The following is a 57671-nucleotide window of genomic DNA, read 5'->3' as shown; positions in this document are numbered from 1 at the left end:
GACCTGACGGCCACCGAAGTGAACCTGACCGACGTGGAGCTGCGCGAGCGGATGAGCGGCAACATCTGCCGTTGCGGCGCCTACGTGGGCATCCTGAACGCCATTCGGGAAGTGTACGAGCAGCAGCCTAACCCCTTGCGCGCATGAGAGGCTTTATCTACACCCGCGCCACCGACGCCGACACGGCCCTCGGGGCGGTAGCCCACAACGCGGAAGCCAAGTTCATTGGCGGCGGCACCAATCTGGTTGACTTGATGCGCGAGAACGTGGAGCGGCCCAACGAAGTGGTGGACATCAACGGCCTGCCTTTCGCTGAAATAAAGGAGCTGCCCGATGGCGGCTTACGCCTGGGGGCCCTGGCCCGCAACAGCCACACGGCCAACCACCCTCTGGTGCGCGAGCGGTACCCGGTGCTGGCGCAGGCGCTGCTGAGTGCCGCCTCGCCGCAGCTGCGCAACATGGCTACCAACGCCGGCAACCTGCTGCAACGTACCCGCTGCTACTATTTCTACGATACCACCGCGCCCTGCAACAAGCGGCAACCCGGCTCGGGCTGCGGCGCGCTTGACGGCTACAACCGCCTGCACGCCGTTTTGGGCACTAGTCCGCAGTGCATTGCCACTCATCCGTCTGATATGGCCGTGGCCCTGGCCGCCCTCGACGCAGTGGTGCAGGTGCAGGGACCCAACGGCGCACGCAGCATTCCGATGAGCGAGTTTCATCGCCTGCCCGGCGACACGCCCGAGCGCGACACCAACCTGAGCCACGAAGACCTGATTACGGCCATCGACCTGCCGGCCCTACCCTGGGTACGCAACTCGCTGTACCTCAAAGTGCGCGACCGGCCGAGCTTTGCCTTTGCGCTGGTGTCGGTGGCAGGCGCCCTGGAACTGGCCGACAGCCGCATTCAGAACGTCCGGCTGGCGCTGGGTGGGGTAGCGCACAAGCCTTGGCGGGCGCACCGGGCCGAAGAAATACTGACCGGCGCGCCGGCCACGCCCGAGCTGTTCCGGCGGGCTGCCGAAGCGGAGCTTCAGGCCGCCGTTGGCTTCGAGCACAACACCTTTAAGATCGAGTTGGCCACCCGTACGCTGGTGCGGGCCCTTACCACCCTGACCGAACGCAGCTTCGCATGACTTTCAAAACCATGAGTACCCGCGAAGTGGGCCGCTCCCTCAACCGGGTCGATGGCCCGCTGAAAGTGACCGGCCAGGCCCGCTACACCGCCGAATTTCCGGTTATCGACACCGTTCATGGCTACTTGGTGGGCAGTACCATTGCCAGGGGCCGCATCAAGCGCATCGATACCAAGGCGGCCGAGCAAGCGCCCGGCGTGCTGGCCGTACTCACCCACAAAAACGCGCCCCGGATGAAGAAAAGCAAGGCGTTCAACCCCGGCGAGCAAAGCCCGAGCGCCGCCGGCACCGAGCTGCGCATTCTCAACATCAAAGACATTCACTGGTTTGGGCAGCCGGTGGCCCTGGTGGTAGCCGAAACCCAAGATCAGGCGCAGGAAGCCGCCAACCTTATTCGGGTGGAGTATACCGATGTGAAGGCGCCGGTGCTGTCGATGGAGGAAGAGAAGCCCAATGCCAAAAAGCCTCCTGATGTGTCGGGTGAGAAGCCCAAGGAAAAGCAAGGCGACGCGGAAGCCGCCGTGGCCGCCGCCCCCTACCAGGTCGACCAGCTGTACACCACGCCGGCCATGAATGCCAACGCCATCGAGCCGCATACCACGCTGGCTTACTGGAACGACGACGAGCACCTCACCGTCTACGACTCCACGCAGTTCATCCACGGTATCAAGCGCTTGATGGCCGAGAAGTTCAGTCTGAAGCCCGACAACGTGCGGGTGTTGTCGCCGTTTGTGGGCGGGGGCTTTGGCAGCAAAGGCAATGCCTGGCCCCACGTGTGGCTGACGGCCGCCGCGGCCAAGGTGGTGGGGCGGCCCGTGAAGATCGAGCTGCCGCGCAAAGACCTGTTTTACATGGTAGGCGGCCGGTCGATGACCGAACAGCGCGTGGCCATTGGTGCCGACACCGACGGCAAGCTCACCAGCATCATCCACACCGGCTACACGGCCTGCTCCGACAGCAACATGTACCCTGAGGAGCTCACGCTGCCGGTGCGCATGCTCTATGACATGCCGGCTTTCTGGATCGAGCAGTGGTACACCGAGTTGAATATGGTGCCCAATACTTTTATGCGGGCGCCCGGCTTTTCGGTGGGCTCGTTTGCGCTGGAGTCGGCGCTGGATGAGTTGGCTTATCAGCTGCGCATGGACCCGGTGGCGCTGCGCTTTGCCAACGAGCCGGCCAAGGACCCCACCAAGCACATCACCTTCACCAACCGCAACCTGAAAGCCGCCTACGAGTTGGGCGCCGAAAAATTCGGCTGGGACCAGCGCGACCCACGGCCCGGCCGGCGCCGCGAGGGCGAGTGGCTGATTGGGCAAGGCGTGGCCACCGCTACTTACCACGTGCTCCAACGCCCCGCCAAAGCCAAAGTGCTGCTTTTCCCTGATGGCTCGGCTGTGGTGCAGTCTGGCACCCACGAAATGGGCATGGGCACGGCCACCGTGCAGGCGCAGCACGCCGCCGACCAATTGGGTTTGCGCACCGAGAAAGTCCGCTTCGAGTACGGCGACACCTTCCTACCGGAAACGCCCGTCACGGGCGGCTCTGCCACCACCATCACGGTGGCCGCAGCCGTTACGCTGGCCTGCGAAGACGTTAAAAAGCAACTGCTCAAGCTCGCGCAGAAAGACAAGAACTCTCCTTTGCGCGGGGCGGCCTACGACGAAGTAGCCGCCCGCAAAAACGGCCTGTGGCTGCTGGCCAACCCGCTGCAAGGCGAAACCTACGCCGCCATTCTGGCCCGCCACCCCGGCGTGGTAATGGAGGGCGAAGGCGACTCCAAGCCGCAGCTCAAGGAGCTCCGCAACCACAAAATCGTGTCAACAGGCTCGTACGGGGCGCAGTTCTGCGAGGTGCGTGTGCATGCCGATTCAGGCGAAGTACAGGTTACGCGTTGGGTCGGGGTGTTCGATTGCGGCACCATCCTCAATCCCAAAACCGCCCGCTCGCAGTTTTTGGGCGGCATCACCATGGGCATTGGCATGGCGCTGTGGGAGGAAACCCACTGGGACTTACACACCGGCCGCATCCCCAATGCCAGTCTGAGCGAGTACCACGTGCCCGTAGCCGCCGGCCTGCCACCCATCGAAGTACACTACCTCGACATTCCCGACCCGGCCACGCCCCTTGGCGCCCACGGCATCGGCGAAATTGGCGTGACCGGCACACCAGCCGCCATTGCCAACGCCATCTATCACGCCACCGGCAAGCGCATCCGCAGTTTACCCATCACGCCTGACAAGCTGCTGTAAATGGAATGGTCACACTGAAGCAGCGGACCTTGCTGATGGTAAATGCTTTTTACTTGCTTCATTGCCTTAGCAGTTTGTAGAGACGCGAAGTATCGCGTCTCTACATCGAACAACCCGGGCTGCCCCTATATAAACACGTTGGCACCTGTCTACACAACGTCAGCAACGCCGACACGCGAACCGAAGGTCGGCGCAGCTAAGGGCTGTGTCTCAACAACCTAGCGGCGCGCTTTCTATCCTAGTCATTTCTCTTCTATTATGCGTGTGGAAACAAGCAATTCCCATCTGGTCGGTCAGCCGCTAAACCGGGTCGATGGAGCCCTTAAAGTGACCGGCCAGGCCCGCTACACCGCCGAAATACCGGTGCCGCACGTCACCCACGGCGTGCTGGTGCGCAGCACTATTGCCCGGGGCCGTATCACGCACATCAACACGCAGGAAGTTGCGCTGTACCCCGGCGTGCTGGCCGTGCTCACCCACGAAAACGCGCCCCGGCTGAAGCAGCCCGATGAGTTCGACCCAAGCAAGCCCGAGCCTAGCGCGGCCCCCACTACGCTGGTGGCCCTTAACACCGATGAGGTGTTCTGGCACGGGCAGCCGGTGGCCATGGTAATAGCCGAAACGCTGGATCAGGCACAGGAAGCGGGGGCGCGGCTGCAAGTCAGCTACGCCCCCGGCGGACCCGCCCGTTTGTCGCTGCCAGCAGAAAAGCCCCACGCTTTCGTGCCGAAAAAGGTGATGGGTGAAAAGCCGGAAGTACGGAAAGGCGACGCCGAAGCAGCTCTGGCCGCGGCTCCTTACAAGGTGGACTGCACCTACCACACCCCGCCCTACAACCACAACCCCATTGAAGCCCACAACACGCTGGCGTATTGGGAAGGCGAGCACCTGACCGTGTACGATTCCAGCCAGTACATCACCGGCGGGCAAAAGATGCTGGCCGAAATGTTTCAACTGCCTCCCGACAACGTGCGGGTGATTTCAGTTTTTGTGGGTGGGGCCTTCGGTAGCAAGGGCCGCGCCTGGCCGCACGTGGCCCTAACGGCCATGGCGGCCAAAGTGGTGGGGCAACCAGTGAAGGTGGACTTACCGCGCAGAGACATGTTTTACATGGTCGGCGGCCGCACGCCGAGTGAGCAGCGCGTCGCCTTGGGCGCCGACGCCACCGGTAAGCTCACGGCCCTTATCCACACCGGCATCACGGCCAGCTCCACCAAAAACACTTTTCCCGAGCATTTCTCCTTTCCGGCCCGCCACCTCTACGCCTGCCCCAACCTACTGATTCAGCAGCAGCTCGTGCGCCTCGACATGGTGCCCAACACCTTCATGCGCGCCCCCGGCGACGCCCTGGGCATGAATACGCTGGAAGCCGCCATGGACGAGCTGGCCTACACCCTCGGCATGGACCCCGTGGCGCTGCGCCTGCGCAACGACACGGCCGTTGACCCCACCGAGCGAGTCCCGTTTTCTAGTCGGCATCTAAAGGAATGCTTCGAGCTAGGGGCCGAGAAGTTCAACTGGCAGCAGCGCAACCCGCAGCCCCGCTCGATGCGCGACGGCGAATGGCTGATTGGTTGGGGCACGGCCAGCGCCTACTACCCGGCCAACAAGCGCCGGTCGGAAGTTAAGATTATCCTTAGCGCCGATGGCACGGCGGTAGTGCAGTGCGGTACCCACGAAATGGGCAACGGCACCTCTACCATCATGACGCAGTATGCGGCTGAGCAGCTAGGCCTGCCCATGACGCACGTCCGCTTCGAGTACGGCGATACGCACCTGCCCAAAGCCAGCGGCAGCTATGGCTCTACCACCACCGCGACGGTGGGCGCAGCCGTGACCGAAGCGTGCGAAGCACTCAAGCGCCAAGTGCTTACTCTGGCGCAGAAAGGCAAAGGCTCCCCTCTGCGCTACGCCACTTCGGCCGAAGTTGAGGCCCGCGCGGGTGGCTTATTCCTGAAAAGCCAGCCCACTCAGGGTGAAAACTACGTTGCCCTACTAGCTCGCCACGGTCGCAGCAGCCTCGAAGCCAGTGGCCAGACACCCGCGGGCTGGTACGATAAGCTAACCCAAGCAGCCTACTCGTTTCAGTCGTTTGGGGCGCAGTTTTGTGAAGTGCGCGTGCACCAAGATACCGGTGAAGTGCAGGTTACGCGCTGGGTGGGCGTGTACGACTGTGGTCGCATCCTCAATCCCAAAACCGCCCGCTCGCAGTTTCTTGGCTCTATCACCATGGGTATCGGCATGGCCTTGTGGGAGGATACGGCCTGGGACCTACGCGACGGCCGTATTCCCAACGCTAGCCTGAGCGAATACCACGTACCCGTTGCGGCGGGTCTGCCGTCCATTGAAGCGTACGCTCTCAACATCCCCGACCCCCACACGCCTATGGGAGCCCACGGAGCCGGCGAAATAGCCATGACCGGCGCCGCCGCTGCCGTAGCCAACGCTGTGTATCATGCCACAGGCCGGCGCGTGCGCAGCTTACCCATTACCCCCGATAAGCTATTGTAAATGAAGCTGTAAAGCATTCAGACAGATAGACAAACTCTTTTGTCAGCACGAAACTGGTGTGGCTGGTGCGAAACAACTAGCTATGAGTACCCGACGAGACTTAAGCAGCTAAGTGCTACCTTGGGCTGTCGGTTTGCTGATGCAAACTAGGCAGTAAGTTAAAGATATACGGCTAGCATTATGCGCAAGTAATTTTGCATTTTTCCGGAATAGCTCGAATGGCCTCTTAGCTTGAAGGCAATCATTCAATTGGACAGAGGCAGCTTACACTACGCCTGAAGCGGCATTCAACGAAAGCAGGAGCGACCAAGCAAGGGTTAACAAGCAATAGCGCTAGTTTAGTGGCTTGTAATCTTCTTAGTTTTCTAGTTGCTATGCTCCGAGTTTCTATCCAGCGAACCGTCGGGATTGATACAGGCCTGCTCAAGTCTGATAAAAAGGCGGAGGCTTACTATGTAGTTCAAATCAAAAATAAACTGCGGGAAGTTCAGTGTCCAGTCCACGGCACGCGACCTTACATTCACTTGCTACCCGAGTTCGGGGGCTACGCCGTCAGCCTAGAGAATGAGTGCTGCCAAGCGTTCAGCGACTTGTGCCTTCAAAAATTACACTAGCCAGTCCACACTAATTTCAGAAACGAAATAGAGCCGCTACCCAACAGAGCAGCCTGTAACCGGCGACCTAAACGGCGCCGGTTACAGGCTGTCAATCTGATGATAAAGTGCTACAGTTATGTTGAATGAATGCTAGCAGGGGACGAGCTGCCATATAGTATATCCACCACCGACCTATTGCATAAATGGGCAATTACGGAACAGTAAATCTTCAACGAAGCACTACAGGCAAATTAGCACCAGGCTGGCGTATGCTACTTTAGAAGGATGTGTGAGATTAGGTAACCAGCCATAGAAGGACTATCACACCTACTTTACCACCGGGCAGTAAATCTTGTGTGCGCAACAAAACGTTCTGCTTGTTTCCCTCCCCAAGCACTGGCTGCGTGGCAAATGGCAGACAACTGTCGGGTTGTAGCATTAAACCAACGCGCATTACAACCACAGCTCACCACGCTATCATAAGACTGAGTGGCCAACCGGTACCCGCTGTGACGCAAAACATTGATGTCTAAGCGGTAACGAATGGGAAACAGAACTACGCGCCATCCTCTGTAGGTAGTCGAAGTCATAGTAAGACTACGGCACAAAGCATTAGCACGCGTGAATGGAGGAACGGGGAAAGACAGTAAATCAGAAATAAAACCTGAGCGATACATGGAAAAGCATGTAAGAGTTGGAAGCTGAGAAGTGTTGCTAAGGGCAGGCAGGCACCCTAATAGCGAGGTCGTGGAGAGACATCCTAAAGCCGTTTAAAGACCAAAGCGATGTTACTAAAGCAGAAGGGCAGAGCTGAACATTCGCAGACGATAGTGTGCCGTTCTAGTGTAGAAGCTGCCCTAATAGTACAAGAGAGCCTACGTGTAGGCAGGACACTTGGCAGTTGAAGCTAGCTGAACACACGACACACCAAGAAATGCAGAGGCCCGAAGGCTAAAAGTTGTGGGAACTTAACCGCATACGTGTCCACTCTCCTACGATGCCGTAGGGACGTACCTTAAAATCCAGCGTCCTAAAGGAGCTGACCGATGTAAACTCGGCTACATTGATTTCGTGGCATTACGCCCGTACGGCACGATTCACATTGGAGTAGATAGATTTGTTGAAACGAAGATAATGTACTTATTCTATTTTCAAATGATTTTAATTCTATTTTAACTTAAAAGAGTCATAATATGCGAGGAAGTGGCTGCATATGCTGCTTGGTATTAAAACTTTTTCATGATTATTTATAAATATTATTATTAACAATATTAACATTGGCAGGGAACTGTTGCATTGAAATTTTTATAATAACTGGCCGACAGTAGTTGACCAAAGCTTTTTTGATCTTAAAAAAATTAAATTAAGTAGGCTATATTCTCAACTCGGCTGCTATGTTCCAAGGTTATTTCTTATGATCCTTACCTTTCTATTGTCGCGTTGAGCGCATATGATCAACGAAAGGCGATAGTTTTTTACAAGCAGCCCATTTTGTAAGTATATACTGCGGGAGTGCAGGCGCATCGAGGTGCACAAAGAGACAGGTAGGTTGCCCCCGCACGGCATCGGGGTCGGAGTAATGGGCGTAGAGCACAGGGTTTTTGTAGGTGCCATTGCCCAGGTCGGGTACCCATACCTTTGACAGCGAAGCAACTTGAGCCGATACTGAGCCTGATAGCAATCCAAGCATCACTAGCAATAACAGGCCAAGCCAACGGTACTTGGGTGCTATTGCAGTGGCTAAGAGAGCAGGCAGAACTTTCATAGAGAGGGAAGCAAAAGAGATTAGCGAATGGGGCGGAAAAGAAAGAGGAGCCAGGAGGAAGTTCTAAGCCTTGTTTTTAATTCAGCGTTGAATCAGAAGATGGGATGCAGGGTGTTTTTCATATTCAATTGTAGTGCAAACAAATTGCTCTGTTGGCCCCAAAGCCACTGCCAAGGGGCACTTCACATGATTGGCCGTATCAAGTCGAAGCCAAAGAGTACGCTACGCAGGCATTTTTGCTGGAAATGAAAGCTGGAAGCCAAGCCGCGAATAACTGAACCGTCTAACTTTTAGTAGTTGCACTCTGAACCGTTAAAAAGGCAAATATGGAACACGCAGCCATTGCTCGCCAACGAATACAAAATCAACTGGTTGGGGCGGAAAAGGGCGCTGATCCGGCGGCAGTAGTGCGCTGGATGGGTGCTATGCAGGCGCAGGATTACGGGCAGGTGGTGTGGGCGGTTGGACTACGCACGCAAGTCCCGTCTCGCCTGGCGGTTGAGCAGGCGGTTGCCGATAAAACCGTCGTGCTAACTTGGCTCATGCGGGGCACCATCCACTTTGCCTCTGCCGAAGACACCATGTGGCTGGTGAAGCTTTTCGGTCCTCGGCTATTGGCTGCCGCAGGCACAAGGCGCAAGCAGCTAGAGCTGGATCAAGGAGTTATCAACCAAAGCAAAGCGCTTTTCTACGAGGCCCTGCACGGCGGCCAGCCGTTGACCCGGTCGGCGCTGATGCAGTTGCTGGAGCAAGCCGGCATCCGCACCAACGGCCAGCGCGGCTACCATTTGCTGTGGAGCCTTGCCTTGGAAGGTTTCTTGTGCTTCGGCCCGCGGCAGGCAACCGAGCAGACGTTCGTGTTGCTGGAAGAATGGGTGCCTAATGCGCGCAATTTATCCAGGGAAGAATCACTGGCCGAGCTTGCGGCCCGCTATTTTACCAGCCACGGGCCGGCCACTCTGCACGACTTTGCCGGCTGGCTGGGTCTACCCGTCGCGGAGGCCCGGCAAGGACTAGAAGCCATACATGCAAGCTTATCTGCAGAAAAAACAGCCGGCAAAACCCTGTGGATGCCCGCAACTCCCACCATTGCCTCGCCTATAGCCAGGCTTTACTTACTGCCCGGCTTCGATGAGTACTTCCTAGGATACAAGGACCGTAGTGCCGTGGTAGCCACCGAGTATTTACATAAAATCTGCCCTCGCCAAAACGGTGTGTTCAAGCCAATGGTGGTAGTTGATGGGCAAATTGCAGGCACATGGAGCCGGAAAATCAATAAGAGCTCTATTGACTTTACTGCCAACTTCTTTCTGCAAACCCAAGTCACGCAGCAAGAGGTAACTGAAGCAGCCGAACAATACTGCCACTTTTGGGGCCTACCGCTCGGCAGTGTAACCCTGCATGAGAGCCATCCAGGCTCCGCCGCTCAGAGCGGATAACAAGCAGGCTGAAGCGCAAAGCGCAGGCGTTGCGCTTCGTGCTTCAGCCACTGAAACAACCGTAAGACCATGCATGCCCTGACAAGCCTATCCTAAATGCCAGCCTTGGCGGTACTCGCGCTTCACGAATTGGTTGACTTCATCCAGATTGGTGATTTTCATCTGCTGATTATCCCACAGCAGTTCGATGCCACGACCGGGATAAATCATGCCCTTGCCCGAGGTGTTGGGGCGTTGCAGATCATAGCCCCGGATGGCCAGATTGGCCATGAGCAGCGCTTCGGTGAGCGGACCCGCCAGCTCGAAAGGCGAACTCACTTCCTTGTTGCCGTAGCCGGCCAAGCAGGCTTCCACCCATTGGCCGTAGTGGCCGTTGGCCCCCTGCGGCACGCGCGCCAACGTCTGCTTCACTTTCACTTCCTGGGTGCGCGAGGTCGGCAGCAAGCGGGGGTCGGCGGAGTAGGTACTGGCCATCATCTTGCCTTTCTTGCCCACGAAGAGGATGCCGTTGCCCCCGTCGCCGAATACTTCGTTGGGGCCTAGCTCGTCGGGACGTTCGGGCTGAATGCCACCGTCCATCCAGTGCAAGGTTACTTCGCCTTTGGTTTTGTTGGTTTTCGGGAAGGTGAGCGTGACGTGGCTGGAGGGCGGACAACTCTCGGGGAAGTAACCGCGTTTGAACTCATCGACGTACACGCTGCCCACGCTGGCTTGCACGGACTTGGCGTATTGCAGGTCCAGGACGCGGAAAGGAGCTTCGAGCAGGTGGCAACCCATGTCGCCGAGGGCGCCGGTGCCGTAGTCCCACCAACCGCGCCAGTTGAAGGGCACCAGCTTGTCGATGTACTCTTTGTAGGGCGCCGTGCCGAGCCATAGGTCCCAATCCAGCTCGGTTGGGGTGCTGGCTTTGGTGGTAGGCCAGGCAATGCCTTGGGGCCAAACGGGCCGGTCGGTCCAGCAGTATACCGTGTGCACGTCGCCGATAATCTTGGCGTCGTACCACTCTCGCAATTGCCGCACGCCGTCGTTGGAAGCGCCCTGGTTTCCCATTTGCGTCACCACCTTGTAGCGTTTGGCGGCCTCGGTCAGGGCGCGGGCTTCAAATAGGTCGTGGGTGAGAGGCTTTTGCACGTACACGTGCTTGCCGAGCTGCATGGCCGCCAGGGCCACTACGGCGTGGTTATGGTCGGGGGTCGAGACGGATACGGCGTCGATACTCTTGCCTTCCTTGTCGAGCATCTGCCGCCAGTCTTTGTAGTACTTGGCCTGTGGAAAAGCCTGCACCGATTTCGCGGCCCGGCGGTCGTCCACGTCGCAGAGGTAGCCCATCCGGGCTTTACCGGTTTTGGCGAAGGCCGCTATGTCGCTCTCACCCTTACCTCCTACCCCTACGCCGGCTACCACCAGCTGGTCGCTCGGGGCGGTGTAGCCTTTGCCCCCGAGCACGAAGCGCGGCACAATCATGAAGGTGGCCGCGGCCACGGCACTTTGCTTGATAAACTCGCGGCGGGACGGGGAATCAGGAGTCTTGCTCATAGCAGTTTAGAAAGAATGGGTAGGATGAGTGCGACGAAAAGATACGGATTTGTCCCACTTTGTCTTTGCGGCTGAAACTGCATCATCTCTCCTGCTTCCACTGAGCGTTTATTGGATACTGAATCTCATTCCAATGCCGGCGGAATCTGGGTGAAACTGTTACAACGATTGTACTCTGGTTCCCCTCGCCGCTTGAGGCGCGGCATGTCGGGACAACAGAATGCAGCTGGCCTGTAACTGCCTTATAAATTGCTACTTGTGACGCATAACACAATAGTAACTTCCCAATGAATAGCTGGATAGATTCGCGACGCTAGCTTTGGGTTAATTAGCCGCTGCCTTCGTTAGGCGCTAGCATCCTGTTTAGGGTTGGGCATTAAATGAAGCCGTTTACTTGCGTTCCGGCAAACGCCTTTCCACGTTTTTCAAGCACTTTAGAATCAATTTTTCCATGCGTACTGCTCATAAATTGTTGGTTGGATGTTGGTTGACAAGCGCTACTCTTTTTATTGACAGCGCCCAGGCGCAGCTGCCCACCAACAAACCAGCCAGCCGGGTGCTGCTGCCCAACGGCTGGTCGTTGAGCCCGGCGGGTACTTCATCCTTGCCCTTGGGCGATTTGCCGCTGAACATGCAGTTATCGGCCAACGCCAAGCTGCTGGCCGTTACCAACAACGGCCAGAGTCAGCAAACCATCCAGCTGATCGATCCGAATACCGAAAAGGTGCTCGATGAAAAGGCTATTGCCAAGTCCTGGTACGGGCTCAAGTTCAGCGCCGACGGCAAGCAGCTTTACGCCTCCGGGGGCAACGATAACGTTATTCTCGTGTACGGCACGGCAGGCAACAAGCTCGGTCAGCCCGACACGCTGCGGCTGGGTAAAGCCTGGCCCAAAGAGAAGATCAGCCCCACCGGCCTTGCGCTCGACGACAAGCAGCACCGGCTGTACGTGGTTACCAAGGAAGACAACTCGCTCTATGTAGTCGACACCCGCTCGAAAACCACAGTGAAGAAGGTGGCGCTCGGGCACGAAGCCTACGGCTGCCTACTCTCCCCCGACAAGAAGACGCTCTACGTATCCCTCTGGGGCGGCGATAAAGTGGCTGTCTACAACACCCAAACAGGACAGCTAACCGGTGAAGTTGCCACCGAAAGCCACCCCAACGAGCTGATCCAGACCCATAACGGCCGTTACTTGTTCGTGGCCAACGCCAACGACAACTCGGTTTCGCTGATCGACACCCGCGCCCGCAAGGTGCTGGAAGTGATTTCCACGGCACTGTACCCAACCAAGCTAACCGGCTCGACCACCAACGCGCTGGCACTATCGCCCGATGAGAAAACGCTGTACATCGCCAACGCCGACAACAATTGCTTGGCCGTATTCAATGTAGCTACCCCCGGAAAAAGCTCGTCCCGAGGCTTTATTCCAACGGGCTGGTACCCTACCAGCGTGAAAACGTTGGGACGCAAAATTCTGGTTGCCAACGGGAAGGGCTTTTCCTCTTTGCCGAATCCGGCGGGCCCGCAACCGGTCAAGAAAACCGATAATAGCGGTTCGCACGCGGGCGTCACCGGGCAGCAGGAGGTGCAGTACATCGGCGGCCTGTTCAAGGGTACCTTGTCGTTTATCAACCAGCCCGACGAAGCGCAGCTGAACACTTACTCCAAGCAAGTGTATGCCAACACGCCCTTCACGGGGCAAATAGAAGCCACCGGGAAACGGGAAGCCGGTAACCCAATTCCGCAGCGAACCGGGGAAAAGTCACCCATCAAGTACGTGTTCTACATCATCAAGGAAAACCGCACCTACGACCAGATTCTAGGTGATATGCTTGAAGGCAACGGCGATTCGTCGCTGTGCGTGTTCCCCGAGAAAGTGACGCCCAACCACCACGCGCTGGCCCGCGAGTTTGTGCTGCTCGACAATTTCTATGTGAATGCCGAAGTAAGCGCCGACGGCCACAACTGGAGCATGGCCGCCTACGCCACCGACTACACCGAAAAAACCTGGCCCACCAGCTACGGCAGCCGCGGCGGCACCTACGACTACGAGGGCAGCCGCAAAATAGCCTACCCCCGCGACGGCTACATCTGGGACTATTGCCAGCGGGCCGGCCTGAGCTACCGCAGCTACGGCGAGTTTGCCGACGAGGGCAAAGCCACCCTAAAGTCGCTGGAAAACCACATCTGCCCGAAGTCGCCTGGCTTCAACATGGACATCCAGGACGTGGAGCGGGTCCGGATCTGGAAGCAAGATTTCGATTCACTGCTGGCCCGCAATGCTGTTCCGCAATTCAGCACCATTCGCCTCAGCAACGACCACACCAGCGGCCAGCGCCGGGGCAAGTACACGCCCATCGCCGCCGTGGCCGATAACGACCTCGCCCTTGGCCAACTAGTAGAGCACTTGTCGAAAAGTGCCATCTGGAAGGAGTCGGCGGTGTTTGTGCTGGAAGACGATGCGCAGAACGGTCCCGACCACGTAGACGCTCACCGCTCGCCTGCCTTCATCATTAGCCCTTACACGCGCCGAGGCAGCGTCAACCACACCCTTTATTCCACCTCGGGAGTGCTGCGTACTATGGAGCTGATTCTAGGTTTGCCGCCCATGAGCCAGTATGATGCCGCGGCCCTGCCCCTCTTCGACTGCTTCGCTCCCATGCCCACCCTGACGCCTTACCAAGCCAAAGCCCCCCAGGTGGATTTAAATGCCCGCAACGTGGCCTGGAACAAAAGCGCCGAGAAGTCGGAGCACTTCAACCTAGCCAATGAGGATGCCATTCCGGACCTAGAGCTGAACGAAGTGATTTGGAAGGCCATCAAAGGCGAGAATGCCGTGGCACCAGCTCCTCGCCGGGGCGCCTTCCTGCAGCTAGAGCAAAAGCGCAAGGACGACGATGACGACGATGAATAAGCTAATTGCCGCAAGTCGTGCCAAGATCAGACCAGTTGTTCTCCGCATAAAGCATGGTATACGGCACTTGATGTACAAACTGTAACCCACACACGACCTATCAAACACACCTTACAGTAACCGTATAATCAACTTTAGCCTGCTTTTTTTACATCAGCGCTTCGGAAAGTTACCGTCGGCATTGTGGTTTTGCCGCGCAGCAAGGCTTTTAAAGAGCGATAACTGACGTAGATGAGGGTCATGTTCACCTTACTACCTGAGACCCGTCGCGTGTCGTAGTCAACCACCTGAAAGGAGTTGAAATCAAGCCAAAAGTGGTTGCAAAGGGCAGCAACAGTCAGGAAGCCAGAAATTTAGCATTGCATACCGTATAGCGGGTAGTTCTACCCTAAAATTGTACAGCCGGTGTATACGCTTTTAGTAAGTCGTTTGGCCTCCTAAAAGCGTATACACCGGCTGTACAATTTTACGAGGCCGGGTTACATGATTTAACCAAGTCAATGAGCCAACGGTCTATCGCTCTAGTGTTTCTCTTCCTACCTCTTGCGCAATGTTGAATCCCGCCGCGTTTTTCCTAAGTCAAGCAGAAGCTAGTTCTCAGGTTCACTTCATCTACAATCTGAAAGACCAGCGCGTTGAGTATGTGAATGAAGCCTATGATCGGGTACTGCACGGAAAGAAGGCGCAGGTCAACGAGGAACTACCCGCCCTGCTGGCCCACCTCCCCCCCGACGATCTGCCGTGGCTGCGTCGCTGCTGGCAACTCTGGCAACAGGGCCGGCTCTCCGATGAAGTGGAGGTGCGCCTACTTCGGCCAGGCAAACCCGATCAGTGGCTGTGCCTGATGCCTAGTTGGGAAAAAGATACTGAAGGCAATGTGCGGCTCGGGGGCACTCTGCGCGATATCACGACGGGCAAGCGCTATCAACAAACCAGCCTCAAATTCAGCAATAAGAAAAACACTGTGCTCGAGATTCTAGCGCACGACCTGGCCGGAGCATTCGTCTCGCTGCAGCAGCTGGCGGGCTACGTGCGCGAAGAAGTTAGCGCCCAAACACATCCGCAGTTAAACGAGATGCTGCACCTAATGCAAAGCACCAGTCAGCGCGGACTGCAACTTATCCGGGACTTAGTGGATCAGGAGTTTCTGGAATCAGCATCCATTCCCCTGAAGCGGGAGCGGGTAGACTTGCGCGAAAAAGTGCAGCAAAGCCTGGAGCCGCTGCAGCGACTAGCGGGCCAAGAAGCCCAGCAGCTCCGCCTGGAACTAGCCCCCGAACCAGTCTATGCCGACGTAGACACCAGCAAGCTTATGCAAGTTGTCTTGAATTTGGTAGGCAACGCCATCAAATTCACGCCTGACGAAGGCCTCATTTCAGTACGGGTGGAGTCGGTGCCCGATGGCGCACTCATCTCCGTAACCGACACCGGTATTGGTGTTCCCGCGCCGCTAATGCCGCACTTGTTCGAGCGATTCACGCAGGCGCGGCGCCCTGGCCTACGGGGTGAGCCTACTACTGGTCTCGGCTTGTCGTTGTGTAAAACCATTGTATCTCTCCACAAGGGCACGCTCACGGTAGTAAGCACGGAGGGCAAGGGGAGCACGTTTACGGTGAAATTGCCTGCTTCTACCCCACCAAGCACTTAAGGCAAGCCTTAAAGGCCAGAACGCGTGGCAGGCAACCGCTTATTTATGGTTGAGCACTCAACTAGGTTTGGCTATATTTTATAGAACAGCTTTCAATACGTGGAAACCATCCATAACCTAATGGCAAGGGATTTGCAGCGGTGAATATAGACCTCAACTATAGCCAGCGAGGCATCTCTATTTATTACTAAATATCATTCAAATACTATTTTGTTGCCTTAAAATTTAGTTTGATAAATAAGCTAAAAACTACCTTTAATAGCTACGGAGACTGTTATTAGATGTTTTATCTTTATAAAAAGCACAGAAATTCTATTGCACTCTACCGGCCGATGAACCCGTTATACTTCCAAACTCCACCGGCTATGCTTTCATCGAGCGAGAAAGAGCATTGGCTTCAGCGGCTTAGGAAAGCCGAAACCCTGGTGGGCATTGCCGACGCTGGAATACCACAAGTCAGTCTGGCAACCCTAGACTTGCTTCAGCGCTACGTGCGCGGTGAATTAACTCTGGACCAAGTTGTTCGCCTACAATCACAGCGTCTGCCTAATCACTAACGTTCGAGCAGCATACTTGTCTGACAATCATATAAGTATATAAAGCAGAAAACAGTAGCAACTATGTTTATGCGGCTAACTGGTTGCTGTTAACCCGCCTGATACCAAACCAGGCATCTTGTGCATCTTACCTGAGTTATAGTTTTTCCTTACTTCTACGACCACGGACCCAACTATACGCTTTACGCTCGGTCTGAATGGAGTAGGTCCGGGCATAGCCCTCGCTTTTATCTTCAGGCGTAACAGTTTATGGTTCGAAGAGATGAAAAGCCTCCTGATTGCGTTGGCTTACTGCTTGGCCCTCGGGGGCTGCGCTTTTTTATCCAGCTATTATTATCGGCTTAGTTTCAAGCAGCTAAAGCAAACGCTGGTTTTAATTGCTTTGCTGCCAGATGTTCTACTGCTGAATCACTTTTCCGAGCATTGAAGCCCGTGCTGGTTGACAAGTACTACAATCACAAACCGCACGTAGGCAAGCGAGTAGCTTGACCTCACCCTATCGGCACCCATGATGTGGGTCTGAGAAGCAACGCTGTTGCTTCTCAAGAAAGCAACGCTCTTTCTTGCTAGCTGAGTCAGCCTTTATGCTTACTGGCTTAGCTCAATTATATATAATTTCATATATTTAGTTAATCGTTTTGCTGCTCCGCTCTTGCAGGGTAGCGCTGGAGGCTTTAGAGCAAGCTTCGCACTTTCTATGGTATTCGCCTTTAGCCTTCGCGACAATGGCAAACGTTATGCTACCTAATCTTTGGTTGAGAATCTCTCTAGGCCACTGCTGCCCTGTTCTTTGCTTGAACCAGCAAGCAAGACCGTTCGCTTCTGTAGCTGTAAGGCAAAGTTGAAATTCAGGCTGGTGGGTACTGACCACGTCTAAGCAGGAAAAAACATCATACTCTGCAACGTCCTATGTTTCGGCAACTCTTTCGCTTCCTGGGTGAGTTGTACACGCTGATCTGGTCATTTCTGCTGACTGGTTTGTTGGGGGTGGCCTTGGTACTAGCGTGGCATCTCTACCAGGAAGAGCACTTTCAAAGCCAACTCGAAAGCCAGGGCAAACCCGTAACCGTGCAAATCAAGCAGGCTGACCGTTCCCAACGGGCGCTGTGGGATGCGTTGGGCAACGCCGTTTATGTACGCTTCACTTACCAAAATCGCACCTACGAAACCCGCTGTGTGAATGACACGGTCTGGCTGTCGGAGGGCGACCGGGTAACTTTGCTGTATCATCCGCAGTCAAATCGGTTTGGGCAACTGCAACAAGGGCCTCTTACCAGCAATAACCGGGTGGCTTCCCGCTTGCTTCGCTGGACTGTGGTGGCCAGTTTCACTCGGGAAACCAAGGCCCTTGGGCTCGTGCTGTTGCTTGCTATGGCTTTGTTTTTTATTGGGGCCAATATCCTGGTGCGCCTTACGGGCCTGCAATTCATTCACTCTATTGCCCGAAGTTTGTTTGTAGTTGGGCTCGGCGCATGCGCCCTGTTTTTCACTTACGACGCTTTCAAGTACTATCAATATATCGACCAACTAAAGCGTGAAGGCGTGAAAATGGAAGTGACGGTGGTGGACACGGACTGGCATGCATACGGTCGTAGTCGGCAACATCGTAGCTATCGTAACTGGGGCCTGCGCACCTACGAGGCCACCTTCGTATTCAATAAGCAGCAGCGGGCTATTGCCATCGACGAAGACGACTACAACAGAATCAAGGCTGGCGCCGCTCGCCTTGATGTGCTCTACAATGCTGCCCTGAATGATTTCATTGCGGTTACTTATTCCGCGTCTTTGTCTCAGGTGATCACGCCACTTTTCTTTTGGCTTCTGTTGGTATTATTTGCTCGGCCCGCTCTACCACGACCAGCCATGCCTCAATTGAACAGGTAGGTGCTACAATACTTGACATCAAGTATTCAAGCGGTAACAAAGCAGCAGGCAAGATTACGCTTGCCTTAGGAGCAGCCTCCTGCCCTACCCTGCCTTATAACTGGCCTTCATTGCTTCGGTAGCTGCCGATCTCCTACCTTGCGGCTCTTGTTTTTGCTGCCTGTGTTTGCTCCGTTGCCGTCGTTGTTGTCTTGGTTTGCCGTGCTGTTGGTGTTGGGCGCGGGCATGGTCTTCAGTGTCCGGACCGGAAAACTGACTGTGCCGGGTGCTGCCACGGGTGGAGTATTAGGCGTTCTGCTTTTTTTAGGGGCTGGCTTTACTGGCCTGGCGCTGCTGGGCGTATTTTTTCTACTCGGTTCGGCTGCCTCGGCCTGGAAACGTGCCGACAAACAACGGTTAGGATTAGCTGAGGCCAACCAAGGGCGCCGCACGGCCTATCAGGCGTTAGCTAATGCGGGCGTGGCCAGCACCGCTGGTTTATTGAGTTGGCTGCTGCCGGCACACGCTCCGTTTTTTCAGCTTATGGTAGCCGGCAGCCTGGCCGCCGCCACCGCCGATACGCTTTCCTCGGAGTTAGGCAATGTGTATGGCCGCCGCTACTATCATGTTCTTACGTTCCGGCCCGATGTACGGGGCCGAGACGGCGTAATCAGTGTGGAGGGCACTGCGCTTGGCCTGGTTGGCAGCACCTTGATTGCCAGCGTTTACTGCCTGGGGCTCGGCTGGTACCAGGGTTTTGGGTGGGTCGTACTGGCAGGCGCCGTTGGCAATCTGGCGGATTCCGTACTAGGCGCAACGCTGGAGCGGAAAGGAGTGCTCTCCAACAATGCCGTCAATACCCTCAACACGCTTGTGGGCGCTGGTACAGCCGCCCTCTGCTATGTGTTATGGCAACGGCCGTAAAGCTTGTTCTACAATCAGCAAGCACACTGGAATCTCCGTCCGGCAGTTCGCATTGGTAGCTAGTACGTTGATGCTAGCCACGCTATTACGCTTGATATTTTCGTTGCCAGAAGCGGTACCAGTTTTTGTTGGTTGGGTAGTGGCGCGTAGGCGTTAGGTTGTTTACCAGCACAGCTATCAGCAACAAAATCAGTACGCCTGATAGCACGGGCACCAGCACATACCAATAGCCGAGCGCCTTCAGTTGTGCGGAGCCAATAACGGCAATGAGCGCGGTGGCCCCACCGGGCGGGTGCAACGTTTTGGTGATTTGCATCCCAACGATGGACAACGACACAGCTAATGCCCCCGCCAACCACTGCTCTCCTGGTATCAAGCGGTAGAGCGTCACGCCAATGATAGCGCTAAACACATGCCCCCCCAGCAGATTGCGCGGCTGCGCCAACGGGCTATTGATGACCCCGTAAATCAGCACTGACGAAGCGCCAAAGGAGCCAATGAGCAAAGGCACATCGGAAGCCGGGAGCAGGTAACGGTTCAATAAACCGATTATACTTATTCCCATGAAAGCACCCAGAAACGTCCAGAAGTGTTCTTTGTAATCGAATAAGGTTTCCTGGTAAACAATTACTTTAATGCGGCGGGCGTGCCTACGTAGTCTGGTTCGCATGTTTTGAAAGTCGCTTAAAGCATCCTGTAAGCGCGTAAGGAATGTTTAAATTGTAGAACGGCTGCCTAGGCTTGCTGAGAACCACTTACTTCAAACAGGTAGCTCAACGATGCGAGACAGCACTTCCTCTCGTCCGCGGGTTCTTAGGTTTAACCTGCACCACGCATGAGTATTTTGTGCGAGATTACGCTTGAACTTCGGGAAGAGTTGAATTCCGTTTTCTATTGGTGAAGCCCTTATGAGGTCCGGGACTTGTGCAAACTTATTTCGCCTCTACTAAGCAGCAAAAGGTATTGTGCTTGTTCGCAGCGAAAAATAGTTTTCAAAAGTGAACCCAGAAAGCTTACGCGGAGTAGTATAAAGTATTAAAGGAAGAAAATTAGAATTAACCAAGAAAATGTTGCAGTGGAGGCGTTGGAGTGTTGGTTTTCAAGACAAGTGTATTGCTGGACTCCTTGGCTTCGTAGCATCTACTTCTGTTAGATTATTTGTGCATCGTGCTTATGAATTCATTTTCCTCATTGATTCCCTTTGATGATGCCCTTCGCTTGGAAGCGTTACATCAATATCAACATTTGAGTACTCTCGGCGAGGAATTCTTTGATGATTTAGTATGCCTGACAGCCAAACTGTTTGGGGCTCCAATTGCCTTGGTATCCTTCGTGGAAAAAGACACCGTGCTGTTTGCTGGCAATGTGGGCTTACCCGGTGCTAAGCGCGTTGCCCGACACGAAAGCTTATGTTCGGTGGCTATTTTGCACGAAGAAACCACTGTTTTTGAAAGTCTCGCCGACGACCCGTGCGTACTGGTTGATCCAGGAGTAGGCCAGTCTCTCAACCTACAATTCTACGCCGGACACCCTTTACGTACTGCCGAAGGCCACGCCATTGGTAGTTTGTGCGTAATAGACCGCCGAGCCCGAGCCTTCTCGGCGTCGGAAACAAAATTGCTGACTTCGTTGGCGAAGGTAGTAATGCACTTGTTGGAGTTGCGCGCACGCATGGCACATGCCGCTGAGGCAGCACAAACCTTGTGGGAGGAAATTTACAGCCGCATTATCCCACCACTTGCTCGGCTGCAAACGCTAGCCGAGCTCAGTGGCCGACATGAAATTCCTGATACAACAGTGGTACGCTTCTACCACAAGGCCGTCCGGGAAGAAACAACGCTGATTGCTCGTATTCTCAACGAAGAAGTTCTGGCATCTCAGTCCCGGCTACGCTAATCGGGCTCGGGCTTATCAGCAGTTGTGGCATCAGGTTAAGGCGAGGAATGTAGGTGATATACATTCTCATCTACACTTAATATCTGGTAGTCTGGCGCCACTACAACCCCAAGCCCGGTAGTACAGGCTGCAACAACAGATTCTCAGGATCTAGTCTTCTCCAGCTGGCGCCTATCAAACTCGGCTGCCCACCATTCATTTAGTATTGATTGGTTGAAGCCATGCGCGCCGCTGCTAGCAACAACCCCACAGCAGCGGTTTCTCTATCTGGACCTAGTTGGAAGCTCAGCCTTTCATCCTTCGATGCGGGCGCCGATGCAGAAGTTCGTACTGCCATCCAATCAGCAAGGATAGATGCGTTTTATGAAAGCATTCGCGCCGGCAAGCTGATTTGCCGATACACCACTTCGCCCGGCCTCTACTACGCTGCAGGTAGTAGAGGCCGGGCGAGACTACAAATATGACCAGTTAAAGCAGCTATTAGCTGTAAGTAGCTCAGGCAGAAAAATTTCTTATCATCCAGCCTATTTATAAATTCAACCTCGCTTCTTGTACCCCTTGATTTTTCCTTGATTGAGCACTTCTTGCAACACCTTGGGTGGCAACGGCGTGTTGGCCCCCTCGAATTGATCGAGATAATAGTTGAGTGCCTCGTCGGTTAAGTCTTTGATTTTGACCCGATCATAAAATTGAGCCTGCTTGATGCGCAGATAGGTCTCGAATTTTATTTGCGAGTTGAATGGTACCTGCTCCGGCACCGACGACGGAACGGAATTGCTTGCTACCGGAGTTGCCGCTGGCTCCTTCCCTACCCTACCCGAGACTTGCTGCGGGCGGACGGGTGGAGTGCTTTCTTCAGCCACTACCGAGCGGGCCGGCGGCGTATCGCGGAGGGCCTCGGTAACGGGTACCGGAGGCGGCGTGCCAGCCGGATTCTCCGACAGGGTGGGCCGGGGTTTATCTTTGTAGCGGTCCAGCGCAGGCCGCGACGGGATTTTGGCGGAGTTACTTGGCATGGAGGTGTTGTAAGATTTCGTCGGTTAAAGCTTCGTAGTCTTCGGCACCCGTGGAATCCGGCGCGTAGTCGAAAAGGCCGGTGCCCGCCATTTGAGCGTTGGGAATAGCGGTGCTTTGGCGGATAGTAGTTTCAAAGACCGGTACCTCTTTACCATAATGGTCTTTGATCAAATCAACCACATCATGACGGAGGCGGGCCCGGTAAGCCGGGGAATACTTGGTGAAAAAGATACCGCCTATCTGCAGAGTTGGATTGATGCGCCGCCGCAAACGGGTGCACGTATTGATCAGGTTAGTCAAGCCCTCGAACCCATAGAACTCCGGATCGACAGGGATATAAAGCAGATTAGTAGCTGCCAACGCAATCCAAGTTAAGGTTCCGATACTGCCTTTAGTATCAATTAAGCAGTAGTCGTACTCCGGAGCTATCATTTCCAGGATGTCGGCCAAGCGAGTGGAATGCTCGGCATCCCAACCTGGAAGCTGCGCCTCATTGGCTTCCATTTCTGCACTAGCCGGCAGCAGATCTACATTCTCACCCACTGGCCTAACCACCGCGTGTACGTCATCGAGAGTGAACTCGCCTTTGCGCATAAGGAGCATGCCAACGTGTTCTGGTATGTCGGCCCCCTCGAACGAGATAGTAAGACTACGCTGCGGATCACAATCACAGAACAGCACCCGATAGCCGCGGCGGGCCAGCGCTAGGCCAACGTTGAGAGCAGAGGTAGTTTTCCCTACCCCTCCCTTATTATTTGAAAAGCAGAGAGTTTGCATAAATCAGTAAACAATGATGTGCAAACGCAAGTAAAGAATATTTACACACAAACGTTAAAACGATCGAGCATATTTATATACCTACGTTGATACGTAAATACGTTTTTACGTACATACTAATAGTCCTCTAACTGTATCTTCTTTCAACCTGAGCTAATCGTAGCATATTGGATAAAAGACTAAATCGAACTCGTTTTGCTATTTACATATATTCAATGCAACACAGTATTACGCACTTAGACAAGTTTACGTAGTTGCATATAAGTGTAAGAGCATAATAACGTAATTACGTATATATGTACTTATGTTTATACGTTATTATGTATTTACGTATAAACGTTAGAAAGAATAAAGAGCACAAACTTATGCGTTTACATATAAATGTATGTACGTTAGTATATACTAACGTTTATACGTATAAACGTTCGTGTTTTCAATTAAAGGTGTGAAGCCTGAAGGATTCCGATAGGGCATCGATTTCAAGCTGCTGCTTCCAACGAAATTGCTTGCGAGAAGCCATCAATGCCTGATCCAAGACGGTGAGAATACGCTTTTAGATTCAAGCTGCCTGCGTAGCGCTTCTGACAGCTTGAAAAGGCAACACTCTAAAGACTCTTAATCAGCCATTCCACTCCGTTGGCATCTTGCTCCTGGCGAAATCCCTGAGACAAGTAGACCAGAGTTAAATTCTCCTGAAACGTGGCCCCTTTGGCCATTTTTTGCTGGGCCATTAGCTCATAGGCTTCCCGAGCCTCGTCCAACCGATAACGAATAAGTTGTGGGGCAGCACTTTCGCTTGAACCGCCTGAACAGGGGCGAGGAGTGCGCTTTTGGCGCTGCAAGGCCTTACGATACTCATCGGCCAGATGGCCCTTGGTAAGGGCTGTAAACACAGCCCCGGCCAGGTTCTTGATTTTGCCCGCGCTGCTCTTGCTGCGTTGCTGCTGCACCACGTACTGCACGTAGCCAGGCTCCATCTCCCCGCGGTCGATAAGGTCGCCAATAGCCGCTATACTACTGGCCGATACTCCCACTTCAAGCAGGACTTTCTGCCACTCGGCGGTAGCAGGTAGGGAAGGTAAAAGAACTTCGCTGGTGACCGGCGTGAAATGAAATCGGATTTCTTCCACGGTGTTGCTCTTCCCACGAATCAACTCGTACTGGAAGGCCAGGTTGGTCTGGGAGAGTTCCTGCTGAGCCCGGTCTAATACCCGCAGCTTGAAAAGCGGAAATTGCTTGTACTGGCCTTCCAAGTCCAAGACTCGCTTCAGTTCCTCTACGCGGATGGTGCGCGTACCGAAGCTGCCGTATTGCTTTAAGAGCCAATAAATACGGTAGGAGTGGGCGCTTTTGAGCTTCAGCAACTGCATAAGCTGGGCCTGCGTGAAGTTGCCATCGTTGAGCTGCAATAAGTGCTCACGAACTCGGTCGTTGAACCGAACCACTAGGGCCCGCTCTTCGCTGCTGTAGTCGGCGTAAGCCATCAAGGGCGTGTTCGAGAAACTCGGGGCTTCCTCGGTCGCTTGGCCGGCACGTTTGGTTTTCTTCTTGCTCGGTCGCTCGACGTACAACACCCGCGAAGCGAGCAAGGCACACATGTCTTTTAACTGCTGATAGTCGTTACTGCTCGGCCGCCGTCCCGACAGCGCCACTACTTCCGTTACGGGAATTCGCAATTCGTGAAACTCAGTATCCTCCCGATTGATGCGTGCAAGCATTGCCATAAATAGCCGCATCTCCAGCGTTGTCAGTGCAAAACGCGCATTAACCAAATCATTACGCTGCACCACCAGCTTGCTGGTGGGCTCTGGCTTATCGCTAACGAAAAGTTCTCCTTGCATAACGAGTAGGAGGGAAGGGTGGAGAGTAGTACGGCAATAGTATTATAAAAAATAATCCGCTGATAGCTATTCGTGCTTTTGGTAATAGGGCATAGCAGATTACAGCGCCTGTTCAGTTGAAAGTATTCGTGCTTTTGGTAATAGCTATTCGTGCTTTTAGTAATAGGCCTTGAAAGCAATACATTGCGGCTTCTGAAGGATATTCTCACTTATACATCTGTATTACAGACACTTGCATACTTTCTCAATACCTTCTGATTTAGGTGAAAGGTGTAGCTGAGGAATGGTGCTTCAAGATAAAATGGCAAGATGAATTTTCTTTCAAGCATTTATCAAACGAACCCGATAGTTCCAACAGAGGATAGGGCTATTTTACTTGATAAAAGATTGCTGTTTCGTGCTTTTTGTAATGAATAAACAAGCCTTTTTTATTTCGTAAGCCACTAATAATCAGCATACAAATGCTCTACTATTATTGTAAAGCTTCCTGTTCCCGGCTCTTGCTATTACAAAAAGCACGAATTCATTTGGATGACCTTCGCTTATCAGGCCCTATTACAAAAAGCACGAACATTATGAAAGCGTTATTTAAGGGTGCAGCCTAGCAGCAAGCAAACGTTCGTGCTTTTTGTAATAGGACCTGACGTGTTGTTAATCTAGAAATGAATGCTCCACAAAGCGTAAGGCGAGTAATATACTTCTATCTCTTTAACATTTAATCCATTGTCTTTGTGGGCTTTATGAGATTTATTCAGCAGCGCAGTGGTTCCTGAGTGCTTGGATACATTGCTTACAAAAGCCTCTATCTATTACAAAAACCACGAGGCCAATACACACAACTTGACATTCAAACCCTAAGAGGGCGCTAAAGCCTGCTTACTAGCTCAGATCAAGCCTTGCTGCGTGGTTTCTGTAATAGATGGCCCTTCAAGCACAAGGCTGGAGCTACACCAAAGCTAGGATGTCGTGGATTTGGTAATAGGAATCAGCTTTTGAAGTGTATGTGGGAAACCCGATGAATCATGCGCAGTACCTCATTCGCTTTTAAAGCTTGAAAGGCTAGGAATAGGTGGTCGAATGCCTCGCTGTAATATGGCATCTATTACAAAAACCACGACGGCGCGCCGGGCCGCCCTTGCCCTTACCCGCTACTTGGCTTCGTCTTGGTGGTATTTCCTTCTTTTCAAAAACCCTTTCTTCAAAAGAAACGACCTGTTTAAACTAGTTGTTTCCTTTATTAATAACCTTTATAAGGTTTACGGGTGCTGTAACTCCTTGTATCATAGAGAGTTGAGAGGCCCATCTATTACAAAACCCACGAGCATCTATTACAAAAACCACGCAGCCCTATTACCAGAAGCACGAATCTGCTATTACAGAAACCACGACGAATTAAGACCCATCTATTACAGAAACCACGTTGCCCTATTACCAGAAGCACGAACACCTATTACAAAAGCACGAAAGCCCTTAATTGTGTGGATAATTATTACAAGGCAGTTGGCTTGTAATAGTTGCTGGTTGTAACCAACTTACTGCCAGTAGCCATCAGGTATACTACGCATGCAAACAAACTTGTTCGATCCTACGCCGCCGCCCGAACCACCCGTCAGCAAGATTGTGGTTCAGCACAACGCGCTGGTTAACGCCCGATTCGACCTTTCTACGGTTGAAATGCGCTTATTCATGGCGATGCTCTCACGCATTGGTCGGGACGACAGCGAGTTTCGGGAGATGCGTATTCCTTTGACGGAGGTGGTGGCCTTGTCGGGACGGCGGCCGAGTAGCAAGGATTACCAGCAGGTGGCGGGGATGTGCAATCAGTTAGTTAGCAGGATTCTGCACATCGAGCGGCCTAATCCGGTGCGGCGAGCCACCCGTCGAAATTCCGACCCTGACTTCGATAAAATTCCGCTTATGGCTTACGCCAAGTACCGCGGAGAGGAGGGAGCCCTGCACGTACGCTTCAATGACGAAGTGATGCCCTATCTGTTGCAGCTGCAGCGCAACTTCACGAAGGCGCAGGTGGTGCAACTGCTCAAGCTCAAGAGTCCCCATTCGTATCGGATTTACTGGCTGCTTAAGGAATACAGCGCTTTTGGCACGCGCACGGTTGCCGTCGAACAACTGAAAGCACTGTTGAACTTGGAAGGGCAGTACAAGCAGTTTCCTTTGTTTCGCTTGCGGGTGTTGGACCGAGCGCAATTCGAGTTAGCTAAAACCGATCTGCCCTTCGAGTATGACTTAATCCGGGAAGGAAAAGGTGTTTCGGAAATCAAGTTTCGGTTCACCTCGTTGGCCGCCGGAGAAGGCGAGACTTTGTTGGCTGCTAGTAGTGCTTGGGAAGACGCGCTATTGCAAGTTGGAGTGGCAACAGCCAGCATTGCGGCGGTAGGCGAACTAATTGAGCGAGGCGAAGTAGAGCCCGGCTACGTGCAATTTGTGGTGCAGCAGCAACGGGAGCGGCAGCGTGACGGCAAAGTCAAGAGCTTGGCCGGTTCAATTGTTGCCGCTATCACCAAACAGCATTTAAGCGCCGAATACAAAGAGGCGCAACGGCGTGCTAGCGCCCCAGCCAAGAAACAAGCTCCCACCCTCCAAGAATCAACGGAAGTTCGCTATCGGCTCGATGAGTTGCCTGCCATTTACCAAACCATGGTGCGTAAAAACCTGACGAAGGTTCCCAGCTTCGAAGAGCACTTTCAAACTGTTTATCTCGACCAGGGTTTTGCGGTGGAAATAGACACCCAGGGAACAAAGTGGGTGGTGAAAAAAGGGTAAGACAAGACACGTTCCTCGTCAGGTGTTGATGGGTTTGTTTTCGTTACCGCGTGAGGTAAGAAGCCGCTTACGCAGGTAAAAGTCAGGGGCGGGTTTTAAGCGTGTCTTGCTTATCAACAGCATTGATCACCTGCCGAGCCGTGAAATCTTTGGTGACATTTATGTAACCGGGTGGGGTAATAGAGCGTCCACCGCTGGTGACGAAGGTTGGCTTAAGGCGTAGCGTTAAGTGCAGGGCTTCCTGACTGCCGTTGGACAAGCCCATAACAAAGTTGGACAAGCTCTCGCCCGATTGGTTTGCCAATGCATCTCGCAGGTTGCTTTCCAGCGTAACCGGAGCCAAGGCCACGCCACCGTTGGGGCCAACTTCAATGCGCTGGGTGGTCCGCCCCGTGGCTATCTGCTTGCCATCAATTAGGGCAATATAGTCTAGGCCATTGAGGGCGGCCATTTCGTCGTTGGGGTTGCGGATTTCCAGGTTTACAAGCATGCGCAGCGGCACATTGCCGGCTGCGTAGGCCGCCGCCAGACGAGCTTGATCTAGCGTGCTTAAGTCACTAATTTTGCGGATCCGAAGCACGTTGATGCCCGCCACAGTGGCCTGTTCTATGGAAGCGAGACGAATATCAGCGTCCTTGAAGGCTTTGGCCTGTTGCGCCTGTTCGCTGATACCGCAAGAGCCCAACCCTAACAGGAATACCAAGCCCATGATGAACAACGACAAATAGTACTGCGGAGAGGAGGGAAGACGCGGCATAGGAAGAGGCTTGGGAGGGTGAAGTGAGGTGGTCGGGTAAAAGTGGACAGAATAGGGTCTTATCTTTCGAACGTCATGAAAGACAGCCCTCAACCTATTAAACGCCGGCGTTATGACGCCGCCTTTCGGGCCGAGGCCTTGCGGCTAGCCGGTGAAAGCCGCTCGACCCAAGCTGCCGCCCGGGCGTTGAACATTAATGTCAAGCTACTCTACAAGTGGCAAAAAGAGGCGCTTACCCCCGTAGCGGCCGCCCGTGGAGCGGAGTTGGACCCGGCAACAGCGGCTGAATTGCGCCAGTTGCGGGCCACCAATCGGCGGCAAGCGCAGGAACTGGAGATTTTAAAAAAAGCCATTGCCAGTTGCCTGCTGTAAGCGCAGGCTCTCCGTGACCGACAACCAATGAGCCGTTATCGCTTTATCGAAGCGCAGCGGAGTCAGTATCCTGTGCGCTTGCTTTGCCAGGTGGTGGCGGTGCCAGCCAGCGGTTATTATGCGTGGCAACAAACTCAAGAGCAAGCTGGTAGCGAGAAGGCGCCTGCTTGGGAAGAGGCGCTGGTCAAGGTCTTCGGCCGGCATAAGCGCCGCTACGGCACGCGCCGGCTGCAGGTCGCTTTGCGCCGCAAGGGCTACCACGTCGGGCGCCAGCGCCTGCGCGCGGCCATGCGTCGCCGAGGTCTGCACGCGCTGCAACCCAAGGCCTTTACCCCGCGCACCACCGACTCGACCCACGGACGGCGCTGCGCGCCCAACCGGCTGCTCCACCAGCCCAAGCCGACGCAGGCCAATCAGGTCTGGGTCAGCGATATTACGTATCTGCCGTTGGCCAACGGCGGCTGGGCCTATCTGTGCGCTTTTCAGGACGTGGCCAGCAAGCAGGTGCTGGGCTGGCAAGTGGGCGCTGCGATGCCCGAGGAACTGATTACCACGGCTTTGCAGCGCGCTTTTTGGGCGCAACCGCCTACTCCAGGCCTGCTCGTGCACTCCGACCGCGGTGGGCAGTATTGCGGCAACGCTTACCGGCAACTGCTACGCGACCACCAGGCCGTGCGCTCACAGAGCCGCCGCGGCGACTGCTATGATAATGCGCAGGCCGAAAGCCTATGGTCCCGCCTCAAAACCGAAGTGCTCGAAGTCCGCGAGCGGCCCGTTTTTGCCGACCTAGCCGACGCTCAACGCAGCGTCGCCGACTATTTTGATTACTATAATTACGAGCGCCTGCACTCCAGTATTGGTTACCAGACGCCGTATCACACTCATCAACAGCTTCTTCCACTTAGTACCCTAAACTGTCCAGCGTAATCAGACCACCTCAAAGTGGGTAGGATTTCTATGCCTACTCACCCGCCCGGAAATAGTTGTGCCACCTCTTTTCAAAGGCCTTGCTGTGCGCAGGCGAGCAGACTGGCCCTCGATACGCGAATTGTACCCACGCCTACTGCTTCAACTTCTGAGCGGGCACCTCAAGCCGGTGAACGTGAATACCACCAAAGTAAGCTTCGTCGGTGGTGAGTTCGAACAGCGTGGGGCCAGATTGTAGCAGGCAGCTGTAGCCGGTGTTGTTGGCGTAACCAGTAGGAGCGGCATTTAGGGCCGTAAACTCGGGCTGGTCGCGGCTGGGGCGTCCGTACTGCCCTAGGTACTTGCCGTCCTGCCGATACAGCCAATGTTGGTTGGAGAAAAAGCCGTTCTGGCCGTCGTAGCTACACACCACGTATTTTCCCACGGCGTGTACCGCTACCCCGGCGTGCCCACCGAAATCAGACCCCGAACCTTCCGCCGGATAGAATCCCGTTACCATTTGTTGGCTGTTGGTCATCAGCTTGTTGGGCAAGGCCAGCCAAGCCCACCGGGTTTGCCCGGGCTTGATGCCGCCCAATTGGAAAGCGCCCACTTTCATTTGGGGAGCTCGAAAGCTGATCCAGGTGCCATCAGCCGTTACCGGGCACTCATCCTGCTGGTTCCAGCCGCCGTAGCTAAGCGGTTTGTTGTTTTGCTTGGCTTGCTGCGCTATGAAATCCACTTTTTTCTGTACTGGCCCAAACACAGGGTTGTTGCGGCGGTCAAAGCCTGCAAAGGGCTGAAAGTAGCCACATTGCCGCTTGTTGCCAGCGCCGTCGTCGGTAATTTCCCACCAACGGATGCCTTCGGGATACAAGATCTTATTGCGACCGGTATTCGGGCCGTAATCGATGTGGATGCCGGTGCGCCGCGCCACGCCAGCAGGGGGGAGTTCCACAATTTCGGTTTGCCAGCCCTGTTTGTTGAAATCCGAGTCGTGGCACTGGGCAAAGGTGCGCTTCACGCCCTTGCTGGTATAGGTTACCACGTGCAGGAACGGGCTGAGCGTGCGGCTAAGCTGCGCGGTCCAGTTCTTTTTTAGGATCCAGGTGGGGTGAGCTAGCTGAGTTTGGTCGCCTCCCCGGATGGGGCGCGTCCAGTCCACTTCCAGCTCCATGTAGTCGGAGTGCACGCGTTTGATGTTGTTGGGGTCGACGGCGATTTTGTAGTGGCAGGGCAGCCAGCCGAACTGCCCCAGATACTTCCAGGTCGGGCTGAAGTGCATGACGCGGTAGTTGCCGGCATCAAGCAGCCAGATTGAACCGTCGGGAGCAACATCGAGGGAGCCGAGGGGCTTATCATAATCGCTGCCGCCTGGATTCTGGGTTCCTAGACTTTCACGGTTCACAAATAAAAAGCTCGACAGCGTAACATCAGGGCTTAGCTTGTTGCCGCCAGGTGTTTTCGGGAACACGCCCACAGGTTGGCCATTGGCTTGGAATTCTTTCACCTGCTGATGATTGCCCCCGTCTTGCACCAATAGTGTACCATTGGGCCGCATGGCGAGAGCTACTGGTTCTTGCAAGCCGGTGATAGTAGTTTGTAGTTCGAAGGCCGGAGTAGCGCGGGTACTGCGGTTAACGTAGCGCCTTACGGTACGCTCAGTTATCACCCAAAAGTCGCCGGACGGGGAGAAAACGCACTTTTCCGGCGCGGGCAGGCGCAGGGTCGAGAGCAGGGCACCACTGGTTTTGTGGTAGAACTGAACCGTGCTTTGGTTTTTGCGGCATACCGCCAGCAGGCTATTTCCTCGTTCTACGCGCATGCCGCTGATGTGCTGAGCACTCACAACGGCAGGGTCCCAGCCCCCAATTTTCTGCGTTAGGCTAATGGCCCCATCGTAGCCGGCGTCATTGTCGTGGGCCTTGTCGCCGGCAAAATTGGCTCGTACTCCTCGTGGGAAAGGCTGCAATTCCCGGTCTGAGCAGCGGCGGGCCACCACGTACACCGAGTTGTTCTTGTCCCAGCCGTTGTTGTTGCTGGCGATGTAGTACAGGGTACCATCGGTGTCGACATGGTCGACTACGGATAGCATGTTATTGGCCAGCGCCACCCGCGCGTTCCGGGTTTGATCGGTGAAAGTGCACACGTTTTCAGCTGTTTCGCCATAACCCACGCCCACAATGCCGCCCGCCGGGCCATACGCCACAGATCGAACAAACGAGAGACCCCGCCACGGGTTCACCGAGAAATTGTCGCTGGTAGTCCCAATGACGCCCGCCCATTGGTAGGGGCCCGGCGGGGGCGCGGGTGGACCCGAGAGCACAGCCGGTTGGTCAGGTTGGAAGCTCTTGGCCAGCAGGGCCTCTAGCTTCGAGCAAGCGCTTGTTGAAAGCAGGAGTTGGAAAAGCAAAAACAGCAGCTCCAACTGGATGGCAATTCTCCACCACGAGGAGGCGGTTTGTAAACGCTGCACGTAGGAAGGTAGAATAGGAGTGGGTTGCACAAGTGAAGAGCGTAGGGCAGGAGATGGAGTTTGATGATTGACAAGCAAGGCAAATTTAACTAAACGGATGCCCGCCGCTGGTGCAGGAAAACCGGCATCTGATAAGGTAAATAGCCTCACTGTTATTTCTTTAAAGCGGGCGGTGTTTATTGAATAAATTAGGTAGAACTAAGCTCTAGCTGCTGCTGGCAGATGCTTGCTCGCCCCAATGGGCCTATTTTACCAGCAACTAGTAAGTGCTTGCACAGTGGCTGCGCGACTCTTCGGCGCAAGTGTGGACCTATCTGCCGCTGGCCAGGCAAGATAAAAAGTTGCAAACTCTGCTGGCCGGCGTCATTCACCGCCAAACCAGCTGCGTATTGCTCGATCCCTACGCCAACGCTTTCTACGCCGACGCCAGTAAAGTCAGCGAGTGGAAAGACGACAGCACCGACATGAAGCCCGGCGTGCACGAGCGCAAGTGGGAAGTGGACTCACTCTGCTACTGCTTGTGCCTGGCCCACGGCTACTGGCAAACCACCGATGACCTAACGCCCTTCGATGCTGAGTGGCAACAGGCGGCCTGCCTCATGGTGGCCACCTTCAAAGAGTAGCGGCGCAAAACCGGCCGCGGCCCGTACCACTTCGGGCGCCGCACCGAGTGGCAAAGCGACACTCTGGCCGGCGGCTACGGCAACCCCGTCCGACCGGTGGCCTGATCTGCTCGATGTTCCGGCCCTCCGACGATGCCACGGTTTACGCCTACTTTACCCCGAGCAACCTATTTGCCGTAGCCAGCGCCGGTTAACCGCACTCTGGACAGCACTCAAGCTCGACGCCGCTTTTGCCACCGAATGCACCGCCCTGGCGCAGGAAGTAGAAGCCGCCATTCGTCAGTACGCCCAAACCGAGCACCTCACCCACGGCCGCCTCTACGCCTACGAAGTAGGCGGCTATGGCAATCAGCTGTTCATGGACGATGCCAACGTGCCTAGCTTGTTGTCCCTGCCTTACCTAGGCGCCGTGCCGGTGCAAGACCCGGTGTACCAGGCTCCCGCCACTTCGCCCTGAGTGCCGACAACCCCTGGTTTTGCCAAGGAAAAGCCGCCAACGGTATCGGAGGGCCGCACACCGGGGCTGGCACTATCTGGCCCATGGGTATTATTCTGCGGGCCCTTACCAGTACCGATGCCGCCGAAATTCAGCAGTGCCTCACGTGGCTGCGTACCACCCATGCTGGCACCGGTTTCATGCACGAAAGCTTCGACCAGGACGACCCAGCTAAGTTCTCGGGCAAGTGGTTTGCCTGGGCTAATACGCTGTTTGAGGAGTTGATTCTGAAAATCCACAACGAGCCCTCTCAGTTGCTAGTCGGCTAGTTGACTACCTTCCAAAATCTGTTGTCCAAGAGCTAATATTGTGGAGTTAACATGCTGGTTCCCTCTGGTCTAGCATGCCAACAGCGCGTTGGTTGGCTGCGAGACACTCGATTCTTGGTGGGGATAAGGATAGCGGTTGGACTCAACCCTTAAAAACGAATCGGACTCAGGGTCATACCCGGCGGGCCAATGCTCGTGTGGCAAATCACTCCACGACTCATGAGGATAGGGCGGAATAGGATCAGTAGGAATAAAATAAGCGGTTAAGCTTAACAGTAAGCTTTTAAAGAACTGCATAGGTGAGAAGTTGAGAGAGGCAGAAATTTATATAGCATAAAATTAATGAATAACTGTGTATAATACAGGTATCAAGTAATATTTATTAATTTTATTTCAACACAATACTTCTAGGCCAGATCCACATTGCTACTTTTTAGCTGCATAGTGCTGATGTAAATACCATAATCATGAAATCAGGTTAGAGCTACACCAAAAACCGCCTGCGCTAATGCAACAAGAGCCTCGTCGTACGACGAGGCTCTTGTTGCATTAGCGCAGGCGGTAAGTCAGTTAAAGTAGCTACTAAAGAGCCGCCTCGTTGATGCTCATAAAGGTGATGCCGCTTTTCTTCAGGGCTTTGCCGGACCGGAAAGTCACAGTTTTCTCTTTGCCCGGAATCAGGTCGAAGTAGTTATCCGAGAAGATGATGGCATCGTCACCGGCCGACACGCGCAGATTTTTGGCCAGTTGAGTGCTCTTGAGTTTGAGCACGTACTGGTCTTTCTCCTTGGTGAGCGTGTAGTTGATGGCAGCCTTGTTAAGCTTCAGGTTCTTGGGCAACTCGAAGTACAGGCAGTTTTGCGCCACTTCCTGGTTTTGACCAAGTAGGGTTACGTCCAGCATAACGCTGTTGCGGTCGGCGCCTTTCAGCAAATCTTTCACGGCTACCCGGTGCACGTTGGTGCTGGTGTTGGCTGGCACGTTCACGCTTACTTTGCTTTCGTTGAGCACCTTGCCGCTGAAGTCCAGCAACCGGATTTGCAGTTGGGCATCCATGGGTTTTAGCTGGTCGGATACCACAAACACCTGCACGGAATCATTGGTGACAATCGGGGAAACCAGCATGGCCTCGAAAGCGCGCTTCGACTCGTACTGCTGCGCTTTCCAGTAGCCGTTGTAGTCCATGCTCGACCACGAGGCCGCAGGCCAGCAGTCGTCGATTTGCCAGTACAATGAGCCCATGCAATAGGGCCTGGCCCGGCGGTGCGCCTCGATAGCGAGCTTGATGGCTTCGGCCTGAAGCACCTGGCCGGTGTACAGGAAATTAGGGAAGGCCTTCGGGACCTTGTACCAAGCCTCCATGTACTGCAGAATAGCGCCGTTGCCCACGTAGGAGCGCTGGTGCGACTTCATAATCTCGGAGTTGATGTCGTAGTCCTGCGGCGTGGCAAAACCCTTGATGGTTTGCATATCGGGGAACGACTGGAAGCCGTACTCGCTCATGAACGGCCCGATGTTCTTCAGGTAGAGTTCGATAGGCTTCTTGCCACCCCATACTTCCCAGTAGTGCACGTCGCCGGAGGTGCGGATGTCGCGGTTGGTGTGCGACCAGTTAGTGGGCTGCGGCGAGGTTGACCAGTAGAACTTCTCGTCGTCGTAGCCTTTTACCACGGCCGGCAGGATGCTGTGAAACACCTCCTTGTAGGTGTTGACGATGGTCATAGAGTCTTGCCGGTTGCGGAAGGCGTTCTTGGCCGTACCCCAATAGTTGGAGCCCATGTAGGCCGCTATTTCGTTGTTGCCGCACCACATGGCAATGGCCGGGTGGTTGCGCAGGCGCTTCACGTTTTCTACGGCTTCCTCGTAGATGTTCTGCTTGTGGTTTTCCAGTGGGGGAACCATGGCGCAGGCAAACATGAAGTCTTGCCAGATCATGATGCCTTTCTCGTCGCAGAGGTCGTAGAACAGGTCGTTTTCGTAGATGCCGCCGCCCCACACCCGCAGCATGTTCATGTTGCTGGTGACGGCCGTGTTGATGACGTGCTCGTAGCGGGCCTTGTTGACGCGGGGCAGGAAGTTGTCCTGCGGAATGTAGTTGGCGCCTTTCATGAACATCTTCACGCCGTTCACCAGAAAGTAGAACGAGTTGGCTTTCGGGCCCGTCTCCTGCACCACTTCCACCGTCCGCATACCGCGGCGAACCTGCTTGTCAGTCAGCGTTTTCGAGCCGTCTTTCAGTACTGCCCGGAACGTGTAAAGCTTTTGGGCGCCATAGCCGTTGGGCCACCACAGCTCGGGGTTGGGCAGCACGAAGCTGCATACCAAGTGGTTCACGCCTTTGTCGAGGAACACCGGCTTCGAATAAACCGGCGTGCTGGAACCGTCCACGGTTACTTCCAGCTGCTTGGAACCGGCCGTCAGGCTTTCCACTTCCAATTGGGCTTCCAGGTCGGCCTGCTCGGGGGTGAGTTTTCTTTGCTTGATGAACAGGTCCTGAATGTGTGCTCCGGTCATGGGCACTAGGTACACGGGGCGCCAGATGCCGGAAGTAACCAGGCGCGGGCCCCAGTCCCAGCCGTAGTGGTAGCCGGCCTTGCGGGTGAACACGCTCACTTTGTTTTCGCCGGGCCCGGCCTGGTCGTTGTCACTGGCGGGCACCTGGAATGGTAGGCTCTTGAACAGCTCTTCGCCCTTCACCATGGGCGCGTGGAAGTACACCCGCAAGGCGTTGTTGCCGGCTTTAAGCTGCGGCTTCACGTCCTTTTTCCACTGCCGAAACATGTTGTCGGCCACCAGCACCTTCACGTCGTTCACGTACACGTCGGCGTAGGTGTCGAGGCCTTCGAAAACCAGGTATAGCTTGTCGTTTTTGAGTTGGTTGGCATCAACGGCAAACGTGGTTCTGTATTCCCAATCGGTTTTGCCGATCCACTGCTGCTCTTTCTCGTTGACGCGGTAGAAGGGGTCTTGGATCTGCTTGGTGGCCAACAGGTCAGTGTGTACGGTGCCGGGCACGGTGGCCGCGCCCCATTTGCTGTCACCGGCCTTGTGGAATTCCCACTTACCGGGTAGTTGAATGGGCTGTTCGGCCATGGCGTTGGAGTAAAACAGCAGGCAGAGCAGCACCCACAAGTAGTTCTTTTTCAATGAATGCATCGGCATTTTGGGGCAAGTAGTTCGGGGGGATGAGAAAATGGGAGTGAGGTAGGTTATTTGGAAAAATGTTCTATCGAAACCGGTTTATCATGCCGAGCGAAGCACCGCTAACGCTTCGGCCTCACGTTTGAAAATCAGCTTAGCAGGGTAGGTGCGCTTAGCATGAAACCTTATTCAATAGGTTTTCAGGGAAGAAAAAAGTTTAGAATTTGACGGTGGTTGCCTGGCCGGCGTACACCACCGTCTTATCGGGTTTGCCGGCGGCCGCTACGTCCGACCCGTTGCCGGGCTTCACCAGCACCACGTTGAACGTGCGGCTGGCTTGCATGCCCGCAAACTTGCCGTTTCGGTCGGTGATGGTGAACTGCCGCAGCTTGTCGTTCCAGCGGAATTTAAAGGTGGAGAAGCTGCCTTTCTCGTAATTATAATTATCGTTTTCATCTTCGTAGAACGTGAATTCGCCATCAGCACCGGGGTAGATGCGCAGCTCCAGGGGCGCGGTAGTGGGCTGCGTGGCGTACTCCACGTTGGGGCCCATCGGGATGATAGCGCCTGCCCGCACGTACAGCGGCATGATGTCGATGGGCGCGGCGGCATCAATGGTTTGGCCGCCGTTCAGGGTTTCGCCAGTCCAGAAGTCATACCACTTGGTGTTGGCCGGCAAATACACCTTGCGGGTACTGACCTTGGCCGCCGCCTTCGAGCCCGTGTACAGTTGCTGCGTCACGGGGTTCACCAGAAATGCCGAGCCGAACATGTACTGGTCGGGGATGCTGTACACCTTGGGGTCTTTGCGGAAGTCGAAAGCCAGGGCCCGCATGAAGGTGTAGTTTTCGCGGGTCACGCGGCCGGCCAACGAGTAGATGTAGGGCAGCAAACGGTAGCGCAGCTGGTCGTATTTCAGCAGAATGGCTTTGGTGGGCGCGTCCCAATTGTCGGAAAACAAGGCCCGCTCGCCTTTGCCGTGAATGCGGAATATCGGGCTGAACGTGCCGAACTGAAACCAGCGCGTAAACAGCTCCCGGGCCTGCGGGTCTTTCCAGTTCGGAATACCCTCCGGCGCGGTGTTGGACTTGTAGCCCCCAATATCCGAGGTCCAGTACGGAATGCCCGACACGCAGGCGTTGAGGCCCTGCGGCACCTGGTTGCGCAACGATTGGAACGTACTCGTAATGTCCGACGACCACAGCGTGGTGGCGTTGCGCTGCTGGCCAGCGAAGGCCTGCCGCACCAGGAAATACGGGCGCTTGTCGCCCATATCGGCGCGCCAGCCTTTGTAGAGGCCCTTGGTGTGCTCGAGCGAGTAGCTGTTGAAATAGTCGATGCCTTTGCCGGTAGCAAACACCGCCTTGCGCCGCTCGTCGAGCAAGGCACCGTTGTCGGGCTCACACTGGTCCACCCACCAGGCGTCCCAGTTGCCTTTCTTCACCAGGCTGTCGCGGGCTTGCTGCCAGTACATGTCGCGGGCCTTGGGGCTGTGGGCGTCGTAGTACGTGTCGAAGGTTTTGGTAACGAAGTTGTCCCAGGTGATGCTGGTTAGGTTGCCGGCTTTCTGCATGGCCTCGAAGTTGGTGGTGTTCTTGCCGAACACCGGCCAGATCGAAATCATGGCGTGCAGGTTGGCCTGGTGCAGCTCCTCCACCATGGCCTTGGGGTTGGGGTAGCGCGTGGGGTTCATGATGTGCGAGCCAATGGGCAGCGGCTCCCAGTAAAACCAGTCCTGCACAATCACGTCCACCGGAATGTGGTTTCGGCGGTACCCATCCTTCACCGCCAGCACCTCCGCCTGCGTTTTGTACCGGTCCTGCGACTGAAACAGCCCAAACGCCCATTTCGGGTACATCGGGGCCTTGCCCGTGGCCGTCCGGTACAGGTCAATAATCCGGTCGAATTCGGGACCGTAGAAAAAGTAGTAATCCACCAGCTGCCCGCTCTCCGACACGTACTTAAACTCGGTTTTGTTGGCCTCGGACCCGTAAAAGTTGGACGCCGAGTAGTTGTCCCAGAGCAGGCCATACCCCTTGGTCGACAACAGCACCGGAATAGCCCCGGTCAGGTACTTGATGAGCATGTCCTGGTTGCGGCCCTTGTAGTTGATCGACAACGAATCTTCGGGGTGACAGCCTAGCCCAAACAAGCCCTCATCGGCGGGCGACTTGAACTGCGTTTCGCACTTGTAGGTCTGAATGCCCGCAATGGTGGCTGCTTTCATCTTCTTGTTGCTCGCTGCCTCCGCCGTAATAACGGTGCCGTTGAGGTTGGTGTACGTGAGGGCATTGGTGGCTTTATCAACCAGCACCTTCAGCTTGGCGGTGGTGATGGTGATGCGCCCGTTCTTGTCCTCCACCTTGAACGATGTCTTCTCGGTCCAGGGGTTGTTGACTACCAGGGAGGTTTTCTGTGGGAATGCGGCCAACACCGTGTATTGCACCTGCACCACGTCGGATTTGCACAGGCGCACGCTCATCAGCCCCTTGTCGAGCTTAAACGTGACCTTATCACCACTTTGGCTGTAGGAAACCACGGCAGCCTGACTTATGCGGGCGCCAGGCAAGCACAGGGCAATAAAAACCAGCCATCTGATAACACCCGAGCTAGGAGGTAGAAGTTTCGTAGGCATTTCAAGGGTGGGATTTGGTAGGAAGAGCGAGTAAGCTGCCGGGCGTGGCCGAACATAAAGCGAAAGACAAGTTTAAATCAAGCTCCAGCGTTTATATAAAGCTCGTGGCCGCTTTAGACAGCCTATGTGTTTCTAAGTGAGCTAGGTTGGAATGCTGGCCCGACTGCGCTGAAAGCGAACCGTATGCGAAGAGGCGCTCCATCCGGCATGAACTGAAATAGCAGTAAAGTATAAGACTCGCTAAATCGTTTTAGCGGATGCTGTGGCAATCTAAATAATTCTTGCGTAAATGCTGTTGAATATAACTTCAACCACATGAGCCAGACCAGCGAATAGTGGTTGGAAGCAGGCTGTCTGCTCGGGAATACGAAGCCCTGACAAACCCCTAGTGCTAAGCGCTACCAGTGCTCCCGAATGAAGTTTCGGTGGTAGCCGAACTGGTCTACCCAGTGGGGTTGGGCATAGAAATTTGTCCATACCAGCGTGGAGCAGTCTGCTGTGAGCGGCAGGTCCTGCGCATTTCGGTAAAGAAAGCCTCGCGCGGCATCCCACACCACGTAAGCGAAGTAAGAAATGCTGCTGCTGCCCCGCTGAAATACTTGCACGATGTCGGCCTCGTACAATTCCTGGCCTTGCTGATCGAACACGCCGCTGGCTAGCATCAGCCGGTACTTGCGCTTGGCGCGGTAGTCTTTCAAGTCCTGAGTTGTCACCTGATAGGGCTGTCCTTCATATTCGATGGTGTCGCCCACGGTCAGGTTGTAGCACATACACCCTCTGGTGTGGGGCGCGGTCCAGTGGCGAAATCGAAGGCTGGTTTTCATAGGCAAGCGAAGATTGGGCCGCCCAAGTTACAAGAAGATGTTGCACGATGAACGTCTTCCTCTGCGTTTGCCTCGTTCCCTTCTTTTGCCTGATGCGCAACAAGGACAGAGAGAACCAATTCCTGATTGCTAAGGCCAGAATTCAAGGTCGATGCCGCGGCTTTGCTATGTCGTGCACCAGGTGGGGGGAGCGACAAACGTGCCATCCATGTTTCCCGTTCAACCGGCTTGCACCCGGTCAACTCCGGTTCTGCTGATATGTTGCGGCTAGCTGCACGACCTGCGCAATACGGGCGCCTAATGCGGCCTGATCCTCACCGTCGATGAACAGCTTAGAGCCCATGCCCACCACGCTTACGCCAGCCTCAAACCAAGCACGCAAGCTTTCCTCGGTGGGTTCTACTCCTCCCGTCACCATAACCTTAACGTTGGGCATTGGGGCCAGCACGGCCCGCACGTAATCAGGCCCTACAATGCTGCCAGGGAATATCTTGACCAGTGCCGCCCCCAACCGCGTGGCGTGAAAAATTTCGTTGGGAGTAAGGGCGCTCGGAATCCAGGGCACGTCGTGGTGGCGGCAAACGGCGGCCACGTCGGCGGTGGTAATGGGTTGCACTATAAAGTCGGCTCCCGCTTCCAGGAAGACTTCTGCTTCCTTGGCGTTGTAGATAGTGCCGCTCCCAAGCAACAGATCAGGGTAGCGGGCACTTACGTATTCACGCAACTTCGTGAACACCGCAAAAGCATTGGTACCGCGGTTGGCAAACTCAAAGACCCGAATACCCGCCTGATAGCAAGTATCAACGATTTGCTGCGCGTAGGCGGCATCGTCGTGGTGGAAAACGGGTACCACCTGCTGGCGTAAAATGGCTTGAATAACGAGGCTGGAAGGGGAACGCTCGGACATAGAGACGGTGTATTGCAGAAAAGGAAAAGGACGTGCCCGCAGGGAGTAGGAAGCTTTACGGTCAACGCAGACTTTAAAGTAGCGTTTTCTTAACTTCTAAAGTTTCCTGTACTCTCCCGGCGACACGTCCTTTCACTTCTAGCCGCTAGCGCTCTGATGGACTGCAGCACGCCTTTAGTCTTACGCGGATACTCCTTATCTGTGGCGCACAAAACGAAGACTTACGCTAAGTGAAATCTTTCACGCAGGGATTCGCAGTGTCATTCAAGGAACCACTGCGAATCCCTGCGTGAAAGCAGCTCTGACGGCCAGAGCATACGTCTTAACTCAGCAGTTGAAAAGCGTTACTCTTTTTCGAGAGGATATCGAGGAAGGTGGTGATTTCCGCTCACACGGCCTTATTGCCGCAGATAGGGCCGCAGTAATTCATACGCCTGATTGGCCCGCGCTTGGTCGCCAATTTGCTGCGCCACCAGGTAGATTTGCTGGGCAGTGGCGAGGTGCTGACTTAGTTCGCGTTCGAAGATGTTATTGGGAAGCGAACTGTAGTAGATGATGCTGCGCCGGCTTCGGTCGAGCAGCAGATCCATCAGGCGGTTGGCCCGGCTTCGTTCCCCGCCTGCCACCAAGGCCGGCACCAGTTGAGGGGTGTAATAGTCGTACGGAATAGCCTGGTCGGGCATCACGGCCAAGCACTTATCGGCAAGGTTCTTGGCGGCGGTGGTGTCGCCGGTGGCGAGGTAGGCGTTGGCCAGGCGGGCGAACTTGTCGCGGTAGTTGGCCGGGAACATCAAGCTGTTCTCGTCGTGGAAAACCCTAGGGTCGTTTAAGCTGCGGTACGCGAATTGCTGCATCAGCCGGCGGTAGAGCAGGTCTTTCTCCACGTATCCCGCTTCCCCACGCGGGTCATACGCCGGATCCTTTAGCGGCAGAACGCGCCAGGCTAAGCCTTCCAGCTGAAAATAAGGTTCCAGGCCCAGGTGGTCTTCCTGCCGCGCAACGCTGGTGGCAAAGTACACGGGCCGTTTCCACTGATTGGTAGCCAGAACATCGAGCACGAACAGGCTGCGCTTCTCCATAGCACCCTTGCCCAGGTTGAACTCCATGCGGGATACGAGTTGGTGTTGGCGGTCGGCCGGAATGATTCCGAGTCGTTTGACGGCCGCCGTATCAACGGGCAAGTAGAATTTAGGGGAAGGAAACGAAAGCAGCGTGGGGCCCCCGTCGCCGTAGCTGACCTTGAGCAAGTCGCTGTTTTCACCTACCAACTGCATGAAGTCCTTTAAGTTGACCGCACGTACGTTGGGGTTTTCGGTGTAGGGCAGATAGTCGTTGGTGCCCTGCGCGTACCGGTCGGTCGGCAGCGAGATAGGCAGCGGCTGCGACTTATAGGCGCGGTTTCGCATCTGCTCCACGTACCAGTCGGTGTTCAGGTAGCTAAGCACGGCCACCCGCACGTCGGTGCGTATGCCTTCCACTTCCTGCGCGTACCAGAGCGGAAAGGTATCGTTGTCGCCGTTGGTGAACAGGATGGCGTTGGGCGCGCAGGAGTTCAGCAGGTTTTTGGCGGAATCGACCGAGCTAAACCGGTTGGACCGGTTGTGGTCGTCCCAGCCCTGCGCCAGCATAATGCCCGGTACCACCAAGCCCAGCAGCAGCGCCCCAGTGGCCCGAACGGCATCAGCCTTTATCACTCGCTGCAACCCCTCGGCCAGCGCCAATACCCCCAAGCCTATCCAGATGGCGAAGGCGTAGGTGGCGCCGGTGAAGGTGTAGTCCCGCTCCCGCGGCTCGACGGGCGGCTGGTTGAGGTACACGATAATGGCCAGACCCGTGAACAGAAACAGCAAACCCACCACCAGCGCGTTCTTTGAGTCGCGGCGCACCTGATACACCAAACCCAGCAAGCCTAGCAGCAGGGGCAGGGCCAGAAAGTTATTGTGGGCTTTGCTGGTAGTCACCCGGTCGGGCAGGTTTTCCTGGCTGGTAGTGGGCCAGAGCACGCCCGCGTGCTGCACGTCGCTTTCGCGGCCTACGTAGTTCCACAAGAAGTAGCGCCAGAACATGTGGCCCATCTGGTAGCGGAACAGAAAACTCAGATTCTGGCCCATCGTGGGCTTCACGCCTTCCTGAATGTCCACCCATTGCTGGTACGAGGCGGTGCGCTGCGCCACGGTGCTGCTGCCATCAGCGTAGATGCGGGGCAGCAGCATCTTGTCTTCGTCGCGGTACACCAGCTCCTGCCGCTGCTCGGCCACCACGTACTTATCGGTGCCGCGCACGTAGCGGGGGCCGACATCTTGCTGGGCAATAGGCTGCGCAAAAACGTGCGGACCGTATAGCAAGGGCCGGGAGCCGTACTGCTCGCGCTTGAGGTAGCTCACAAAATTGAGCACGTCGCGGGGCGCGTTCTGGTTGATGGTGGGCAGATACGAGCTGCGAATCGGTACAATGAGGTAAGACGAGTAGCCAATGAGGATGAACACCAAACACAGCATAGCCGTGTTCAAGAGCCGCGAACCGCGCCGGTACGACTGTCGAAATCCCAGATACACCAAGCCCAGTCCGAGCAGCACAAAAGCAATCAGCCCCGAGTTGAACGGCAAGCCCAAGGAATTGACCACGAACACCTCGAAGCCACTAGCCAGCGTCGGCAGCCCCGGAATGATACCCACCAGCACCACGCCCACCAACAGGCTGCTAACAAGCAAAGTCAGCACGCTGCCCCGCCACGTAGGCACCGCCTGGCGACGATGGTAGTAGAGCAGGCCCAGCGCCGGAATTGCCACCAAGTTGAGCAGGTGCACCCCAATGCTCAAACCAATAACATAGGCAATCAGTACCAGCCACTTGTCGCTGTCGGGCTCGTGGGCCCGGTTGCTCCACTTCAGCATCAGCCACACCACCGTGGCCGTGCACAAAGCCGACATGGCGTACACCTCGGCTTCTTCGGCATTAAACCAGAACGAATCGGAGAAGGCGAAAGCCAGCGCCCCTACCACGCCCGCCCCCAGAATATGCAGCGCCTGCCCGCGGGTAGGAGCGGGCCGAGCGTGCTCGGGATGGCTGGCACCAGCCAGCACCAGCTTGCTCGCCAGCAGCGTAATGCTCCAAAACAGAAACAAGACCGCAAACGCGCTACTCAAGGCCGAGAGCGTATTCACCAGCACAGCTACTTTGCTGGTATCGCCGAACGAGAGCAGCGACAACACCCGGCCGAGCAGCAGGAAGGTGGGGGCGCCGGGCGGATGCGGTACGAGCAGCTTATAGGCACAAGCAATGAACTCGCCGCAGTCCCAGAACGAGGCGGTGGGCTCTAGCGTGAGTAGGTACACCACGGCCGCCACCGCAAACACCACCCAGCCCACCAGATTATTCCAACGTGAATACAAACGCATACCAAACAGCAGAAAACCACGCCAAGCATGGGCAGCCGGATTGAGGCTGCGTTGGCAAAGGACCGCCAGCGGGATGTAAACGACTGTTATTTTGTGTTAATGATTGTTAATGGCTTGATCGGGTAGCAGTAGCCCCTTACTTTCGATTCCTGCCCATCCGCTGCCCCCTCGTTTATGAAAAGCCGCCTGCGTATTATCTTCTGGCTGATGAGCTTGTGCATGCTCGGCATCAACGGGTTTCAGGCCTACTGGCTTTACACCACCTATCAGCTAACCGCCACGCAGTTTACCCGCACGGCGCACGAGGCGCTGCTGGCCGTAGCCCAGCAGCAGCAGCTGGCCGAAGTCCGGGCCCTGCTTCAACCCACCGGGCCCGGCCAAACTTACGGTCAGGTGGCCCTGCCCATACAGCGCCTCGATGCGGTGGGCCGCACGCAACTGCGGCAGCTGCTGCGGGTGGGCAGCCGGTACCCCGCCAACAGCTTCGCTGCCCGCCGCCAGGAAGACAGTGTGGCCCAGGCGTTTTGGCAGTTTTTACTGCGCAACGCCGGCAGCTCGCCTACTCTCAACCTGACGCGCCTGGCTACCGCCTACCAGGCCGAGCTGCGGCAGCGCGGCGCCGAGGCCGCTTTTCTGTTCGATACCGTGGCCACCGTGGCCGACCAGCGCTTGCATCCCGGGCCGCTGCCGTCGGGCTACGCTGTGCAAACGCCGCCGGTGGCACTGCCAGCGCTGCCCGGCGTTGCTGTTCGGGCCAGTTTCCAGCCGCCCTGGCCCTACGCGCTGCGCCGCATGGGGGGCCTGCTAGCCGGTTCGCTTGGCTTGCTTGGCATCACTACGGCCTGCTTTGTACTGATGCTGTCCACGATTCTGCGGCAGAAAAAGCTCTCTGAAATTCGGGAAGACTTCATCAACAACATGACCCACGAGCTGAAGACTCCCCTGGCCACGGTATCGGCCGCGGTGGAGGCTCTGCAGCACTTCGGGGCTTTGCAGAATCCACAGAAAACCCAGACCTACCTTGCTATTTCCCAGCAGGAGTTGCAGCGGCTCTCGGGCCTGGTCGACCACGTGCTGCACATGGCCGTGGCCGAACGCCAGCCATTGCGCCTAGAGCCCGAAACGGTGCAGCCCGCCGAGCTGGTCGCCGAGCTGGTGGAGCAGCACCAGCTCACCAGCCCGAAAGCCGTGCAATTCGCCCTCGACATAGACCCCACGGCCATCCGCTGCGACCGGCTGCACTTGCGCAATGTCATCAGCAATCTGATCGACAACGCCATCAAGTATTCCCGCGACCAGGTAACCATCACGATTCAGGCACAGCCGGAAAACGTGGGCTGGCGCCTCACCGTGGCCGACAACGGCATTGGCATCCCGGCAAACTATCAGCCGGCGGTTTTCGACCGTTTCTTCCGGGTGCCGACCGGCAATTTGCACCCGATTAAAGGCTTTGGGTTGGGCCTCTACTACGTGCGGCAGGTGATAGAGCGGCACGGCGGCCGGTTGCAGCTGCAAAGCGAGTTGGGCCAGGGCAGCGCGTTTTCCTTTTGGCTGCCCGCGCTTTAAAGGCTCTGAAGATGGCAACGATTCTGCTGGTAGAAGACGAGGCCGCCCTGGCCCTTATCATCAAAGACAGCCTGGAAATGCGCGGGTTCACGGTGCAGCACGCAACCGATGGCGAGCAAGGCCTGCACCTGTTCCGCCAGCAAACCCCCGATATTGTGGTGGCCGACATCATGCTGCCGCGGCTCGATGGCTTTGCGCTAGGCAAGCAGATGCGGCAAGAAAACGCCACCGTCCCGCTGATCTTCCTGACCGCTCTTTCCCAACCCACCGACGTCGTGCGCGGGTTCGAGCTCGGCGGCAACGACTACCTCAAGAAGCCGTTCAGCATGGACGAGCTAATTGTGCGCATCCAGGCCCAGCTCAACCGCGCTGCGCCTGCTGCGGCCAGCACCGCCACCGAGCCAGTGAAAATCGGCCACTACGTTTTCGCCTATACCCAGCAGCGGCTGCGGCTGGCGGACACCGAAATCGAGCTAACCAACCGCGAAGCTGAATTACTTAAGCGCCTCTACGACCACCGCAACCAGGTACTGGAACGCTCCACCGTCCTGCTCGATTTGTGGGGCCAGGACCATTTCTTCAACGGCCGTAGTCTCGATGTCTTTGTCACCCGCCTGCGTCGTTATTTGCGCGCCGATCCGCAGGTGCAAATTCTGAACGTTCGGGGAATAGGATACAAGCTGATTTTCTAGTAACAACTAAGCGCCCGATCGAACTAGCAAAAACCAGTGGCGTCGTGTCGGCCGCGCCTTCAGAACAAGTTTCGTTCAATCAACATGTACGGCCGACCTGGTTTTAGTTTCGTGCGTGAAACGGTGGCAAGTGCCACACCTGCGGTTGCTACACCGCCAGTTCGAGCCGCTTGCAACGAGTAATGCCTTTGTCCGCTGGTGGTTAAATCACCAACTGCCGATCGTTAATGCCTGGCTGGCGCCCTTGGTTCGTCTGGGGCAAGAGATGCTGACGCGCACGACGCTCGATGGCCGGCAGCTCTGGGTGGTGCCACCCGCCTTGCCGGCCTCGTGCACAACAGACGACCAGACTTGTACGCGCCCCGAAGGCCGGCATCTGCTCGACCTGCCGATTGGCGTGATAGACTACGGCGGGGCCGGACCTGCCTTTGCGGTGGAGGCCCTGTATCGTTTGCGGCACGAACATGATTCCCCCGCCGAGCTGGTCGTTATGCGCAATCCGGTAACGCCTCCTGATCCAGCCCAGTGGGCTGCACTGCGGCAGCTTGTTCAGCGGCTGCGTTTAGAGAATAGGGTACACCTGCGCCCCTTGAGCACTACAACTGAGTTTCAGTCTTTCTACAACGTTGTGGACGCGTTGCTACTCCCAGACGCGCAGCACGCGCGGTACTTGGCCGTGCTCAGTGCCATGTCATCCGGCTGCCCGCTGGTTTGCGCGCATACTCCTGATGCAGCCGAACTGCTTTGCCACGGCCGGACGGCCCTTCTTTTCCCCGTCCATGATCTAGCAACTTGCGCCCAGCAGTTGTTTGTTTCGCTCTCGTCGCCGGCCCAGGCCGACTTACTAGCGGCGCGCGCCGTCGCCTTCGCCCGGTTTCACTACGACCCAGTTCAGCAAAGTCAGCACCTGGAAACCATTCTCGATTACGTTTGCCTGCCTGAGGAGTGTTGAAGCAGCTCAGGAACCGAATTTCCCACTAAGGAGGAGCATGTAAAGCGCAGCCGCAAGGTAAGGGGCTTCAAAGATCAGCGATTGACTGGTCCCGCAGCAATAACACTCGGTGCGGTGGACTTCGTTGCGAGGGGAGCCCCGGCTAGTATTTCGGGGTTGGCGTTGGCGGCGTACTTCTCGAAGTTGGCCACAAACTTAGTAGCCAGGCCCTGCGCCGCTTGGTCGTAAGCCACAGGGTTGGTCCAGGTACGGCGCGGGTCCAGAATTTGGGCAGGCACGCCGGGCACCGTTTCGGGCACTGCTACCCCAAAAACCGGGTGCAGCAGGAAACGTACGGCATCAAGTTGGCCCGTGAGGGCAGCCGTAATCATGGCGCGGGTGTAACCGAGCTTCATGCGGGTGCCGGTACCGTAGCCGCCGCCGGTCCAGCCGGTGTTTATCAGCCATACCTGCACGTCGTGCTCTTCCATTTTCTGGCCGAGCATTTCGGCGTAGCGGGTAGGGTGCAGCGGCAGAAACACCTGCCCAAAGCATGCCGAAAACGTAGTTTGCGGCTCGGTAATACCCATTTCGGTGCCCGCCACTTTGGCCGTGTAGCCCGACAGGAAGTGATACATGGCGTGGCTCTTATCGAGCCGGCTGATGGGAGGCAGCACCCCAAAGGCATCGGCCGTCAGGAAGAAGATGTTCTTGGGCACCCCCGCCACCGACGGCTCCAGCGCATTCGGAATAAAGTGCAGCGGATACGCCGTGCGCGTATTTTCGGTTACCGACGTGTTAGCATAATCCACGCTGCGGGTATTGGGTTGGAAGCGCGTATTCTCAACAATGGCCCCAAACCGGATAGCGTTCCAGATTTCCGGCTCCTTCTCGGCGCTTAAATCAATCACCTTGGCATAGCAGCCACCCTCGAAGTTGAAGATGCCGCCCTGGCCCGGCAGCCAGCCGTGCTCGTCGTCGCCGACCAAGGCCCGGTGTGGGTCTGTGGACAGGGTGGTTTTGCCGGTGCCCGAGAGCCCGAAAAACACGGCCGCGTCGCCGGCCTCGCCCACATTGGCAGAGCAGTGCATGGGCAGCGTGTTTTGCTCGTGGGGCAGTAAGTAGTTGAGTACGCCGAAAATGCCTTTCTTCATCTCGCCAGCATAGGCCGTACCGCCAATGAGCAGCACTTTTTCGGTGAAGTTCAGGACCGCGAAATTCTTCTGGCGGGTACCATCCACCGCCGGATCGGCCTCGAAACCAGGCGCGCAAATAATGCTGAAATCGGCGGTCCAGCTGGTATCGGCGCCAGCTTCGGGGCGGAGAAACAAGTTGTAGCAGAATAGGTTGTGCCAGGCCATCTCGTTTACGACGCGTAGCTTGAGCTGCGAGGCCGGATGAGCCCCGGCGTAGCCTTCCCGCACGTAAATCTCCTTGCCCTCGAGGTAAGCTACCATCTTCTCCTGAAGGCGGTTGAACTTCGCGGCATCAAAGGGAATATTGATGTCGCCCCACCACACGCTGTCGATTGTGCCCGCATCCTGCACGATAAACCGATCTTTGGGCGAGCGGCCGGTGAAGGTACCCGTATCGGCCATCAAGGCGCCGGTGTCGGTGAGGGCGCCTTCGCCTCGGCACAAGGCGTGCTCTACCAGGGCCGCGGGCGGCAGATTCAGGTGCAATTGCTTTACTTGCGCGAAGCCGAGCGGGGCAAGGCGGGTCTGGAAATCGGCGGTGGCGTTCATCAGGTATGTGGTTAGTAGTGAGACTGTTGATAGCCGGCCTTACACCCGCTCGATAATGACGGCGTAGCCCTGCCCCACGCCGATGCACATGGTCACGAGGGCGTAGCGCTTCTGCTGTTTGTGCAGCTCCAAGGCGGCGGTGTTTAGAATGCGGGCGCCGCTCATGCCAAGCGGGTGCCCGAGGGCAATGGCGCCGCCGTTGGGGTTGATGCGCGGGTCGTCGCCTTCCAGCCCGAGCCCCCGGACACAGGCCAGCGTTTGGGCCGCAAAAGCCTCGTTGAACTCGATAAGGTCGATTTGGTCGAGTTTCAGGCCGGCTTTTTTCAAGGCCAACTGACTGGCCGGCACCGGCCCGATACCCATGATGCGCGGTTCTACGCCCGCCACACCCATGGCCACGAACCGGGCGCGGGGCGTGAGGCTGTGTTGCTTGAGGCCTTCTTCGGAAGCCAGCAACAAGGCTGCCGCGCCGTCGTTGAGGCCCGAAGAATTGCCCGCCGTTACGGTGCCGGTTTTACGGAAAGCAGGCCGTAGCTTGGTCAAGCCTTCCAGGGTGGTGTTGGACTTGATGAACTCGTCTTGAGCGAACAGCAACGGCTCGCCTTTGCGCTGCGGAATAGGTACGGGCACAATTTCCTCGGCAAAGCGGCCCGAGTCGCGGGCCCGGCCGGCGCGCTGGTGCGAGTCGTAAGCAAACTGGTCCTGGTCTTCGCGGCTGATGTGGTCGCGCTCGGCCAGGTTTTCGGCGGTTTCGCCCATGGCGTCGGTGCCGTATAGTTCTTCCATCCGCGGGTTCACGAAGCGCCAGCCGAAGCTGGAATCCTGCATCTGCGAGTCGCGGCCGAAGGCGGTGCTGGCTTTGGAAATCACCAGGGGGCCACGGGTCATGTTTTCCACGCCCCCGGCCACAAACAAGTCGCCGTCGCCGCACTGAATGGCGCGGGCCGCGGCCATACTCGCCGATAGGCCCGAGGCGCAGAGGCGGTTCACGGTTTCGCCGGGCACGGTGGCGGGCAAGCCGGCCAGTAGCAGCGCCATGCGGGCCACGTTGCGGTTGTCTTCGCCGGCTTGGTTGGCGCAGCCGAGCAGCACGTCGGCAATGCCGGCCGGGTCGGTGGTGGGGTTACGGCGCAATAGCTCCTGAATAACCAGCGCCGCCATATCATCGGGGCGCACGGTTGCCAGGGTGCCACCAAAGTTGCCAATCGGGGTGCGGATACCGTCAACGATAAATGCGTCTTTCATTCTTCAGTTATTCAGAATAAACTAAGTGGTGAAATGGGGCACCCCGCCCCCCAAGGATTCTGCGCATTAAGCAGTGGAGGGCGGGGTGGGGGTTCACGGGAGAGGTATTATCAACTAACAGGACGTGTGTGAACTTTTCAATCACTCAAGCCTGTGGTTGATTCTCGGCCGGCTTGCCGCTGCTCTTAAGCTTCTTCATAAACTCGCTAAAGGCCGGCCGCATTTCTGCAAACAGCTCATGCTCGCGGTTCTTAAGCATCACTTCGCCGAACAGCTTCAGCCCAATGGCAAACTCGGCGGCCTGGCCTGGTTCGGCAAACAAGTTGCGCGCCTGTATCCGCTCGACTATCTGAAAAATGTCGTCGTGGTTATCGAATTCCAGCTCCAGCGGTGGGTGCGTGGGTTGGTCGGGGGCAGCAGGGGCCACGTGTTCGAGGCGCAGGCGGTAGTGGTGGGCGCGTTTAGGCATGAGGTGGTTAGTGAGGGATGATTATTGTTAGCTGATTGTTGATTGTTGCTTAGCAAGGCAAAAAAAGAGGTAACGCGAAGTTGTACTTCGCGAAGCGTTGAACGACTTGGTTGCGTGATCTAGGCAGATGTCAGCACGCGCCTCGCGAAGTACAACTTCGCGTTACCTCTTTGCTTTCCTGCTGTGCCGTACAGCATCGGCAACTGGCTTGGAAAGGCATCGCAGAAATAGTAAAAGCTGCTTTCTAAACCCGAAAGAGATGTAACGCCGCGTAACAGCAAGCATCGAGCATTAATAATCAACCGAAACAGATTCCCGCAGCTTTTCCTTGAATTGGGCGCTGGTTTTCGCTCGCACTTCTTCTAAGGTGGCGCCGGGCATCACTTCTATGAGCGTCAGCTGACCAGCTTCAAAGTTGAACACAGCTAGGTCGGTAATCACTAGGTCCACCACGCCGTGCGCAGTGAGCGGCAGAGTGCAAGCCGGGACGATTTTCGAGCTGCCGTCGGGGTTGGTGTGGGTGAGGGTGATGATGAGCTTTTTGGCGCCGGAGGCCAGATCCATGGCGCCGCCCACGCCGAGCAACGGCTTGCCGGGCACCGCCCAATTGGCGAGGTTGGCCGCTTCATCCACTTCCAAACCGCCCATGATGGCCGCATCTACGTGCCGCCCCCGTATCATCCCAAACGAGTCGGCGCTGTCGAAGTAGCTGCTGCCGGGCAGGGCCGTAACCGGAATTTTGCCGGCATTGACGGGGTAATGCAGCGCCCCGCCGCCATCGGCCGGGGCCGGACCCACGCCCAACATGCCGTTTTCGGTGTGCAGAATGATGCCGTGCTCGGGCGTAATCAAATCGGCTACCAGCGTGGGAATACCGATGCCGAGGTTTACAACGTCGCCGGGGTTTAGCTCGGCTAGGGCGCGGCGGGCCATGTTCATGCGCGGCTCGTCTACGCGCTTGGCAGCGCCAACGGAGGCCGAAGTACCCAAATCGTTTTCCGTAAGGTGGGCCAATACCAGGTAATCCACAAAGCAGCCGGGGGTGTGAATGAAGTTAGGATCAAGCTCGCCCACTGGCACTATTTCCTCTACCTCGGCCACCACCACGTCGGCGGCCGTCGCCATGGCCCGGTTGAAGTTTTGCTCGGTGAGGCGGTAGGTAAGATTGCCAGCAGTATCGGCTTTCCAAGCCCGGATAAAGGCCACATTACCCCGAATGCCTTTCACAAACACCTGCTCTACGCCATCGAGCACCTTGGTTTCCTGCCCTTCGGCAATGAGCGTACCCGCCGCCGTGGGCGTGTAGAACCCGCCAATACCTGCGCCCCCGGCCCGAATGGCTTCGGCCAACGAGCCCTGCGGCAACAACTGGTATTCCACCGCCCCGGATTGCGCGGCCTTCACCGCATCGGGGTTGCTGGTGAAAAACGAGCCCACCATCTTCCGGATCTGCCCGTTGCGCAGCAGCCGCCCACCGCCAATGCCCGGCTCCCCCACATTGTTGCCAATGAAGGTCAGGTTGCGGGTGCCGGTTTCGGCTAGTGCGTGCATCAGGTGCACCGGGTTGCCGGTCATGCCAAAACCGCCCTGCAAGAGCGTATCGCCATCTTTAACCAGAGCGGCGGCTTCGGCAAGGGTGAGTTGAGGTACTGTTTTCATGGGGTGGGATTATATTTTTTTGATGGAGAACGGTCATGTTGAGCTTGTCGAAGCATCTCTCCCGCTTCGTTGCCATGCTGTTGATTACTACTGCGGTAGAGATGCTTCGACTGCGCCTCCGGCTGCGCTCAGCATGACGGGCCTCAACATGACAGGCCGAGATTTTCGCTGATGGTTGCTGCCACGCCTTCGCTGGCTCGTTGGGACGCAATGCCCACGTAATTCTCGGCTACCACGCGGGAGGCAGCTTCGCAGGTCGTCAGTAAGTCAAACCGCGACTGTTGCAGGTGCTGGTCGAAGGCGGGCTTGCCGGGGAGTTGGTGCAGCATCTCGGTCATGTAGTTCGAGAATTCCTGTACTCGCCACACCCGCCGCAGGCAGGCGGCAGAGTAGTTGTGTAGCAGGGTACTGTCGGCGTCCTGGTAGTAGGCCCGTAGCGCGTCGAATAGGGTTTTGGTGTCGGCGGCCGCCATGTTTAGACCTTTGCCGCCAGTGGGCGGCACGATGTGGGCGGCGTCGCCGGCCAGGAACAGGCGCTGGTACTGCATGGGCTCGGTCACGAAACTGCGCATGGGCGTGATGGTCTTCTCCAGAATGGGGCCCTCCTGCAAGGTCCAGTTGGCGGTGCCGAGGCGCAGGTGCAGTTCCTCCCAAATGCGGGCGTCGGGCCAGTCCTCCACCGTGTCGGCGGGGTCGCATTGCACGTAGAGGCGGCTGATTTCGCTGGAGCGCATGCTGTGCAAGGCAAAGCCGCGCTCGTGAAAAGCGTAAATCAGCTCGTCGGTGCTTGGTGCTACTCGCGCCAGAATGCCGAGCCAGCAGTAAGGATAGATCTTGTCGTAAGTCTTGAAAAAGCCTGCCGGCGCGGCCTGCCGCGAGATGCCGTGAAACCCATCGCAGCCCGCCACGAAGTCGCACTGCAATGCGTGGGTTTCGCCTTCGTGGGAGTAGTGGATAGTGGGCGAATCCGTTTCCAAGCCTTCAATGCCAGTGGCATCGGCTTCAAAGAAAATGGTGCCGCCGGTTTCTAGGCGCCGCGTAATTAAATCTTTGATGACTTCGGGCTGCGCGTAGATGGTGACGTGGGAGCCACTAGTTAGCTCGGAGAGGGCCACACGGTGGCGCCGGCCGTTGTAGCTGAGCAGCACGCCGTCGTGCACTAGCCCGAGGCGGTCGAGGCGGGCGGCGGCCCCGGCTTCGCGCAGCAAGTCCACGGTGTTTTGTTCGAGCAGGCCCGCGCGCTGCCGGGTTTCCACCCGCTCGCGCGAGCGGTTTTCCAGCACCACCGACGTAATGCCTTGCTGATGCAACAGCTGCGATAACAGCAGCCCGGCCGGACCAGCTCCGATGATACCAACCTGCGTACGCCGGGGGCGCGAATCGTGCGTTTCCATAGGCTTGAAGTGAGGGGTGGGAATAGTAGTGTGTAGTGTAGAAGGTCCGGTTGAGATGGTTCTCTGAACGTACCCTGTGGGCTTCGTAGGACCACCAGTTGGGGAGCGGGCTGCTGTAACTCAAGCTCCAGCTTACCAGGTGGTTGCTCGACATGAGCCGCGCCGTAACAACGGTTATCGTGTAGCCACTCACTAGCCGAAAGCGTAGTTGTACTTATCTATTTGAAATCGATGTTCAACTCTGTAAATACTCGCTCGGCGGCGTGGTAGGCGCTGTTGGCGGCCGGCAGCCCGCAGTAGATGCCGGATTGCAAAAGCACTTCCTTGATTTCGGCCACGGTCACGCCGTTGTTAAGGGCGGCTTTCACATGCATCCGAAACTCGTCTTCCCGATTCAAGGCAATCAGCATAGCCAACGTAATCAAGCTCCGTTCCCGGCGCGCTAGATCAGGCCGGGTCCACACCTCACCCCACGCGTAGCGGGTGATAAACTCCTGGAAGTCACTATTGAATTCGTTGATGTTGTCGGTGGCTTTATCCACGTGCGCATCGCCGAGCACCTGGCGCCGCACCGTCATACCCGCTTCATAGGTTTCTTCGGAAGTCATGGGGGTGGTTGGTGGTTGGTTGGTGATTGCTGAATTGTTGGTTGCTGAATTGTTGAATTGTTGATTGTTAGCTGTTGATTGATAGGTCGTTAATGATTATTCTATTCTTTAACAATCAGCAATCAGCAATTCAACAATCACCAATCACCCAAGAAAGAACCGCAGCAGCGCCCCGGTGAAGGAGGCGGCGGCTTCTACGTTGGAGAGGTGGGCGGCCGGGAGGGGCAGCATATGAGCGTGCGGAATGTGCTTTTCCAGGTATTCGCCGTCGCCGACGGTGGTTACGGTGTCGGCGGTGCCGGTTAGCACGTAGCTCGGCACCGAAATGCGGCGGATATCCTGCCAGAAGTCGGCGTCGCGGACGGCGGCGCAGCAAGCGGTGTAGCCCGCCGGGGGCGTGGCCCGGAATACGTCCAGAATGTTTTGCACCGTCTCGGGCTGCGTTTGCTGGAACTTCGGCGTAAACCAGCGGCCGGCCGTGGCTTCTGCCAGCTTGCTCAAGCCTTCCGCTGCCACTTGCGCAATGCGGGCGTTCCACATGTCGGCCGTACCGATTTTGGCGGCCGTGTTGCTAAGAACCAGCTTGTGCAGGCGCTCGGGGGCATGAATGCCGAGCCACTGCCCAGTCAGGCCACCCAACGAAATACCGCAGAAGTGCACCTGCTTGAGCTCCAGCGCATCAAGCAGCGCCAGCACGTCGTGGCCGAGCTGCTCGATGGTGTAGGGACCCGCGGGTACGGCGCTCTGGCCGTGGCCGCGGGTGTCGTAGCGCAGCACCCGGAAGTGCTCGGCCAGGGCCGGTGCCTGCGCGTTCCAGAGGGTGTGGTCGGTGCCCAAAGAGTTGGACAACACCACAACGGGGGCGTCGGCGGGGCCGGTTAAGGTGTAAAACAAATTGCCCGACGGGCGTTCCAGCAGAGACATAGGCGCGGGTCAGGTGGTGGGAACGGGAGCGTGAAAGCGGGCTAGCACCTCATCGGTGAAGTGCTGGCTAAGGCCGGTGGCCCGGCGCGGGTCGAACAGTTCGCGCAGGCTTTCGTCGCTTAAAAACCGACTGGCTTCGGGGTGCTGGTGCAGTAAGTCGCGCAGGGGCATCCGGTCGTGAAGGGCTTGCTGGCAGGCTTGCTCGACTAGCTGCTGCGCTTCCGCTTTGCCGAGGTGTGGGGTAAGGGCGGCGGTTACATCCTCGGCGTAAATCAGGCCTTGCGTTAAATCCAGGTTGCGCCGCATGCGGGCGGTGTCCACTTCCAGGGTGCTCAGTAAGTCGTGGGCGTGGGCCAGGGCGGCGGCCGTCAGGCGCAGCAGCTCCGGCAGCACCTCCCACTCGGCGTGCCAGGCCCCGGCGGCGCGCTCGTGCTCGTGCTGGCTCAGCCCCGAGAGCAGCGTAGAAACCAGTCCTGGCGTGCGCCCGGCAACAGCCACCAGAAACGTAGCCGACACCGGGTTGCGCTTGTGCGGCATGGCCGACGAGCCCCCTTTGCCGGCCGCCGCACCCTCGGCCACTTCGCCTACTTCGGTTTGCATCAGCGAAATCAGGTCGTGCCCTAGCTTGCCCAACGAGCCACTCAGGATACCTAGCGCCGCTGCCACATCCACCAGTCGGTCGCGCTGACTGTGCCAGGGCAGCACCGGGGCGGCCAGTTGCAGCGCCGCGGCCAGTTGCCGGGCCACGGCCGGACCTTGCGCGCCGAGCGTGGCCAACGTGCCCACTGCCCCCCCGAATTGCAGCGCCAGTGCCTCGCGCTGCACTTGCAGCAGGCGTTGCTCGGCGCGTAGCAACGTATCGAGCCAGGCGGCCACTTTGTAGCCGAAGGTGATGGGCCGGGCCTGTTGCAGCAGAGTTCGGCCTATCATGACGGTGTCGCGGTGCTTGGCCGTTAGCTCTGCCAATGTGTTCTGCAAGTCAAGCAGCTGGTTGTTGATGAAAGACAGGGCCGCTTGTAGCTGCAGCATCAGCGTCGTATCCAGCACATCCTGGCTGGTAGCGCCTAAGTGCACGTATTTGGCGGCTTCAGCGTCTTGCTGATTTACGCGCCGGGTCAGGGCTTTCACCAGCGGAATAGCGGGGTTGCCGGCCAGCAGTGTCTGTTGGGCCAGTTCTTCTAGGTTCCAATTCAGCTCCGAGCAAACGGCAGCAATAACCGTTGCCGCCGCAACTGGAATGATGCCTAACCCGGCCTGCGTTTTCGCCAGGGTGCTCTCGAACGTGAGCATACCCCGCACCTGCGCGTCGGCGCTGAACAGCTCGTCGATTTGCGGGTGGGTGAAAATCAGGTGAGAAAGGCCGGACATCTGATAAAGTGGTAAAACTTGGTAAGTGCTTGCTTAGGGGTGGCTGAACTCAGTTCATAGTTGAAAAAACACGGTTTCCTCTTCGCCTTGTAGTTGAATATCAAAGTGGTAGCAGGGCCGGTTGAAGCCAGTAGCGGCGTGTGCCAATAGGGTTTGGCGGCGCTCAGCGGGTACGGCGTTCAGCAGTTCGTCTTGGACGTTGGCAGCCGCTTCGTCCGAGAAATAGAGGCGCGTGTGCAATGCATGCAAGGAGCCGCGCATGAACAGCACCACGTTGATATGTGGCGCCTGTCCGGCGGCTATGGCCCCGGGCTTGATGGTTTCAAACTCGAACTTAGCGCCCGGCTGCGTCCCCGTGCCCACCCGACCGAAGCCGGTAAACTCGGTGCCATCATCATCTTGCAAACTAATGGGCGCCGTGCGGTAGCGGCCCTGCGCATCGGCCTGCCACAGCTCCACCACGGCATCGGGCACGGGTGCGCCTTGCCCGTCGAGCACCCGGCCCGTAATCAGGATGTGCTGGCCAGGGGTAGCCGGCCCGAGCAGCGCGTGCCCCATTATGCTATCATAGGGGTAGCCGTACTGGCGGGCCGTCAGGCTGTAGGCGAAAAATGGCCCGACGGTTTGCGAAGGAGTCTGGCGGAGGCGCTGCATCGGGTTGATTGGTGATTGTTGGGAGTATTTGATAGTGAGTAGTGAAACCGTCATGCTCATCTGGCGTCCGCGCAGGCGCAGCATCTCGCTAGTGTGGTAAACCCTTTACCGGTGTAACGAGTCGAGCGAGATGCTTCGACTACGGCTGCGCCTGCG

41 protein-coding genes (1 of these 41 running past the window's edge) are annotated in these 57671 nt (G+C 56.4%); 20 read left to right on the top strand and 21 right to left on the bottom strand.

Features of this window, described 5'->3' with window-relative positions; all coding sequences use genetic code 11:
* From VF639_RS12175 to VF639_RS12155, 5 genes are all read left to right on the top strand, one after another.
* Nucleotides 1–147: the end of a 2Fe-2S iron-sulfur cluster-binding protein gene (locus VF639_RS12175; RefSeq protein ID WP_331146178.1), read on the top strand. Its footprint begins 465 nt before the window's first position; only the last 147 of its 612 coding nucleotides appear in the window; its start codon lies beyond the left edge, outside the window; the stop codon is at nucleotides 145–147.
* Nucleotides 144–1136 carry an FAD binding domain-containing protein gene (locus VF639_RS12170; RefSeq protein ID WP_331146177.1) on the top strand — a complete coding sequence of 331 codons (993 nt, stop codon included), beginning with the start codon at nucleotides 144–146 and terminating at the stop codon, nucleotides 1134–1136. The genes VF639_RS12175 and VF639_RS12170 overlap by 4 nt, the downstream gene beginning before the upstream one ends.
* Nucleotides 1133–3388, top strand: a complete 2256-nt coding sequence (locus VF639_RS12165; RefSeq protein WP_331146176.1) for a xanthine dehydrogenase family protein molybdopterin-binding subunit — start codon at nucleotides 1133–1135, stop codon at nucleotides 3386–3388. The genes VF639_RS12170 and VF639_RS12165 overlap by 4 nt, the downstream gene beginning before the upstream one ends.
* A 258-nt stretch (nucleotides 3389–3646) precedes the next feature.
* The gene (locus tag VF639_RS12160; RefSeq protein ID WP_331146175.1) at nucleotides 3647–5899 is read left to right on the top strand and encodes a xanthine dehydrogenase family protein molybdopterin-binding subunit; all 2253 of its coding nucleotides are present in this window, start codon (nucleotides 3647–3649) and stop codon (nucleotides 5897–5899) included.
* 2687 nt (nucleotides 5900–8586) lie between these two features.
* On the top strand, nucleotides 8587–9699 hold the full coding sequence (locus VF639_RS12155) for a winged helix DNA-binding domain-containing protein (protein ID WP_331146174.1): 1113 nt from the start codon (nucleotides 8587–8589) through the stop codon (nucleotides 9697–9699).
* 87 nt (nucleotides 9700–9786) lie between these two features.
* On the opposite strand, the gene VF639_RS12150 is transcribed toward VF639_RS12155, so the two are convergent.
* Nucleotides 9787–11235 (bottom strand): Gfo/Idh/MocA family protein, encoded by a 1449-nt coding sequence (locus tag VF639_RS12150; protein ID WP_331146173.1) that lies wholly within the window; start codon nucleotides 11233–11235, stop codon nucleotides 9787–9789.
* A gap of 451 nt (nucleotides 11236–11686) precedes the next feature.
* Here VF639_RS12150 and VF639_RS12145 point away from each other — a divergent pair, with 451 nt between their 5' ends.
* From VF639_RS12145 to VF639_RS12130, 4 genes are all read left to right on the top strand, one after another.
* Nucleotides 11687–14152, top strand: a complete 2466-nt coding sequence (locus VF639_RS12145) for a bifunctional YncE family protein/alkaline phosphatase family protein (protein WP_414654713.1) — start codon at nucleotides 11687–11689, stop codon at nucleotides 14150–14152.
* A gap of 550 nt (nucleotides 14153–14702) precedes the next feature.
* Nucleotides 14703–15800 carry a PAS domain-containing sensor histidine kinase gene (locus VF639_RS12140; RefSeq protein ID WP_331146171.1) on the top strand — a complete coding sequence of 366 codons (1098 nt, stop codon included), beginning with the start codon at nucleotides 14703–14705 and terminating at the stop codon, nucleotides 15798–15800.
* Nucleotides 15801–17266: 1466 nt separating this feature from the next.
* The gene (locus tag VF639_RS12135; protein WP_331146170.1) at nucleotides 17267–18241 is read left to right on the top strand and encodes a hypothetical protein; all 975 of its coding nucleotides are present in this window, start codon (nucleotides 17267–17269) and stop codon (nucleotides 18239–18241) included.
* Nucleotides 18242–18403: 162 nt separating this feature from the next.
* Nucleotides 18404–19144, top strand: coding sequence for a DUF92 domain-containing protein (locus tag VF639_RS12130; protein WP_331146169.1), 741 nt, complete (start codon nucleotides 18404–18406; stop codon nucleotides 19142–19144).
* Nucleotides 19145–19229: 85 nt separating this feature from the next.
* On the opposite strand, the gene VF639_RS12125 is transcribed toward VF639_RS12130, so the two are convergent.
* On the bottom strand, nucleotides 19230–19814 hold the full coding sequence (locus tag VF639_RS12125; protein WP_331146168.1) for an HPP family protein: 585 nt from the start codon (nucleotides 19812–19814) through the stop codon (nucleotides 19230–19232).
* Between the two features lie 503 nt (nucleotides 19815–20317).
* Here VF639_RS12125 and VF639_RS12120 point away from each other — a divergent pair.
* Nucleotides 20318–21040: a GAF domain-containing protein gene (locus tag VF639_RS12120; RefSeq protein ID WP_331146167.1), complete on the top strand. Its 723-nt coding sequence runs from the start codon at nucleotides 20318–20320 to the stop codon at nucleotides 21038–21040.
* Nucleotides 21041–21576: 536 nt separating this feature from the next.
* Here the strand turns inward: VF639_RS12120 and VF639_RS12115 are convergent.
* The 3 genes from VF639_RS12115 to VF639_RS12105 all read right to left on the bottom strand — a co-directional run bounded on the left by VF639_RS12115 (nucleotide 21577) and on the right by VF639_RS12105 (nucleotide 24675).
* Nucleotides 21577–22056 carry a hypothetical protein gene (locus VF639_RS12115; RefSeq protein ID WP_331146166.1) on the bottom strand — a complete coding sequence of 160 codons (480 nt, stop codon included), beginning with the start codon at nucleotides 22054–22056 and terminating at the stop codon, nucleotides 21577–21579.
* Nucleotides 22046–22834, bottom strand: a complete 789-nt coding sequence (locus tag VF639_RS12110) for a ParA family protein (RefSeq protein WP_331146165.1) — start codon at nucleotides 22832–22834, stop codon at nucleotides 22046–22048. Before VF639_RS12110 ends, VF639_RS12115 begins: the two co-directional genes overlap by 11 nt.
* A gap of 605 nt (nucleotides 22835–23439) precedes the next feature.
* Nucleotides 23440–24675: a replication initiation protein gene (locus VF639_RS12105; RefSeq protein ID WP_331146164.1), complete on the bottom strand. Its 1236-nt coding sequence runs from the start codon at nucleotides 24673–24675 to the stop codon at nucleotides 23440–23442.
* 1563 nt (nucleotides 24676–26238) lie between these two features.
* Between VF639_RS12105 and VF639_RS12100 the strand changes: the two genes are divergently transcribed.
* Nucleotides 26239–27456 (top strand): replication initiation protein, encoded by a 1218-nt coding sequence (locus VF639_RS12100; protein WP_331146163.1) that lies wholly within the window; start codon nucleotides 26239–26241, stop codon nucleotides 27454–27456.
* Between the two features lie 82 nt (nucleotides 27457–27538).
* On the opposite strand, the gene VF639_RS12095 is transcribed toward VF639_RS12100, so the two are convergent.
* A complete protein-coding gene (locus VF639_RS12095) occupies nucleotides 27539–28213 on the bottom strand; it encodes an LEA/WHy family protein (protein WP_331146162.1) in 675 nt (224 codons plus the stop codon).
* 75 nt (nucleotides 28214–28288) lie between these two features.
* On the opposite strand from VF639_RS12095, the gene VF639_RS12090 reads away from it, so the two are divergent.
* Together VF639_RS12090 and VF639_RS12085 are read left to right on the top strand one after the other, a co-directional pair.
* Nucleotides 28289–28585 (top strand): transposase, encoded by a 297-nt coding sequence (locus VF639_RS12090; RefSeq protein WP_331146161.1) that lies wholly within the window; start codon nucleotides 28289–28291, stop codon nucleotides 28583–28585.
* A 27-nt stretch (nucleotides 28586–28612) separates the two neighbouring features.
* The gene (locus VF639_RS12085) at nucleotides 28613–29512 is read left to right on the top strand and encodes an IS3 family transposase (protein ID WP_331146160.1); all 900 of its coding nucleotides are present in this window, start codon (nucleotides 28613–28615) and stop codon (nucleotides 29510–29512) included.
* 133 nt (nucleotides 29513–29645) lie between these two features.
* On the opposite strand, the gene VF639_RS12080 is transcribed toward VF639_RS12085, so the two are convergent.
* The gene (locus VF639_RS12080; protein ID WP_331146159.1) at nucleotides 29646–31997 is read right to left on the bottom strand and encodes an NHL repeat-containing protein; all 2352 of its coding nucleotides are present in this window, start codon (nucleotides 31995–31997) and stop codon (nucleotides 29646–29648) included.
* 236 nt (nucleotides 31998–32233) lie between these two features.
* Between VF639_RS12080 and VF639_RS12075 the strand changes: the two genes are divergently transcribed.
* From VF639_RS12075 to VF639_RS12060, 4 genes are all read left to right on the top strand, one after another.
* Entirely contained in the window at nucleotides 32234–32590 is a 357-nt protein-coding gene (locus VF639_RS12075) for a glycoside hydrolase family 125 protein (RefSeq protein ID WP_331146158.1), read from the top strand.
* Between the two features lie 113 nt (nucleotides 32591–32703).
* Nucleotides 32704–32784, top strand: a complete 81-nt coding sequence (locus VF639_RS12070) for a glycoside hydrolase family 125 protein (RefSeq protein ID WP_331146199.1) — start codon at nucleotides 32704–32706, stop codon at nucleotides 32782–32784.
* Nucleotides 32760–33047 carry a glycoside hydrolase family 125 protein gene (locus VF639_RS12065; protein ID WP_331146198.1) on the top strand — a complete coding sequence of 96 codons (288 nt, stop codon included), beginning with the start codon at nucleotides 32760–32762 and terminating at the stop codon, nucleotides 33045–33047. Before VF639_RS12070 ends, VF639_RS12065 begins: the two co-directional genes overlap by 25 nt.
* Entirely contained in the window at nucleotides 33044–33355 is a 312-nt protein-coding gene (locus tag VF639_RS12060) for a glycoside hydrolase family 125 protein (RefSeq protein WP_331146197.1), read from the top strand. Before VF639_RS12065 ends, VF639_RS12060 begins: the two co-directional genes overlap by 4 nt.
* 582 nt (nucleotides 33356–33937) lie before the next feature.
* Here VF639_RS12060 and VF639_RS12055 read toward each other — a convergent pair.
* The 5 genes from VF639_RS12055 to VF639_RS12035 form a co-directional block, all read right to left on the bottom strand.
* Nucleotides 33938–36511, bottom strand: a complete 2574-nt coding sequence (locus tag VF639_RS12055; RefSeq protein WP_331146157.1) for a beta-mannosidase — start codon at nucleotides 36509–36511, stop codon at nucleotides 33938–33940.
* Nucleotides 36512–36713: 202 nt separating this feature from the next.
* Nucleotides 36714–39131 carry a glycoside hydrolase family 31 protein gene (locus tag VF639_RS12050; protein WP_331146156.1) on the bottom strand — a complete coding sequence of 806 codons (2418 nt, stop codon included), beginning with the start codon at nucleotides 39129–39131 and terminating at the stop codon, nucleotides 36714–36716.
* 398 nt (nucleotides 39132–39529) lie between these two features.
* On the bottom strand, nucleotides 39530–39955 hold the full coding sequence (locus VF639_RS12045) for a YopX family protein (protein ID WP_331146155.1): 426 nt from the start codon (nucleotides 39953–39955) through the stop codon (nucleotides 39530–39532).
* A 238-nt stretch (nucleotides 39956–40193) separates the two neighbouring features.
* Nucleotides 40194–40862: a beta/alpha barrel domain-containing protein gene (locus VF639_RS12040; protein WP_331146154.1), complete on the bottom strand. Its 669-nt coding sequence runs from the start codon at nucleotides 40860–40862 to the stop codon at nucleotides 40194–40196.
* A gap of 398 nt (nucleotides 40863–41260) precedes the next feature.
* On the bottom strand, nucleotides 41261–44260 hold the full coding sequence (locus VF639_RS12035) for a glycosyltransferase family 117 protein (protein ID WP_331146153.1): 3000 nt from the start codon (nucleotides 44258–44260) through the stop codon (nucleotides 41261–41263).
* A 174-nt stretch (nucleotides 44261–44434) separates the two neighbouring features.
* Here VF639_RS12035 and VF639_RS12030 point away from each other — a divergent pair, with 174 nt between their 5' ends.
* The 3 genes from VF639_RS12030 to VF639_RS12020 all read left to right on the top strand — a co-directional run bounded on the left by VF639_RS12030 (nucleotide 44435) and on the right by VF639_RS12020 (nucleotide 47470).
* The gene (locus VF639_RS12030; protein ID WP_331146152.1) at nucleotides 44435–45826 is read left to right on the top strand and encodes a sensor histidine kinase; all 1392 of its coding nucleotides are present in this window, start codon (nucleotides 44435–44437) and stop codon (nucleotides 45824–45826) included.
* An 11-nt stretch (nucleotides 45827–45837) separates the two neighbouring features.
* A complete protein-coding gene (locus VF639_RS12025; protein WP_331146151.1) occupies nucleotides 45838–46518 on the top strand; it encodes a response regulator transcription factor in 681 nt (226 codons plus the stop codon).
* 115 nt (nucleotides 46519–46633) lie between these two features.
* Nucleotides 46634–47470 carry a glycosyltransferase gene (locus VF639_RS12020; protein ID WP_331146150.1) on the top strand — a complete coding sequence of 279 codons (837 nt, stop codon included), beginning with the start codon at nucleotides 46634–46636 and terminating at the stop codon, nucleotides 47468–47470.
* A gap of 74 nt (nucleotides 47471–47544) precedes the next feature.
* Here VF639_RS12020 and pckA read toward each other — a convergent pair whose 3' ends face one another.
* From pckA to pcaG, 9 genes are all read right to left on the bottom strand, one after another.
* Nucleotides 47545–49194, bottom strand: a complete 1650-nt coding sequence (gene pckA, locus VF639_RS12015; RefSeq protein ID WP_331146149.1) for a phosphoenolpyruvate carboxykinase (ATP) — start codon at nucleotides 49192–49194, stop codon at nucleotides 47545–47547.
* Between the two features lie 39 nt (nucleotides 49195–49233).
* The gene (gene pcaF / locus VF639_RS12010; RefSeq protein ID WP_331146148.1) at nucleotides 49234–50439 is read right to left on the bottom strand and encodes a 3-oxoadipyl-CoA thiolase; all 1206 of its coding nucleotides are present in this window, start codon (nucleotides 50437–50439) and stop codon (nucleotides 49234–49236) included.
* 145 nt (nucleotides 50440–50584) lie between these two features.
* A complete protein-coding gene (locus tag VF639_RS12005; protein ID WP_331146147.1) occupies nucleotides 50585–50908 on the bottom strand; it encodes a DUF3861 domain-containing protein in 324 nt (107 codons plus the stop codon).
* 291 nt (nucleotides 50909–51199) lie between these two features.
* The gene (locus tag VF639_RS12000) at nucleotides 51200–52567 is read right to left on the bottom strand and encodes a 3-oxoacid CoA-transferase (RefSeq protein ID WP_331146146.1); all 1368 of its coding nucleotides are present in this window, start codon (nucleotides 52565–52567) and stop codon (nucleotides 51200–51202) included.
* A 143-nt stretch (nucleotides 52568–52710) separates the two neighbouring features.
* Nucleotides 52711–53961 carry a 4-hydroxybenzoate 3-monooxygenase gene (locus tag VF639_RS11995; protein ID WP_331146145.1) on the bottom strand — a complete coding sequence of 417 codons (1251 nt, stop codon included), beginning with the start codon at nucleotides 53959–53961 and terminating at the stop codon, nucleotides 52711–52713.
* 218 nt (nucleotides 53962–54179) lie between these two features.
* Nucleotides 54180–54569 (bottom strand): 4-carboxymuconolactone decarboxylase, encoded by a 390-nt coding sequence (pcaC, locus tag VF639_RS11990; RefSeq protein ID WP_331146144.1) that lies wholly within the window; start codon nucleotides 54567–54569, stop codon nucleotides 54180–54182.
* A gap of 144 nt (nucleotides 54570–54713) precedes the next feature.
* The gene (gene pcaD, locus VF639_RS11985) at nucleotides 54714–55493 is read right to left on the bottom strand and encodes a 3-oxoadipate enol-lactonase (RefSeq protein WP_331146143.1); all 780 of its coding nucleotides are present in this window, start codon (nucleotides 55491–55493) and stop codon (nucleotides 54714–54716) included.
* A gap of 9 nt (nucleotides 55494–55502) precedes the next feature.
* Nucleotides 55503–56861: a 3-carboxy-cis,cis-muconate cycloisomerase gene (pcaB, locus tag VF639_RS11980; protein WP_331146142.1), complete on the bottom strand. Its 1359-nt coding sequence runs from the start codon at nucleotides 56859–56861 to the stop codon at nucleotides 55503–55505.
* Nucleotides 56862–56915: 54 nt separating this feature from the next.
* Complete coding sequence (gene pcaG / locus VF639_RS11975; RefSeq protein ID WP_331146141.1) at nucleotides 56916–57599, bottom strand: protocatechuate 3,4-dioxygenase subunit alpha; 684 nt, start codon at nucleotides 57597–57599, stop codon at nucleotides 56916–56918.
* Between the last annotated feature and the right edge of the window lie 72 nt (nucleotides 57600–57671).

It is taken from the genome of Hymenobacter sp. (assembly GCF_036387835.1).
GTDB lineage: Bacteria > Bacteroidota > Bacteroidia > Cytophagales > Hymenobacteraceae > Hymenobacter.
Note: the sequence above shows the minus strand (reverse complement) of the source record. Positions and strands in the feature narration are given on the sequence as shown.

Coding starts and splice junctions, on each gene's coding strand:
- VF639_RS12125 (WP_331146168.1), bottom strand. CDS start 19,814: ATGCGAACCAGACTACGTAGGCACGCCCGCCGCATTAAAGTAATTGTT.
- VF639_RS12085 (WP_331146160.1), top strand. CDS start 28,613: ATGAGCCGTTATCGCTTTATCGAAGCGCAGCGGAGTCAGTATCCTGTG.
- pcaD (WP_331146143.1), bottom strand. CDS start 55,493: ATGTCTCTGCTGGAACGCCCGTCGGGCAATTTGTTTTACACCTTAACC.
- VF639_RS12155 (WP_331146174.1), top strand. CDS start 8,587: ATGGAACACGCAGCCATTGCTCGCCAACGAATACAAAATCAACTGGTT.
- VF639_RS11995 (WP_331146145.1), bottom strand. CDS start 53,961: ATGGAAACGCACGATTCGCGCCCCCGGCGTACGCAGGTTGGTATCATC.
- pcaC (WP_331146144.1), bottom strand. CDS start 54,569: ATGACTTCCGAAGAAACCTATGAAGCGGGTATGACGGTGCGGCGCCAG.
- pcaB (WP_331146142.1), bottom strand. CDS start 56,861: ATGTCCGGCCTTTCTCACCTGATTTTCACCCACCCGCAAATCGACGAG.
- VF639_RS12000 (WP_331146146.1), bottom strand. CDS start 52,567: ATGAAAACAGTACCTCAACTCACCCTTGCCGAAGCCGCCGCTCTGGTT.
- VF639_RS12105 (WP_331146164.1), bottom strand. CDS start 24,675: ATGCAAGGAGAACTTTTCGTTAGCGATAAGCCAGAGCCCACCAGCAAG.
- VF639_RS12110 (WP_331146165.1), bottom strand. CDS start 22,834: ATGCAAACTCTCTGCTTTTCAAATAATAAGGGAGGGGTAGGGAAAACT.
- pcaG (WP_331146141.1), bottom strand. CDS start 57,599: ATGCTGCGCCTGCGCGGACGCCAGATGAGCATGACGGTTTCACTACTC.
- VF639_RS12095 (WP_331146162.1), bottom strand. CDS start 28,213: ATGCCGCGTCTTCCCTCCTCTCCGCAGTACTATTTGTCGTTGTTCATC.
- VF639_RS12135 (WP_331146170.1), top strand. CDS start 17,267: ATGTTTCGGCAACTCTTTCGCTTCCTGGGTGAGTTGTACACGCTGATC.
- pcaF (WP_331146148.1), bottom strand. CDS start 50,439: ATGAAAGACGCATTTATCGTTGACGGTATCCGCACCCCGATTGGCAAC.
- VF639_RS12035 (WP_331146153.1), bottom strand. CDS start 44,260: ATGCGTTTGTATTCACGTTGGAATAATCTGGTGGGCTGGGTGGTGTTT.
- VF639_RS12170 (WP_331146177.1), top strand. CDS start 144: ATGAGAGGCTTTATCTACACCCGCGCCACCGACGCCGACACGGCCCTC.
- VF639_RS12040 (WP_331146154.1), bottom strand. CDS start 40,862: ATGTCCGAGCGTTCCCCTTCCAGCCTCGTTATTCAAGCCATTTTACGC.
- VF639_RS12140 (WP_331146171.1), top strand. CDS start 14,703: ATGTTGAATCCCGCCGCGTTTTTCCTAAGTCAAGCAGAAGCTAGTTCT.
- VF639_RS12070 (WP_331146199.1), top strand. CDS start 32,704: ATGTTCCGGCCCTCCGACGATGCCACGGTTTACGCCTACTTTACCCCG.
- VF639_RS12145 (WP_414654713.1), top strand. CDS start 11,687: ATGCGTACTGCTCATAAATTGTTGGTTGGATGTTGGTTGACAAGCGCT.
- pckA (WP_331146149.1), bottom strand. CDS start 49,194: ATGAACGCCACCGCCGATTTCCAGACCCGCCTTGCCCCGCTCGGCTTC.
- VF639_RS12165 (WP_331146176.1), top strand. CDS start 1,133: ATGACTTTCAAAACCATGAGTACCCGCGAAGTGGGCCGCTCCCTCAAC.
- VF639_RS12050 (WP_331146156.1), bottom strand. CDS start 39,131: ATGCCTACGAAACTTCTACCTCCTAGCTCGGGTGTTATCAGATGGCTG.
- VF639_RS12160 (WP_331146175.1), top strand. CDS start 3,647: ATGCGTGTGGAAACAAGCAATTCCCATCTGGTCGGTCAGCCGCTAAAC.
- VF639_RS12025 (WP_331146151.1), top strand. CDS start 45,838: ATGGCAACGATTCTGCTGGTAGAAGACGAGGCCGCCCTGGCCCTTATC.
- VF639_RS12115 (WP_331146166.1), bottom strand. CDS start 22,056: ATGCCAAGTAACTCCGCCAAAATCCCGTCGCGGCCTGCGCTGGACCGC.
- VF639_RS12030 (WP_331146152.1), top strand. CDS start 44,435: ATGAAAAGCCGCCTGCGTATTATCTTCTGGCTGATGAGCTTGTGCATG.
- VF639_RS12100 (WP_331146163.1), top strand. CDS start 26,239: ATGCAAACAAACTTGTTCGATCCTACGCCGCCGCCCGAACCACCCGTC.
- VF639_RS12090 (WP_331146161.1), top strand. CDS start 28,289: ATGAAAGACAGCCCTCAACCTATTAAACGCCGGCGTTATGACGCCGCC.
- VF639_RS12045 (WP_331146155.1), bottom strand. CDS start 39,955: ATGAAAACCAGCCTTCGATTTCGCCACTGGACCGCGCCCCACACCAGA.
- VF639_RS12055 (WP_331146157.1), bottom strand. CDS start 36,511: ATGCATTCATTGAAAAAGAACTACTTGTGGGTGCTGCTCTGCCTGCTG.
- VF639_RS12005 (WP_331146147.1), bottom strand. CDS start 50,908: ATGCCTAAACGCGCCCACCACTACCGCCTGCGCCTCGAACACGTGGCC.
- VF639_RS12120 (WP_331146167.1), top strand. CDS start 20,318: ATGAATTCATTTTCCTCATTGATTCCCTTTGATGATGCCCTTCGCTTG.
- VF639_RS12150 (WP_331146173.1), bottom strand. CDS start 11,235: ATGAGCAAGACTCCTGATTCCCCGTCCCGCCGCGAGTTTATCAAGCAA.